Source organism: Pseudoalteromonas sp. RWi3, from assembly GCF_054960735.1.
Genome location: NZ_JBHNYL010000012.1, coordinates 57,672 through 105,771 on the forward strand (window position 1 = coordinate 57,672; position 48,100 = coordinate 105,771).

Sequence of the window (48,100 nt, forward strand, 5' to 3'; positions counted from 1 at the left end):
CGACGCGTAACTCAAACGCAATCAAGTAAAATTACAGTGGCTAACATTGTGATGGATACTTCAGCATTCACTGTGTCAGTCGATCAGCAAGCTATTAATTTACCACGTAAAGAGTTCATGCTTCTTAAAGCATTGTTCGAAAACCAAGGACGCGTGTTATCTAAACAGCAATTAGAAAGCAAATTGTATGAATGGGGAGAAGAGGTAGGGTCAAATACTATTGAGGTGCATATTCATCATTTACGTAAAAAGCTCCCGAAAGATCTCATTAAAACCTTACGTGGTATCGGTTATGTTGTAGGCAAACGCTAGTGTCTATCAAACGCAGACTCACGCTGATTATTTTATCGACAGTGATTTTGACTTGTTTTTTAGCCTTTAGTAAAGGTTACCGTGAAAGCATGATGCAAGCTGAGCAGTTACTTGATAATGAATTAAAGACTATTGCTCATGTACTAATCGAACAACCTATTCACACAAATGCGCCGATGCTACGCAGTGATCTCACCCAATTATTGTTTCAAATCTGGCATGATAACAATTTACTCAGTGCGTCTAAATCAATAGCCGAGCTTGCGCAAAAACCAAGCCTGAATGGATTAAGTGTTGAAAACTTAGCTGGGCAGCGTATGCGAGTATTCAGATTAACCGTAAACTCAAAGCAGGTATTAGTCGCAGAGCCATTAAGCAAACGCTATGCATTAAGTGAGCGAATGATTTTGTCGGCGATGACGCCATTGCTTTGGAGTGTGCCATTACTTGCGATATTAATTAGTTTATTTGTTAAACAAGGTCTAAGCCCATTAACTCGTCTTTCAAAGCTGTTAAAGACTAGACAAGCTGATGATTTCACTGCGATTGATTGGCAAGTAAACGCGCATGAAATCAAACCGGTGATCTCACGTTTAAATGACCTGTTTAAACGTGTAGAAAGTGCTTACTTAAGAGAGCGCTTTTTTGCCTCAGATGCAGCCCATGAGTTACGCACGCCATTGAGTAGTTTAAAAATTAATGTACATAACTTACGCACCCAAGGTAATAATAGTTTAGAGCTTGATGCAATGGCACAAGGTATCGATAAACTAAGTAATATTGTTGAACAAATGCTGATTTTAGGGCGCACCTATCCAGAGCAATGGCAGGCACAATTTAGTCCAGTATCGGTGCTTGAGATCAGCCAGCAAGTAGTTGCACAACTATATGAACGACTTGATTCAAAACAACACATGATCAGTATTGAGGGTGATGATTATGTTATTAATGGTGACCAATTTACCTTGGCAACCTTATTTAGTAATTTATTAAGTAACGCCATAAAGTATACGCCAAGTGGTGGCAACATAGTGATCCGCTTAAACAATAACCACGGTGTGGTAGGTTGGCAGATTGATGATTCAGGCCCAGGCATTGATGATGCCCATAAAGCACGAATTTTTAACCGTTTTTACCGTGTTGGAGGTGATAAACACCCCTCTGGTGAGCAAGGTGCCGGATTAGGTATGGCAATAGTTGAACATATAGTAACAATTTATGGTGCAAGTATTTCTTTAGCCGACAGTGAATTAGGCGGCTTACAAGTACAAGTTGAATTTATGCAAGGAGCAGGGAGTGAATAACTGCTTAGGGTTTATCAGCCTACTGCTATGTAGCATATTACCGTTTTCGTGTGTTGCTAAAGAATATAAATTAATTTTAAAAGACCACCTTTTTTATCCTGCGGAGATCATCGTACCGGCCAATACTAAACTAAAACTTTTAATTGAAAATCAAGATAGTACGCCAGAAGAGTTTGACAGTTTTGATTTAAATCGTGAGAAAGTGCTGTATCCAAATCGTCGTAGTGTGATTTACATTGGGCCACTAAGCCCTGGGCGTTATGAGTTTTTTGGTGAGTTTTCACCTAACACGGCCCGTGGCGCAGTATTAGTAGAAGGAAAGACTGATGCTGATAACTAGTTTATTGATGAGTATTAATCAGCTTTTACCAGTCGTAATTTTACTCGTGCTGTTACAGTCATTACTAAAAATAAACCCACGCGTGTTAATAGCAACCGCTTTTGTTGGGCTGCTGTGTAGTATTATTTATGTTCAAAGTGCAGCCTGGTTAAGCCAGTTATTTAATTATCGCGGCCTAGAGTTTAGCCAAATGCTATTGTGCGTTATTGTGTATTTTGCGTCACTTGTAAGTTGTAAGCAGCAGCGTTTATTCGCATTACTTGCAATAGTTGCGGTTATGGCGTTGTATTTGAGTCACTATTTTATTTATCTGGTTGGTTTTTGGCATAACACTGACACGGCAAAACCTTTGCTCATAGGAACATTTTTGGGAGTAGGGATCTGCGGTAGTTTTGGTGTGTTGCTATTATTTTTACTGCACAGTGTTAGAGCACGATTTGGTGTATATCCACTGATGTTATTTTTGGCTTTTAACGCCTCGGCAAAACTACTTATCGCATTAGATTTAGCCAGCCAAATTGATTTGATCAATATTACCTCCAATTACTTTGATTGGCGTGCAGTGCTAGTCGAAAACTCAGAGTTAGGCCGTGCACTAAAGGCCTTAGTTGGCTATGAAGCAACGCCAAGCAAAATTGCATTATGGTTGTATTTAGCAGCGGTTTTAGCCTTTATTGGCACCAGTATGGTATTTAATCGGCAATTTTCTCAAAAGGAGCAATCATGAGATTTACTCTCGCGTGGTGCTTAACTTTACTTTTGTTTATAACATCGTTTAATGTGCGAGCCGATGGAATAGTTGTAGACAAAGTTTACCATCCTTACGTTTTACCATTTGAACGCGAATTTGAATGGCGTCTGATCTCTCATCAAACCGATAAAGGCAATATTTTAGCCCAACGAGTTGGCTTAGGTGGCTCATTTAATGACACTATGAGTTTGGAAGGCTATGCGGTAGGAGAGCGCGATGATAACGGTAACTTTGGCTTTTCAGCCTACGAGCTAGAACTGCGTTGGCAGTTGGTTGAGCAAGGGCGCTTTTGGGCTGACTGGGGCGCTTTATTTGAACTTGAAATGCAAGAAGGCAAAGACAGTTATGAAGCCACAACGGGCTTTTTATGGGAAAAAGAGTTTGGTCGTACTAGCCTTACCATGAATGCATTTTTAGTGTATGAATGGGGCGGTGATATTAAAAACGAATGGGAAACTGAGTTTCGCGCACAGTATCGCTATCGTTTTCGCTCTGAGTTCCAGCCTGCTTTAGAGCTATACGCCGGAGAAGACTTCTTGGGGATTGGCCCTGGATTTATTGGCCTGCATCGATTTTCTCCAAAGCGACAACTCAAGTGGGAAGCAGGGTTTGTCACCGAGCTTAGCCAACAAGGAAAAGATCACAGTTTTCGTCTTGCCCTAGAGTTTGAATTTTAAATTAAAAAGCCGCGATTAGTCGCGGCCTTAAATCTCGTCGCTAGTTTTGCAAACTAGCGCTGTTTGTTTATAAGCAATAGGCAAACTACATACTTTGTGCGTAGTTATACAGCGCTTTTAAAATCGTTAAATTCTTTTCGTTATCATCGTGTTCATGAGCCAGGTTCTCAAGCGTGATCATAAAATCTTGCGCGATGATCGAGGGTTGATCTTCCCCATGCATTAGCTTGTTTTGGCAGTACTGTCGCCATTGATCCAGTTCATCTTGGCTTAGTGATTGCGGCCAGTTACGAGCGCGGTACTTAAATAATAAGTTATCAAACTTCTTATCTTCAAAATCAAGCTGCATACCTGCTAATTGCTCAGGGCTTGCATCACGGATAATAGCAAACTTGGCTTTATCTGCGTTGCTGGTAAACCCATCATAGAGCATGTAATCTGTGTTAGTGGTTTTGCCGTAATCAGGGCTGTCGTTAAATACCTCAGTGACTTTGTCGCGAAGTGCAGGGTTCGCTTTTAAAACAGCAAGGTTTTTTAAACATTGCTCGCGGTCAATACCTAAACGCGCGGCATTTTCGGGTAATAATGTTTTAGCAGGCGCTAAAATAGGGCATTTATTTAAATGTACCAGTTTTAAACCAACTGGAAGTTCATCTTCGCCAAGTTCGCTGCGTTTTGTATAAAGACGAGTGCGAAGTTCTTCTACCGATAAATCCAGTAATACTTGTGGATCTTCAGTTAAATTAAAACACACAACTGCATTTTTATTAACCGGATGAAAGCTCATTGGCGCAATCCAACTGGTGCAACCTTGGGTTGCAGGAATGCGTGATGAGGTATGCACCAGAGGCGTCATGTTAAATACATCGACAAGTTCTGCTAATGCTTTTTTACCGCGTAAACTAAAAAAGAATTGGTAAAGCTTAGGTTGCTTTTCTTTTATAAGCTTTGCTAGGGCAATAGTGGCCGTTACATCGCTTAGTGCATCATGCGCAGCGGCGTGTTCAATGCCGTTAGCTACCGTTAAATGCTCTAGCTTAAAGCTTGGGCTACCATCTTCTTTGAGCGGCCACTCAATGCCTTCAGGGCGAAGGGCATAACACGCTCGTACTAAATCAATAATATCCCAGCGGCTGTTATTATTTTTGTATTCACGTTCGTACGGGTCATAAAAGTTACGGTAAAAGCTATAACGGCTTACTTCGTCATCAAAGCGGATACTGTTATAACCGGCCACACAGGTATTTGGCACACTAAATTCAGCATGAATTTTGGCAATAAAGTCTGCCTCAACTACCCCTTTTTGCATCGCCACTTGCGGAGTAATTCCGGTGATCAAACAGGCCTCAGGGTGGGGCAAGTAATCAGCCACCGGCTTGCAATATTCAATCAGCGGCTCACCAATAATGTTTAAATCAAGATCGGTACGAATACCCGCAAACTGGCTTGGCTTATCCTTTTGCGGGCTCGCCCCCCACGTCTCGTAATCGTGCCAATAAATAGTTGCTTGATTTTGCTCTTGATAAGCCATTTAAAAACCCTTTAAGTTAGCTTGCAACGGTTGCAATACCGCCAAGTTACTAAATTTATTAATTACTTAGATTATGGCATATGGGTAGGGCAGTTTATAGTGGCTTTGCCACAACTTTGCTTTTTCTTAATTTCACAATAGATTTTTCAAAAACAGCGATGTGGCCAACTAAGTGAAAAGCTATTTTTCTGGATTGTTTTTCAAAGTAAGTAGTGTTTGATAGTTAAATTCTAGCATTTATATAAAAATATCTGCCTTAAAATAAATCCTTCATAAACAGAAATTTTATAGCTTGAAGACTTCAACCTCTATGATTAGTTAACCATTTAAACGCGTATTCTTAGCATAGACTGCTCTGGGGTCACCTCTTTGGGTTAGACTAAAGTCTATAAGTTAATTTTCTTCATCTATTAGGTTTGTTTTTATCGTTTGTCGCAATTGCACGAACAGCTTAAAGTTCAGTTGTCGGCAACAAAGACGACGTAACTTAATAGGAATGTAATCATGAAATTTTCACTTATCAAATCTATCGCACTTGGCTCACTTTTAACTTGTTCAGCAGCTGCTATGGCTGGTGGTAGTGACTATAAATTAATGGTTATTGAGCAAGCAACCGCTTCACAGCCACTAGAAGCGTCATTTAATAGCTGCGTATCAAATGTTAAGTTAAAAAATTACGCGCAAGCAGAGGCAATTTGTACACAAGCAATTGCATTATTAAAAGACAGTGACGGTCCAAAATTTAAAGTACGTCAGTTAACTTCTTTTGCATTAAGTAACCGTGGCGTGTCACGCATTATGGCTAAAAATGACACTGCTGGTTTATCTGATTTATATGAAGCTGCACAAATCTCTAATAGTAAATTGGTATCGCATAACCTAAATCGCGCTAAAGAGAATTTATCTTTGTAATAGTTTTAAAGTAACTAGTTGAAAACCACGTCTTGTACGTGGTTTTTTGCTTTATGAGAGATAAATGAGCAACGTTTAAATTAGGTTACTCGATCTAAATGTGTGTTCACTTAATGGTACACTTGCATTGGTTAATTATACTGAGCTTGTGAAACTTGGGTAGGTGAGTTTTAGTTTACTTGGTTGTTGAATGCTAGATTTTGTTTTTTTTGTCTTGCATGTTCATCCGTTGCAACAACTTGATTCCTACCCTGAGATTTTGCAATGTACAATCGTTTATCAGCCACATCGAGTAACCCTTTGATTGATTGGGTGTTAGCATCTTTACAGGCTACACCAATACTCACTGATAAATTAATTGTGTTGCCTTTATATTTTAAGGTGTGTTCGCGTATTACGTCGCACAGCTTTTGTGCCGTATAAGATGCTTGAGATAATGACTGCTCTGGTAGTACTAATGCAAACTCTTCTCCGCCGATCCTTGCGGCAATATCATAGTCATTTAGTTGACTGAGGATATGTTGCGCTATCCATTTGATTGCCATATCACCTGTGCTGTGACCAAACTGGTCATTAACATTTTTGAAGTGGTCAATATCTATCATTACAACAGCTAAATTTTGGTTATGCGTTTTAACATACCGGCTTACTTTCTCTCCATCTAATAAAAAACCTCTGCGATTGAGTAATCCTGTTAGCGTATCTCGATTGACTAAACGCTGTAACTTAGCTTCTATTTCAGCAAACAGCACAAACGGCATGACTAACGCAGTTGCAGTTGCTAAAAATAAGTGGTTAATTAAAATTACTTGTAATGGTTGGGTAAAGTTTAGGGCTGTTGTGGTCATTAGTTGCATGGCGAGCAATACAACCTGAATGAACATGATTACACTGTGCAGCACAAAAAATACAAGGAGCATATTTTTTTGCGCTGTTGCATTAGTGTGCATTTTATATACTGTATTAGCAGCAACTAAGAATAAGCATGCAATGATAAAACTTGTTAGTAATTGTCCTCCACTGACATCATAAATTGGCATCAGTACGAGTGCACTGCCACCTAGTACAATTTTGAAGGAGGCAAGCGAATTACTTTGCATTGAGGTGACTTGTTTTAAACCTATAATAGCAAATAAAGGGCTAGCTATAATAAATAAATCAGCGAGGTAGTGTGTAATAAATGGGTTTTCAATGACCACTCTTAAACAGGCAAGTACTTCAGCTGTAGCAAAAGCACCACACGCGAGTGAAAAGTACATATAACAGGTTTGTTTTTTGCATAGGTACACAGACAAGAAAAAGCAGCTTATAAGAATATTTAAAAATAAAGATATGCCAATTACTGTAGGTAAGTGAAGCATTTTAAGCTGCTCTATGGTTATGTTTAGTACGTAATGTAAGTATTATGGATTAGTCTTGTTATGGCAAGTTAATACCAAATGATTAATGTAAAATACTAATATAGTCTTGCTTTTATTAGGATAAGAGTAAGTTATTGTTTTTTTAAACACAGAGACTATTGATGGTTATATGGTGAAAGCGCGGCACATTCACCATAAAGACTCATAACACATTAAATTTATTAGGCTTAGTTATCCAGTAATGATTCAAATGCATAGTGTAAATTAGGGTATTGAAACTCAAAACCAGCATCCAATAGCTTACTAGGTATAACGTATTGACCAAAAATAAGTAAGTCAGCCATTTCACCCATTGCTAAATTAAGGACCCATGCTGGCATTGGAAAAATTGCAGGCCGGTGTAATACTTTCGCCAGTGTTTTACTAAAAGCACGATTACTGTGAGGTGTAGGGGCAGTTGCATTTATAGCACCGGTTATGTGCTGATTATCCATAACAAATTCAATAAGCGATACCATATCATCAATGTGTATCCACGACATTCCTTGGTTACCACTTGCTACTGGACCACCTAAACCAAGTTTAAATGGAGGCAGCATCTTTTGCAGCGCGCCACCATTAGTAGACAAAACAATCCCCGTTCGTATTAAACAAACCCGAGTTGAGTCTGTCTTGGCATTACGTGCAGCGTTTTCCCAATCGTTGCATAGCGTGTGACTAAATTCTTGATGTACTTGAGTAAACTCTTCGTCAATTTGTTGCGTTCCCTGACGACCGTAAAAACCAATAGCACTTCCAGAGATAAAAGTGTGGGGTGGATTGGAACTTGATTTTATCGCTGCTGTTATCTCCTGAGTCAATTCGATACGACTGTTTCTGATAATTTCTTTTTGTTTATCGCTCCAGCGCTTGTTAACAATTGGCTCGCCCGCAAGGTTAATTACACAGTCAAGGGTATTAAAATCGATATCGCAAAGTGCATTTATAAAATCTATTTGTCCGCCAAGTTTTTGTTTTGCTTTATCACTGTCTCGCGTTAAGACAGTGAGAGAATGGGTTTTGACTAATTGTGCGCATAGTTGTGTGCCAATTAATCCGGTAGCCCCTGTTATCAATATTTTCATCAATACGTCTCAACATTTGGTTATTTGTACTTAATACGAAGTAAAGCGCCTATTGATCACTTTGCAAATATTTCATTTACTTAACTTTTCAAATACACTAGTGATAATTCCCATTTTAAAGGATTGTCACTTGACTGGACTGACAGGCGCTAATAAAAGCTTAGTGGTATTTGCTGCTTTGGTAATTGGACTTGCAGGTATTAAAGCTGCAAGTGTTATTGTGATCCCATTTGTTTTAGCTGTTTTTATTGCAATTATTTGTAATCCATTATTGTGTTTCTTTGCTCGTTATAAGATCCCTAAAGGGATTGCTATCATGCTTATAATGCTGATGGTAGTCGGTATTGGAATGAGCCTAGCTGGTTTAGTAGGACAGTCCTTAACTGATTTTTCAAAGGATTTACCGGAATATAAATCGAAGTTACAAACGGAGTTTATTTGGTTGGTAGACTTGGCTGGCCGATACAATATATTGATAAATAAAGAACAATTAATCTCAATGTTTGATCCAGGTAAAATGATTGATGTTGCTACAAACATGCTAGCTGGCCTTGGTGGCGTTATGGCTAATTTGTTTTTAATTATTCTTACAGTTGTATTTATGTTATTTGAAGCGCCACTGCTTGGTCAAAAAATACATATGGCGTTAGATGATCCTGATATGAAAATTAAGCAGATTGACCGTTTCCTTAATTCAATTAACTCTTATTTAGCAATCAAAACACTCGTCAGTTTGGGCACCGGTGTTCTCGCATCAGTATTACTTTGGGTATTAAATGTTGATTACTTTGTGCTTTGGGGTGTGATGGCATTTATGTTTAATTATATTCCAAATATTGGGTCGATCATCGCTGCTTTGCCAGCCGTGTTACTCGCATTAATTACCCAAGGCCCACTTGTTGCGGGTATAGTTGGTGCAGGGTATCTTACGATAAATACTGTGATGGGTAATATTGTTGAGCCCAGATACATGGGGAAGGGCTTAGGCTTATCGACACTAGTTGTATTCTTGTCGTTAATATTTTGGGGATGGCTACTAGGCACTGTTGGTATGTTGTTGTCAGTTCCTTTGACAATGATCGTTAAAATTGCTCTTGAGACGAGTGATGAAGGTCGTTGGTTAGCCACGCTATTAGGTAATGGCGAAAAGCTAGAAGAGCAAGGCTAACTGCTTATTTCAGTAAAAAATTTGACAGCCATGTTATTAACAACATGGCTTTTTTATTTTAAGGGCTGCTTTAGAACGTCTATATATTGTTCGAGTATCCGTATTTCACACAGTTTATAGACAATGGCAGCATTGGTTGCATTGGGCATTTTATGAAGGTAGCGCCAGCGGCAACTGTCTTCTAAAAAGCGGTTTTGGCTTTTTACACTGCGATTAAAAATGGGTAATAACTGAGTGTTTCCCGTGTCTTCTTGAATTTTACTTAAGTCTAGCCTTAATTTGTTTAACCAAATTTGTTGGTTGCGTTGTAATAACTCAATTTCTTTATCTAAGCATTGTATATACTTTTTTGAATCACTCGGTGTAGGTCTTTCAACGAGTGTGCATTCATTTGCTACTGTTGATGTACTTAAAAATATACTTAGCGCAGTTATATGAATATTTAAGCGTTTATTTTTTGCCATTGTAGTTAAACTCTAATGTGAATTTTGCGCCACCAAGTAGCTCTGAGTCAGAAATAGTAAGTAAACCATGATACGACTTTACAAGGTCTGAGACGATAGCCATACCCACACCATGACCACTTTCATATGTATCTAAACGCGTACCTCTAGTGAGTAATGATTCTCTTTTATTCTCTGGCACACCAGGGCCGTCATCGCTAATAGTGATGCATAATGATTTGCTTTGTATTACCTGAATATCAACTTGGGAGCGACAGGCTTTACAGGCATTATCAATCAAATTACCCAATAATTCGAGTAAGTCAGTTTTATCACCTAAAAAGTAATCCTTGTCTGATACCGCGCTATTAAAAATAATATCTTTTTCACGGTATACTTTGCTCATAGCACTTAAGATTGAATCAAGAACAGGTTTAATGGCTGTTTGTTTTTTCCAAGTGTCTGATGCACCAGTTGCGGCACGTTTTAATTGGTGCTCGATCATCACATTTATACGATCCAGCTGCTCTTGGGCATCTGCATCATTGGCCAAAGGGCTAGATTTTAAAACAGCTAACGGTGTTTTAAGGGCGTGCGCTAAATCGCTTAAAGAGGCGCGATAACGCTCTTTTTGCCGTTGTTGTGATTCAAGTAGTAAGTTCAAATCTGATTTTATAGTTTGTAATTCAATAGGGTAGAGGCCTTTTATTTGTTGAATATCACCAGATTCTACCGCCTTAATTTCTTTGTCCAAACGTTGTAATGGTCGTGCGCTCCAAACAAAACCAATAGCCATTAATCCAGCAATTGCCACTCCCATTACATACATCCAATTAACCAAGGTTTGCTTAAAACCATCCATTAAGCGCAGCAATGCGTCATTTCGCTTCAACAAAATAAAGCGGGCATGTTCAGATTGATCTATGTTATTTAGGATAACAGTTAAACTTAATTGCCAATAAACGGTGCTTTTATATTCAACACGCCTAAAATCAGCGGCGCCCGCTTTGGTTTCAATATAGTGAGGGACAATGTTTACATTAACAGCTGATTCAGAGTGCCAAACGGGTTGGTCATCACGGTAAATCATTGCGTAAGTGTCGGAATTTAGCCTGTTGAGCTCAGGTGCCAGAATAGTGCTTGGCATAATAATGCCGCGCTCAGTAAAATCGACTTCAGAGATCAGGGAGTATAGGTGTGCCTCAAGCGTTTTTTCTGTTGCCTCAACCAGTGAAGCGTAATAGGCCTTGCCTATTGAGAAAAACAAAATTGGTAACGCAACTAATAAAACAAAGACAAGGATAAATCCTTGCCTTACCTTTAATGGGATTTGTGACGCTACCACTGACTTTTAAGCCTATAGCCACGCCCTCGTAGCGTTTCTACAGGATTAAGGGTGCCATCTGGGTCAAGTTTCTTACGAAGTCTTAATACAAATACTTCGATAACATTTGAATCTAAATCAAAATCTTGATCATAAATATGCTCAGTTAACTCAGATTTAGAAATTACCTTTTGTGGGTTAACCATTAAATATTCAAGAACTTTATATTCGTAGGCTGTAAGGCTTAGCTCTTTATCATCAACCCACACTTGTTGTGAACGTGTGTGAATCTTAATCGGGCCAGCAGTCATTTCTGGATTTGCTTTACCTGCACTTCTACGGATCAGCGCGTTACAGCGAGCTATTAATTCTTCAACATGAAAAGGTTTGGTAAGATAATCATCAGCACCAGCGTCCAAACCTTCTACTTTATCTTGCCAACGATCACGCGCGGTTAAGATTAAAATAGGGATGGTAACACCTTGGGCTCGTGCTTTGTTTATGAGCTCAATACCATCGATTTTAGGTAACCCTAAATCAACAACAGCCATATCAAGAGGGTACTCTGTAATATGAAACAAACCAGCTTCACCATCATGGCAAAGATCAACACTATAACGTTCTTTTTCTAAGGCATTACGTAAGTTGTCTGCTAAGTGTAAATCATCTTCTATTACTAAAATTCTCATCAATTTAATCCTTTTTCACTTCGCCGGTTTTTTTATTAACGTGTATATCGACAACATGGCCATTACTTTTAAGTATTCTTACGGTATAAATGTCATTCTGGTCAGTGATTTTTAGGGTCTTACCATCTTCGAGGCTTTTTGCAATATCGACAGCTTGTTTCTTAGTAATCGCGACTTTTTTTATAGTATCTTGTGCATAGCTATTGTTTGAATAAACAAAACACAGCAATGAAAGAGAAACTATACTGAAAGCCAAAAATACAGTGCGCATGACGGGAACTCCTAAACCAGACCCTAGTAGTTTAATGAACCAAGCAACTAAAACTCAAGTAAAACTATAAAATAGTGTGATTCTTTGAGCTCATAGTAGTTAATTATCAGTGAACCAACACTGAACTTATCTAGTATGCTTTATTTGGGAAACACTTTTTTAAAAGGTTTCACTACAGAGTTATCATATACGCCGCCAGTCACATATGGATCAGTTGCAGCCCATTCACGAGCAGCTTCAAGAGAGCTAAATTCAGCTACTACAAGAGAGCCTGTAAAGCCAGCATCTGCTGGATCATTACTATCGATAGCAGGTAATGGACCTGCACTGAACAATCGACCTTGTTCATCAAGCTCTTCTAATCGTGCTAGATGAGCTGGCCTTGCCGCTTTTCTTAATTCCAGACTATTTTCAACGTCTGTTGAGTAAATCATGTACAACATGTTGTGTACTCTATATTTTTTGTAGATAGATATTTTTTATATTAGCACAGAGAATTTAATGGGCGAAGGATTTAGGTTTACAGTAATAGATCACTTTTGATCTTAATCTGCTTGAAAAGCCCAGTACAACACTGGTAGAGTCGATGGGATAGCACACAATAATAATAAGGTTTTTTAATGAGCGATAATCGCGAGCATTTTAGCTCTCGCCTCGGTTTTATATTAGCGGCTGCAGGCTCTGCAGTGGGTATTGGCAATTTAGTTGGTTTTCCTGTCTCAGCAACAAAAAATGGGGGAGGTGCGTTTTTACTTATTTATGCACTGTTTGTCATTTTTATTTGTTTGCCAGTGATGATGGCTGAAATGGCAATGGGCCGAAAAGCGCAAAAAGATCCCCTTCATGCGTATAAATTTCTTTCAGATAATGATAAAAAATGGACCTTTGCGGGTTTCTTAGCCGTTTTAACGCCTTTCATGATAGCTGTTTTTTATATGGTGATTACAGTATGGATATTTGGCTACTTGAGTCAGGTCGCCATAGGTAATTTAGATAAATTAGCAGACCCGACAAGTTTTGGTGTTTTTATAAACAGCAGCAGTGTATTTGGCTATATGGCAGTTGTTGCAATCATCGTTAACTTAATACTGGTTGGTGGTGTAAAGCAAGGTATTGAAAAAGCAGCGAAATTTCTGATGCCGGCACTTTTTGTACTGTTAACAGCACTGGTCGTGTATGTATTGACACTAGATAATGCAATGGCGGGTGTTAAATATTATATTATTCCAGACTTTTCTAAGATGGATGCCAGTGTTTTAAACGGTGCCTTAGCGCAGGCGTTTTTCTCATTATCACTTGGTATGGGTATATTGATGACATACGCATCTTATATCTCTAAAAAAGATGACATCGTTGGCAGTGCGAAAATGGTCGCAATTACGGACTCTCTCGTGGCCTTTATTGCGGGTCTGATGGTGTTGCCTGCAATATTTAGTTTTAATCCTAATACAGATCCGACAAAACTTTCAGATTCGTCAGTTTCGATGATTTTTGAGTTCTTACCTAAAATATTGTTAGCGCTTCAGTCTGATATTGGCTATGTAGGTGCGTCAATTGTTGCGTTCATCTTCTTTTTACTGGTATTTTTTGCTGCAATCACCTCTTTAGTGTCAATCGTTGAAGTACCGACTGCGACATTATGTGAGAAAAAGGGCATCAGCCGAAAGGTAGCGCTGTTAATTTTATCTGGCACCGTGGGTGTTTTAACGGTGTTATGTACCATGTCTTTTGGCATGGTTGATTGGCTGACTTCATTTGTCACCTATGGAGAAAGCTCAAAGAGTATGTTTGATGTTGTATATGATGTGTTTTATGACACTATTTTACCGCTAAACGGTTTGATGGTTTGTTTGTTTGTTATGTATCGCTGGAAAAAAGCAGGGTTGAGTGAGGAGTTAAGCCAAGGTTGCCCGGCCTATGAAGGTAGCTTTACACAGAAATATGTTAACTTTTCGCTTTCAACATTTATCCCAGTGATTTTAGTACTTATATTTGTAAACACGGTTGCTACAAAGTTTTTCGCAATCAGTATTTTTGGCTTTTAATAGTTCAAAGTTACAATGTATAAATGCGCTTTGATGACGTTACTCCACTTCATTAAAGCGCGTTTTACAATGCCCCTGAATCTAAGTATTGACCTACCCCAAGAGTAAACATCCATAATCCCCATAAACTATGTTCTATTACGCACACAAATGTGGAGCGGCTCTGTGCGTAGGTATAAGAAAATAAAAGCCCCCCCAAAAAAGCGAGCAGCACTGCAACCCAATTAGCATAAACAACATGCGCAAGTGCAAATACAAAGGCACTGGTGAAAATACGAACTGTTTTATGGGGCATGATTCGTTTGTAGCGGTGAAAAAAGTAAGTTCGAAAAATCAATTCTTGCGGTAACACTGATAACAAAGGATAAAGGACGAGTAATAACAACCAATCATTTAATGATGTTCTGGGCATAACAAACCAATTACCTTGATTCATTATCGAATAGAATACCCCAGAAAATAATGCGCCGATAAAAAAAAAGCTAAATAAGCGCCGTTTAACTGCACTGAACTGACCTAAGCTCGTGAGCCTAAAGCGTTTAAATTGAGGGTCGCCGAGTAACAACATACAGCACACACTCATTAAAATGATAAGTGCAGGAATAAGCCAGTTTGCTAAATAAGCTCTAAGTGTAAACCCTATTAAAGGTAATACGATAAAGATTAGGGTAAATTCAAACCATCGGTATTGAGTGGCGTTCAAGGTCGTCTCTGCTCTGGGTTTGCAGATAAGGCTAACAAGCTAAAACGACATTTTTATTACATCATTGGTGCTTTTTATCATTTAGTGTTGGCTTGTCATCTTCGTCAGGTAAGTATTTATAAACCATGATGATGCTGGCCAAAATACTCGAAAATGTAATTCCCATAAGGCCAAATACTTTAAAATTGACCCAAAAATTTAACGAGCAATAATAGGCAATATAGAGGTTTAGTACTGCAATGCATGCTGTGACAAAAGCCCAAAAGAGATTAAGTACATCCCATCGAGTATTAGGAATGCTCAATGATTGTTTACTAGCATAGGCTGTTTGTAATACGGGTCCTAGCGACTTCTTAACGATGTTTTTGCCTAAAATATATCGGCTAAATACCAAAGCGACCGATATAGCCGCATAGATCACGGTGGCTTTTAGCTTAACAAATTGTTCATCGTGAAAGAGTAAGGTGAGTGTGCCAAGTACGAAGGCAAGGGTGAACACAAGCCATTGGCGTGTTGGTATTTTACGGTATACATAATAACTATGAATAATTTGAATAAATGTTGCGGCCATTAAAACGCCGGTAGCCCAGTAAATATCGACTAATTTGAAAACAATAAAAAATAATATAAGGGGAATGTACTCGCTTAATACGCGCATAATATACTTTGATTTCTGGAAAAAGGGATGTTTTACCAATATATGTGAGGATATACAAGGTTGACTTACTCCCCAACAAGCCTTAGCCTGCCTGCTTTTGATTTTTATACCATTTGAACCGCGCTTTTGAATCGCGGGGATTTAGGAGCATTTATGAATAAAGCAGAGTTAATTGCGGCGATGTCTACGCACAGTGAACTGAGTAAAAAAGACTCAAAAGCAGCGCTTGCAAGTTTACTAACCGCAATCACAAAATCACTATCAGAAGGTGATCAAGTACAAGTGAATGGGTTTGGTACATTTGCGTTGAGTTATTATCCTGCACGCTCAGGGCGAAACCCGCAAACAGGGGCTGCAATTGAAATTGAAGGTGCTAACAAACCCATATTTAAGGCTGCTAAAGCACTAAAAGACGTGTTGTAATGTAGATTCTTCTCACCCTGTTACGCAATTACAGGGTGTTACTCCTTTCTTTTAAATATATTCAATATTTTCAATGTATTAAATTTGGCATGGTGTCTGCTTTTTATTTTAAAAGATTTTTAAAATAAGGAGATAATATGTCTACATTACAAACGGGTACTCAATTAAATGGTAAAAAAATTGCTATTCTAGCTGCAGATGGCTTTGAGCAAAGTGAGCTATTTTCACCACGCGATGCGTTGTTAGATGCTGGTGCAACAGTTGAAGTTGTATCAATTAAAGAAGGTGAAATAACTGGCTGGGATGAAGATGTCTGGGGCGACAAAATTGCCGTTGATAAGCTTGCTAGCAATGCAAGCAGTGATGATTATGATGCGTTGCTACTACCCGGTGGGTTATTTAACCCAGATAGCCTTCGCCAAGATAAAGATGCAAAAGCATTTATTGATGGCTTTTTTGGCGCAAAAACAAATAAACCAGTTGCTGCGATATGTCATGCACCTTGGTTGCTAGCAGAGATAAACAAATTGCGCGATCGCACTGTAACCTCGTTTGCTAGTATTAAAACCGATTTAATGAATGCAGGTGCAAATTGGGTTGATCAAGAAGTGAGCGTGGATAAAGGTTTAGTGACAAGTCGAAGCCCAGCAGATTTAGCGGCGTTTAATCGAAAATTTATTGAAGAAATAATAGAGGGTAAGCACGCAGCCCATTAAGGCTTGGTTAGGGGCGCGCTTATGCGCCCCAATATCGGCGTTAAAGCTGGGTTGCAGCTTTCATACTGGCTACAAATTCTTTTAAGCCATTAAGCATGGCTTTTGGGTCATCAAGATTTGTTTCAATAATTTTCACAACCGCAGAGCCTGATATAGCACCAGCAGCCCCAGCGGCTAGGGCTGACTTAACATCATCAGGTGTTGAAATGCCAAACCCAAGCAGTGCAGGCGCACTGTGATATTCTTTAAGTTTGGTTACAATTGGCGATGCAGGCATTTGCGCTTTAGTCTCAGTGCCTGTCACACCAGCACGAGACAGCAGGTACGTGTAGCCTCTACCGTAAGATGCGCACTGGCGTAAAGTGTCATCAGATGCATTGGGTGTGGCAATAAAAATTGGGTCAATACCATTATTTATAGCGGCTTGGCGGAACATTTTAGATTCATGCAGAGGCACATCGGCAACTAAAATAGAATCAACCCCTGCGGCTTTGGCATCTTCATAGAATGCTTCTAATCCACGTTTAAACACTAAGTTAGAATATAAAAGTAAACCAATCGGAATATCTTGGTTGTACTCACGTACTTGTTTAATAATATCAAAACAGTCTTGGGTATTAATATTTACATCTAAAGCGCGGATGTTTGCCGCCTGTATTACAGGGCCATCTGCAATTGGGTCTGAAAATGGAATACCGAGCTCTAGGGCATCTGCGCCACCATCAATTAAACTTTTGATAATATCAACGCTTAATGACTTGTTAGGATCGCCAATAGTTACAAAAGGGACAAATGCACCTTGGTTTTGTTCTTTTAAAGCCGCAAATGTTTGCCCATAACGGTCTGTTTTTTGATTAGTCTGGCTCATGAATTATCTCCTTTAGACAGTACATCCATAACGTGTGATAAATCTTTATCACCGCGGCCACTTAAATTAACCACTAAAATGGTGTCTTCTGTTTGTTGCTCTGCATATTTTAACGCATAGGCAATGGCATGGCTTGATTCAAGGGCAGGAATAATTCCTTCGTTTTTAGCCAGTAGCTGAAAAGCTTCAAGCGCTTCTTCATCAGTAATACCCACATATTGAGCACGGCCTGTTTCATGTAAAAAGGCATGTTGAGGGCCAACCGCAGGGTAATCTAAGCCTGCTGAAACAGAATATGACTCTTCAATTTGGCCATCATTATTTTGCATAATGTAGGTGTAAGTACCATGCAGGATGCCTTTGGTTCCTTTACATATTGTTGCACCATGCTCATGGGTATCTAACCCTTTACCGGCAGGTTCTACACCAATTAGTTTTACATCAGGCTCACCAATAAAGTCTGTGAACATGCCAATCGCATTTGATCCACCACCAACACAGGCAAGTACAGCATCAGGTAAGCGGCCTTCAGCTTTTAAAATTTGCTGTTTAGCTTCTTCACCAATCATTTTTTGAAATTCACGCACAATAGTAGGGAAGGGGTGAGGACCCGCAGCTGTACCTAGTAAGTAATGTGCCTCTTTATAATTTGCAGACCAATCACGTAGTGCTTCATTTACTGCATCTTTTAACGTGCCAGAACCCGCAGTAACGGGGATCACTTCTGCACCCATCAATTTCATTCTAAAAACGTTTGGTTGCTGGCGCTCAACATCTTTTGCACCCATATAGATACGACATTTTAAGCCAAGCAATGCACAGGCTAATGCAGTTGCAACACCATGTTGGCCTGCGCCTGTTTCTGCAATAACCTCTTTTTTGCCCATTCGCTTGGTTAATAACGCTTGGCCCAATACTTGGTTGGTTTTATGTGCGCCACCATGTAATAAATCTTCGCGTTTTAAATATAATTTTACTTTTGGGTTTTTAATTAAATTACGGGTCAATGTTAATGGTGTAGGGCGACCTGCATATTCATTGAGTAATTTTTCAAACTCAGCTTTAAAAGCTGCATCAGTTTGTGATTTATTAAATTCATTTTCTAACTGCTTGAGTGCAGGAACAAGGAGCTCAGGCACAAACATGCCGCCAAACTCGCCGAAATAAGCTGGATTATTCATATTTACCTCAATATTTGCGGATGCTGTTGAATGCATCATTTAATTTTTGTTGGCACTTTTTGCCTGCGCTTAACTCAACCCCAGAATTTAAATCTAAGCCTTGAGCACCCTGATAAAGCGCGTCTTGAATGTTGTCTGCGTTGAGCCCACCGGCTAACATAAAGGGTTGCTCTGCATCTTTTAAAACAGACCAATCAAATGTTTTACCCGTTCCACCCACTTGTTTGTCACTGTGTGTATCATATAAGTGACGGTCAACACCGATAACGCGAGCGGGTAGGCTATCTTTGATAGCTTGCGCTTTCCATATTTGGCAATTAGATGGTAATTTTGTACGAAGCTCATCTATATAGGCTTCATCTTCATCTCCATGTAATTGCACTGCGGCTAATTTCAATGTGTTAGCATGTTCAACAACTTCCTTGATTGTTGAATTTACAAATACCCCAACGTAAGCGAGCGGGGCGCTTTGCGTAATTTGCAATGCACAATCTAAATCTACGAAGCGCGGCGATTTAGTTGCAAAAATAAGTCCGCCATAAACAGCACCGCTGTTATAAGCATTTATGGCGTCTTGACTACGCGTTAAACCACATACTTTATTTTCGCCTAAAATAACGCGACGACACGCACGCTCTAAATCATGCTCAGCCATTAAAGAGCTACCAATTAAAAAGCCATTACACAATGGCGCTAGGCGTTTCACATCGTGATGGGTGTAGATACCTGACTCTGAAATAACGACTTTGTCATCAGGAATAAGTTTACGAAGTCGCTCAGTTGTAGCTAGGTCTGTACTCAAATCACGTAAATCACGGTTATTTATGCCAATGATTTGTGCATCAAGCGCTAATGCGCGAGTGACTTCTTCTTCATTACTGACCTCAGTTAACACCGCCATTTTCAGGCTTTGGGCAACCTCAGCAAGGGCTTTATACTGATTATCGTCAAGCACTGAAAGCATCAATAAAATAGCATCACCACCATAAATGCGTGCCATGTAGATTTGATATTCATCAATGAAGAAGTCTTTGCATATTAGCGGCTGCTCGACTTGGCTTCGCACAAACTCTAAATAATCAAAGCTGCCTTGAAAATATTTTTCGTCAGTAAGCACGCTTATACACGTTGCGTGTTTTTTGTAAACGCTCGTTATTTCTGCTAAGTCAAAAGGCTCGCGGATTAACCCTTTTGAAGGAGATGCTTTTTTGCACTCCAAAATAAATTGGGTTCCTGGGGCTGCCAAGGCTTTATAAAAGTCACGGTGCGTTGGAACGGCCTGTGATTTGAAAGTTTCAAGCGGACGCTTAGCTTTTCGCTCAGCAAGTTCTATTTTTTTATCCGCTACAATTGTATCTAATACATTAGCCATTGGTTACCTCTGCATTTACGGCTTTATTACTGTGTTCAATGATGGCATTTAGCGTACTTAAGGCTCGGCCTGACTTTAAAACATCGCTGACATACTGTGCGCCAGCTTTAAGACTTTCCACTTTTTCTGTCATGTAGAGCAATGCAGCAACGTTGACTATTATTGCTGCATTGTGTGCGTTTGAGCCTTTTCCTGCGAGTATAGCAAGGCTGGCATTAGCATTATATTGTGGGCCTTCCCCTGCAAGTTGTTCAAGTGAATAGTTTGCAAGACCAAAATCTTCAGCTGTTAACGTATATTGTTTAAGCTCACCATTATTAAGCTCAACAACCGTTGTCGTACCATGTAATGCTATTTCATCTGTACCCGCACCATGAACAACCATGGCTCGTTGTGTGCCTAATGTTTTGAGCGTTTGTGCCATTGGCAGGCATAAACTTTCATCATAAACACCAAGTAATTGAACTTGCGGAGCCGCAGGGTTTGCTAATGGCCCTAAGATATTAAAAATAGTCCGTGTTTTTAATGTCGTACGAACGCCCATCGCATGGCGAACACCACTGTGATAATGCGGGGCAAATAAAAATGTAAACCCTGTTTGTTCTAAACATGCAACAGCTTGCGCTGGACTCATATCAATATTAATACCCAGTGCTTTGAGTAAATCCGCAGAGCCTGAGTTACTCGATACACTGCGGTTGCCATGTTTAACCATGTTTATGCCACAAGCTGCGGCTACAATTGCGGCAGTGGTACTGATATTAATGGTGTTTGAGCCATCGCCACCGGTTCCACAGCTATCTGTAAGCTGAGTTAATTGTGTTTCAAATTGCACTGCATTGGCACGCATAGACGCAGCGGCACCAGCTATCTCGTCGCTGACTTCGCCTTTAATTTTTAATGCGACTAGTAGAGCAGATAGCTCAATCTCACTGACTTCGCCTTGCATGATTGCATTAAACAACTGTTGGCTTTGGCTAAAACTTAATGATGTTTGTGCGAGTAATTTATCAATTAGAGCGCGGGTGTTATGCGTTGTTGACTGTTGTTTTACTGACATAAAATCCTCTACTGCTTTGTGTTAGCTAAAAACTGCATACTTTGTTGCAGTAGTGCTGCGCCATTGGGCGTTAAAATAGACTCAGGATGAAACTGATACCCAAGCGCACTGTCTTCTTTATGATAAATCGCCATCGGGATCGAACCGAAGTTAGCTATCACGTCTAATGTTTTAGGAACGACGGTAGCCATGAGTGAGTGATAACGAGCAACGGGCATGCGTTCACCCATCCCATCAAACACTGGGTGCTGAGCTAATTCAATAACTGAAGATTTACCATGAACAGTTTCACCAGCATGACCAATGACACCACCATAACTCTGGGTAAGTGCTTGTTGGCCTAAGCAAATACCTAACATCGGAAATTTGCCTTTACATAGCTCAATCAACGCCATTAAACAGCCTGCATCAGACGGCGTTCCCGGGCCCGGCGACAATACCAAAATAACGGGCTTGGTTTCATTGCACATTTTTTCAAAAATGAGTGTCGCCTCTATATTGTTACGATATACCACTAAATCACTGCCCAACATAGAAAGTTCATCGACTAAGTTATAACTAAATGAATCAAAGTTATCTAAAAAATATATTTTTACGCTCGAGAGGCTTAAATTACGTTCGCTCATTGTTATTATCCTTGGTACGTCGATTGAATGGCTGTAATAACCGCTTGGGCCTTAGCGCGTGTTTCATTTGCCTCAGACTGCGGATCTGAATCGTGAACTACACCTGCGCCAGCTTGTACGTAAGCGATGCTATTTTTTACAAAGGCTGAGCGAATGACAATGCAGCTATCCATTGCACCGTCACCTGTTAAATAACCGACAGCACCGCCATAGCTACCTCTGCGTTTGCCCTCTGTTTTTCGAACAAGTTCAGCGGCACTTACTTTAGGTGCGCCTACTAAAGTGCCCATATTCATGCATGCCTGATAGGCGTGAAGTGCATCAAGCTCTGGCTTTAATGTGCCTACAACACGAGAGACCAAATGCATAACTTGTGAGTAGCGATCAACTTTTAAAAGCTCTTTTGCATGGCGGGTACCTGGTACGCTTATACGTGCTACGTCATTACGAGCTAAATCGACCAGCATTAAATGCTCAGCGCGTTCTTTTTGGTCGTTACGTAGTTCGAGTTCGATTCGGCTGTCGAGATCGGGGTTAATTTGTCCATTGGCAAACTTACCGCGAGGGCGAGTGCCTGCAATTGGGTAAACTTCTACTTGTTGGCTGATAGGGCAAAACTTTAAGGCTGATTCAGGGGATGCCCCAAACAACGCAAACTCACTGTCTTGCATATAAAACATATAGGGGCTTGGATTTTGCTGCTTTAGCTTGCTATAAGCATGAAGCGGGTTAGCACAAGGTAATGAAAAAGTACGCGATGGTACGACTTGAAAGATGTCGCCATCAACGATATGTTTTTTTAAGCTTTTCACTTGCTCACAATATTGCTCGTCACTTATGTCTACACTAACCTCGCTGTTACCTGCTGTTTGTTTGGCACTGAAATTACTTGCTTGGTCGCATACCTTATTTAAACGCTCAAGCTTTTTACCTACTTCAAAGCAGTTCGCATGCACATCGGGGCCATTAAAAACATTACCAATAAGCTCGGTTGTTTTAGCTTGATGATCAATGACCACGAGGGTTTCTGCTAAATAAAAAACATAATCTGGGCAACTATTCTCGCCGTCGGGTACATCAGTAAGCTGTTCAAAATTTGCGACCATGTCATAAGCAAACACACCACCTAGAAATAACGAAAATGGGTTCTTTGTGGTGCTACTGATATTATTAATACAGTTTCTTAAAGCACTGAATGCGTTATCAGCAATTAATTTACTGCCTTCATCAATATCTTTAGCCGTGCTTTTATACTCAATGGTTAATGTGTCTTCATTTAGAGTTGTTGAGCAGTTTTGTAGTGTATCTTTCAAATAGGGTAATAGCTGCATACCGTTGTTTGATTGCGCAACAACAGTGACGACTTTGCCTGTACACGTTATTTTTAGCGCACAATCAACTAATATTAAGCTTTTAACACTGTCTTTAGAATCAATCTCTGCTGATTCTAATAATAATGAATTATCTTTGTCTAAGAGTGCATACAAAGCCAATGGACTGTGAATGTATTCTCTGACTTCGGTGATACTTGTGACCTCACCCGGTGCTGTTGTTATGTGACTAAAAATCAAACCTCATTCCCTCAAAAAAATAAACCCCGCAAGCTATGCTGTGCGGGGTTAAATAACGACATCTATATTTTAGATAAACCATTACTGTCCCGCTAAGCCAGGCGCCACCACCAATGATGTGTAAGAGTTAAATCGTTATTCATATTTGTTACCCTAAAATTTATGTATAAAAAAACCCGCTATAAGCGGGTTTAGAATGTGTTAGACACGACAATTCGTCACCCGATAATTTACGAGTGCCACCACCAGATTGTGTTTTGGATTGAATTAGTCATTATATTTCTTATTAGTTTGTGTCTTAAGTGGCTACAGTAAAGCGTACCTGTGGCATTTATGTCAAGTGTTTATTTAAAACAATTTATTTAAAAAATTTGTTATACTTTATAACAATTAAGCAATTATAACTTTAGCAGTTCTCACTTTTGATAAAATACGACTTACATAGCCATACCACACATTCGGACGGACAATTGAGTGTTGAGCAATTATTACTTCGTGCAGTAGATAAAAACATTGATGTTTTTGCAATTACTGATCACGACACTGTGGCTGCGATTGAACCTGCACAAGCGTTCATTAAAAGCGAACAATTACCTTTGAGTTTAATTACGGGTGTTGAAATTTCAACAAAGTGGGAAAGTTTTGAAATACATATTGTTGCGTTGAATGTCGATGTGCACAACGAGGCTTTAAATACGTTACTTTTGCAGCAGCAAGAAAAACGTGCAGAGCGTGCAAAAGAGATTGGTCGGCGTCTTGAAAAAAATGGCTTTGATGGCATTTATGAACAAGCAAAAAAGCTTGCTAAAGATGCACAAATTACCCGTGCTCACTATGCCAGAGCATTGATTGAGCGTGGTGTTGCTAAAACGATTCCGGGTGTGTTTAAAAAGTATTTGGGCCGCGCTAAAACGGGTTATGTACCAAGTACGTGGTGCGATATGCACACTGCAATAACTGCAATTCATGCTGCTGGTGGTGTAGCGGTTATCGCGCATCCTGGGCGTTATCAAATGTCTAATAAATGGCTACGTAAATTATTACTACAATTTAAAGAAGAAGGTGGTGATGCAATGGAAGTTGCGCAACCACAACAGGCGCCAAGTGAAAGACAATTTTTGGGTGAGTTAAGCCGTGAATACGGTTTATTATGCTCACAAGGTTCAGATTTTCATTTTCCAACCAGTTGGTTAGAATTAGGGAAAAACTTATATTTGCCGAAAGATTGTCAAGGTGTTTGGCAGTTTTGGGAAGGTAAAGAAGGAGACGCACATGAGTGATTTTTTTCATATTCATCCAGATAATCCGCAGCCACGATTGATAAAGCAAGCGGTTGATATTATTAAAAAAGGTGGCGTTGTTGTCTATCCAACAGATTCCGGTTATGCAATCGGTTGTAATTTAGGTAATAAGCAAGCAAAAGAACGTATTGAACGTATTCGTGGTATTGAAAAACACCATAATTTTACCTTGGTTTGCCGTGACTTATCTGAATTGTCGACTTATGCCAGAGTAGATAACCAATTATTTAGGTTGATAAAAAATAACACGCCAGGGCCTTATACCTTTATTTTTAAAGGTACAAAAGAGGTGCCTAAACGCTTACTTAATGATAAGAAAAAAACGATAGGTATCAGGGTTATAGAGCATCCGATAACGTGCGCGTTATTGGCAGAGCTGGGTGAACCATTAATGTCGTGCTCACTTATTTTACCGGATGAACAGTTTACAGAATCAGACCCTGATGAAATTCGTGATCGCATTGGCCCATTGGTTGATTTAATTATTCACGGCGGCTATTTAGCAGAGCAGGCGACCACAGTGATTGATTTATCGGAAGATGATGTTGAAGTGCTACGAGTTGGGTGTGGTGACACAGCACCGTTTGAATAGCACACTGTGACAGATGTAAATAACTCAAGTTCTGTTGAGCCTCAGGAGCCAGTACAGCAAAAGCTGCCACTGGCTTTTTTGCATGGCAAAGCGGTTATTGATACCCCAGACGATTTATACATTCCCCCTGATGCGCTTGAAGTAATTTTAGAGACGTTTGAAGGTCCACTGGATTTACTGCTTTATCTCATAAAAAAACACAAACTAGATATTCTCGAACTATCAATCTTCAGCATTACAGAGCAGTATGTGAAGTATGTAGAGATGATGAGTGAGTTTCAACTAGAGCTTGCTGGTGAGTATTTAGTTATGGCTGCTTTGCTCGCGCAAATAAAGTCGCGATTATTGTTACCAAAACACGAAGAACTTGAAGAAGAAGAAGATCCTCGAGCTGAGCTGATTCGCCGACTTCAGGAATATGAACAATTTAAAAAAGCGGCTGAAAATTTAGATGACATTCCCCGTGTTGGCCGTGATATATATACTGCACACGCATTAATGCCAACCCAAGATGACAATCATCAACAACTTCCAGATGTAGAAATCAAAGACTTATCGTTAGCCCTAAGCGAAGTCATGGCAAGAGCTAAAACCTTTGAAAGTCACCATATTACTGCGGAGACTCTTTCTACACGTGAACGGATGAGTTTAATTTTATCTAAACTATCCAAAGCGGGTACGCAATTACCTTTCTCTATCTTGTTTACAGTAGAAGAGGGTCGAAGTGGTGTTGTGGTCAGTTTTATTGCAATGCTCGAACTAATAAAGGAAGGGCTGATCACGTGCCTTCAGGTTGAGCCCCACAGTCAAATCTATGTTGGTTTGAAGGAAAGTGATTAATCAATAAACAAGCTAATAAATTTTAGTTAACCTCTATTCTTACCTGTGCATTTACGCACATAACTTGTTTGTTATCCGCTATTTTCTTTTGTTTCGGGACGGGCTATTCTTGTTTTATTAACTCAAGGAGCCGTTAAATATGTTTAAAAATACTCAATCAAGTTATGGCTTAGTGGCAATTTTTCTTCACTGGCTTATGGCATTAATGGTCTTAGGGTTATTTGGTTTAGGGCTATATATGGTTGAATTAACCTACTACGATAGCTGGTATAAAGGGTCAATGGATTTACACAAAAGTGTGGGTATTACATTGGCATCTTTACTTATATTTAGGTTTGCATGGCGGGCATTGGGTACACAGCCAGCTCCTGTTGCAAGCTCAAGCACTCTAGTTAATAAAATAGCGCACAGCGCACACTTAGTGATCTATATGTTACTGGTTTGCATCGTGATTTCAGGGTTTTTGATTTCAACTGCAGATGGTCGTTCAATTGAGGTATTTACTTTATATAGTATTCCCGCTATTGAGTTCTCAGTCGAAAATCAGGCAGATATTGCAGGAAAAATTCACTATTGGGCAGCATGTAGCTTAATAGGCCTTATAATTTTGCATGCACTTGGGGCATTAAAACATCACTTTATCGATAAAGATAAAACTTTAATTAGAATGATCAAACCACAAAAGGATGATTAGAATGAAAAAATTACTTGTTAGCGCAGCTGTTGCTGCAACACTTTTTGGTGCCACAGCCGCACAAGCAGCAGATTACGTTATTGATACAAAAGGTGCTCATGCGTTCGTTAATTTTAAAATTAAGCATTTAGGATACAGCTGGCTACATGGTCGTTTTAATACATTTGACGGTGAATTTAGTTATGACGCTAAAAACCCAAATACATCAACGATCATGGTAAATATTGATACTAAGAGTATTGATTCGAATCATGCAGAGCGCGACAAACATTTGCGTGGCAAAGATTTTTTAAATGTTGATAAATTCCCCAATGCGAGCTTTAAAAGCACATCAATAAAGTTTGATGAGGATGGCGATGAAGCGAATGTAACCGGTGAATTTACTCTACACGGCGTTACGAAAACTATTACATTTGAAATTGATAAAATTGGTGAAGGTAAAGACCCTTGGGGTGGCTATCGCGTTGGGTTTGAAGGCGAAACAAGCCTGAAGTTAGCAGACTATGGAATAGACTATAATTTAGGCCCTGCATCAACACACGTTGATATCGGTTTATATATTGAAGGTATTAGAAAGTAACTTTATCTTTAATTAAAAATTCAAAGAAGCGCCTCATTTTCGTGAGGCGCTTCTGCTTAGGTGATGAGCTAAAATAGGCCTTAAATGATCAGGTAGCCATCGAAGTAAAATATCATTATATGCGTTAGTTTGTTTTATCTTCCTAAGGGCTTCATTAAGTACTGCTATATGTTCCTTACCTTGGTCAGTATTGGTGCATCCAATATATCCCAAGCTAAAATCTGATGCCTCTTGCAGTTGTAATTGAGTTAATTCTTTATCGAAGCCCATCTTTTTAGCCATATAAAAGTGCTCACTCGGATAGCCTAACAATATATCTATTCTCTGCTTGTTTAACATATAAGTAAGACTTGAAAGTGTATCTCTACCTGGGCGAATAATAATAGATGCATCGGCACTATTATTAATTACTTTATCAATTTCAAGACCATATGAACGACTCATTGAAATACCCAAAGTGAGCTTTTTACTGTTTAGCAATGAATTAAAAGACTGGGGTATTTGTTGATCTAACTTAAGTTTATCGATTAAGTTTTCATGTATTGCAACAGATGGTGATAAACCGATCGTAGAGCTTTCTTCACTAAATGTAATGTGTTGACGACGGTGATCACTTTGGTAAAGGGAAAGCATACAATAGGTTTTATTAGGATTGGAGACTTCGAGCAGTGCTCGGCTGGAGGGGAAGATAACACGATTGAAAGTATAGCTGGGTAATTCTTGCTCTAATAATGAAATGATACTTTCATCTCTGCCCGTGCCGATGAATTGATCAGATAAAATGTAATATGGGGCAAAGTCAACGACAACCCAATTGATAGTATTACTTGTGGCCGACACTGGCAGCGCGTAAAGAAACATGGAAAGTAAAATGCTACGAAACATATAAGTACTACTAAATTACAGGCTCATTTAATTAGTGTAGCAGGATAATTTTAGCTTGATAAAGTAAAACGCCAGCAGATGCTGGCGAATATCGTATTTGAATACATATCAATATTGATTAGTTAGCTTTTAACCACTTAACAAATTGACGTGCATCGCTTGCTTTGGTGAATAAGGCATTTTTAAGACCTTGTGTGTCTGAAAAAATAACACGTTGTTTATTCACTGAAATTGATTGCACCGGATGGGCAATTTGGATCATAGATCCGTTATAACTATAAGACATAATAAAACTCACTTTTTTCTTGTTATCTTTGTGCTGCTAATCATTTATTAGCTCAAAAGCACAATTAGACGACCATGTTGTGTTTAGCTTCATTACAGTGTTGACGATCTTTATGACATTTATGCGAACATATCTAAAAATATGACGTATTCTGAATTAGGGTTCTCGCCGTACGATAACTTAGCTTTATAATATACGTATTTGCGGGCTTACTGGATCAGGGTAAAGGGGTTAACCGCGAGGGCTCTTTTACAGCCAAGGAATAATCATACATTTTAATTTTTAGCTTTACAAGCTAAATTTAAATTTATCTGGAGTTTATATGGTTTTCATTGTATCTTTATTGGGTAAGTATAGTTATTTAGCGGTAGTTGTTAGAAATGAAATATATTTTTATCAGTGATATTTTTGGGAAAACAGCCCACCTTTCTCATTTTGCTAAGCAGTTTAACACTGACCACGTCATTGTTGACCCTTATAATGGTGAACTACAAAAAGTCACTGATGATATACAGCAGTACGAGCATTTTATAATCAAATGTAATCACGAGGGGTATGTTAATAAGCTTAATTCAATTTTCGCGAATATTGCAGATACAACGACCGTGATTGCCTTTAGTGCAGGCGGAGCAGCGGCTTGGCGAAGTATAGCGCACGTAAATAATCCATATATTAAAAAGCTTATTGCATTCTACCCAAGTCAAGTTCGTCATCATCTTGATATTATTTCTCCTATTCCATGTGAATTTATATTTGCGAATGAGCAACATTTTGATATTCAGCACGTGATAAATAACTTGAGTGCGCAAAAACAGATAATATGCACGGTGACTGATTATAAACATGGGTTTATGAATCCACTGTCTAAAGGGTTTAATAGTGCTGGTTATCAACAACTTTGCCGATATTTATTATCTTAAAACATCACAAATTATTTATTACAGCTATACTTAAATTTTACATGGAATTTAAGTATCATGATTGAATCAACAGTGCCTTATCAACACTTTTTATCGAATCCCATAGCCAAACCACCATGTAGAATGACCAACGCAAATATGTATGGTTTTTTTGCCGAAATTGAAATAGAAAAAGTACAACAATACATTGATGCCACACTCAACAAGGCTGCCCCAGATGCGACGAGTTTTAATGCTTTAGGAGAGTTTGTACTCATTACCTTCACCGATATTGAAAAAATAGCGTCGGTTACCCCTCCTTTTGATAATCAAGGGTGGATGCAAGAGACCGACATCATTATCTGGTTGCCTGTTGTCAAAGTTGAACACGGTGATATAAGTCACCTATATTGGTATCCTGCTTTTATATGCGTTAACAATATTTACGCACTGATTAATGGCCGAGAAACATGGGGTTACAATAAGTATTTGTGCGAATATGAAATGCCAAACTCAGTATCAGCACTTTCGCCATTTTCGATTTCTTTAGCGTGTTTCAAACAATTCTCACCAAATTCAAAATTACAAATGCATGAATTGTTCTCTATTAAGCAAACGGTTAATAAAGAAGATAACTCATTCTTATCTGCACTTGATGACTTTGGAGATCAGGTAGCGAACCTTTTCGAAGGTGGTCATTTTGGTATTGATCTATCTTTAATTAAACAGTTGTTTAAAGGCTTTATTAACCCACAAATGGATCAAATTCTATTCAAGCAATTTCCAGATGGGGAAGGCGAGAATGCAGTTTACCAGTCAGTAATGCATTCACCATCTGAGATAAAAAAGGTACATCACTTAAAACTTTTAAAGTCAGACTTCACCTTAAATCTCAATCAGTTGGACAGTTTTCCTCTTGCCGATATGTTTGGTTTAAAACTAGGGAGTCAGCCTCTACACTTACCATTTTATATTCAAATGGACTTTGATCAGCTACCGGCAAGCCAACTTTAAAGCGACCTATTAAAGGAAATAATATGACCCAAGAAAGAATAGTTATCATAGGTGGCGGTGTGTCGGCTATGACTGCTGCGCTCTATCTGACAGAGCAAGACGATTGGCAGCAACACAGGAGTATTACGGTATATCAACAAGGTTGGCGTTTAGGCGGTAAAGGAGCCAGCGGACGAAATGCAAAGTATGGGCAACGGATAGAGGAACATGGTTTGCACGTTTGGTTTGGGGCTTATGTTAATAGCTTTAAAACCATCGAAACTGTATATGATAAATTGCAAAGACCAGAAAGTTGCTCATTATCAACCTGGCAACAGGCTTTGAAGCCACACAGTTTTGTTGCGCTTGAAGAATACATTGACTCAACATGGCAAACTTGGCCTCTAGACTTTCCTTTACTTCCAGGCAACCCAGCACAAGGTAGCCTTAATGTTACAGCGTGGGACTTTGTAAAAATGACGCTGGCGTGGCTAAAAAAATGGATAGCTGACATACAAACTACCGCAGTAAATGCTAATAAAACTACGCTACTAAAAACGAAAAAAACTCGTGATAAATCTTTATTACGTCACTTGCAACAGCAGTTAGGAGATTTAGTCGATGATACGGAGCAGTTGTGGCAGGAATTTGCAAATGACATAGAGCAGCAAGCTAATGAGATAAGCTCAACTCCGAGCTTGTTAATTACTAAACTCAATCACTTTGTTCATGGCCAGCAAACGTTAAACCCACAAGGGGATGAAAAAAAAGACGGCCTTGTTATCTGGTACGTGGTTAGAAAGCTAAAGCGATGGTTAAACAGCGAAATTAGTGATTTATTAGATAACAACTCTGATCTGAGACGATTATATATTTGTGCAGATTTGGCGATAGCTATGTTGGTTGGTCTTGTAAAAGATAAAGTATACCGTGATGGCTTTGGTGTAATTAATAAATACGATTTTAGGCAGTGGCTAACAAAAAACGGCGCAAATGTGCAATACAGTGTAAATTCTGCACCGGTGCGTGGTTTTTACGATCTCGTATTTGCTTATCCAAAGGGCGACTTTAGTAAGCCTAATGTGGAGGCGGGTGTTGCTGCACTTGCTATGTTGCGTATAGCCTTGTGTTACCGAGGTGGCGTAATGTGGAAGATGCAAGCAGGAATGGGGGATGTGATTTTTGCGCCTATTTATGAATTGCTACAAAAAAGAGGCGTTAAGTTTGAATTTTTTCATCAACTACAAAACCTCACTCCAAGTCTTGATGCTCAAGGCGAGTACATTGTAAATACAATTGAATTACAACAACAAGTATCATTAAATTCAACAGCGCAATACCAACCCCTGGTGAATATAAAAAATTTGCCATGTTGGCCAAGTGAACCACTTTACGGTCAATTAGATTCAGAGCAAGCTGCTTTATTACAGCAAAATAATATTAATTTAGAATCATTTTGGAGTGACTGGCCGGCAAAGTACCAGGCCTATTATGGTAGGCCTCTACCATGTAAAACCTTAAGAGTTACTGATGACTTTGACAAAGTTATTTTGGGTGTTTCTGTAGCATCACTTGAACATATTTGCCCTAAACTATTAGAAATAGATAGTTCATTTCTTGCTCAAGCTAATAATGTTAAAACCGTGGCAACGCAAGCAGCACAGTTATGGCTGACAAAAACAGATCAACAGTTAGGTTGGCAATATATGCCAGCCAGTGAAGAGGGGCCTATATTAAGTGGTTTTAGCGAGCCTTTTGATACATGGGCTGCAATGTCAAACTTAATTGACAAAGAGCAATGGCCGCTGAACTCTTCACCTGTAAATATTGCTTATTTTTGCAGTGCTTTTCCGTGTGATGACTACCCACCTCAGAGCGATCATGAATTCGTAGTAAGTGCAAAAGCACAGGTTAAAGAAAACCTTGAAAGCATGCTACAAAATAATATGCAGCCCTTATGGCCATTGGCTTATCAGCACAAAAAATTCGATTGGTCAGTACTATTTGGATCAGGGCAAGTTGATAAATCATCTATTGATGAGCAATATTGGCGTGTCAACGTCGATCCGAGTGAACGCTATGTTTTGTCTGTGACAGGTTCAAGTAAATATAGGCTGGCAACCAATGAAACTAAATTTACTAACCTATTTATTACCGGGGACTGGATCAAAACGGGCGTAAATGCGGGCTGTGTTGAAGCTGCGGTTATGGCAGGAATGCAAACTTCTCGGGCAATATGTAACTATCCTGAAAACATAAGTGGGGAAAATGCCTTTGAACCCAGTAATAATTAATTAATCTTTCTTATCACAGCGGTTTTAGTCGATGGATTAGTCTATAATTGGCCATATAACAGTATGTTTACATACATATTTGAATATGGTCTTTGCACATTTATACCCAAGGTTACTTTATGACAAAAAACATATGGTTGATATGCTCATCAGGTTTGATTCTTCCGCTTTATACTCAAGCTATTGAAAATGATGATATTCTGCATAAAAGTGATATGGAAGTTATCGAGGTTTATGCGCAAAAGAGAGCGCAAAAAATTGAAGACGTTGGTATCGCAATAAGTACTGTGAAAGGCGATGCGCTTAAAACACAGCATTTTAAAGATTCTACAGAGCTGTCTGTGTTTGCGCCAAATTTAAAAATTAGCCAAAATGCAGCAGAAGGTACGCCACCGGCTGTTAATATTCGTGGTGTAGGCTTGGTTGATTATAATACGGCAAATACATCGCCAGTGGCTATGTATGTCGATGACATTGCTTTAGGTTCTGCAAGTAATCAAATAGTTAACCTATTCGATATTGAGCAAGTTGATATTTTACGTGGTCCACAAGGAACATTATTTGGGCGTAACTCTACCGGGGGAGCTATCCTTATCCGTTCTAAACGTCCTGAGTTCGAACAAAGTGGTTACATCACAGCCGGTACCGCTAATAATAATGCATCAAGCCTCGATGCTATGCTTAATTTACCTATCAGTGAGAACACAGCTGTTCGAGTCGCACTTAATCACCAAGACTATGATTATTCGACCGATAACATCTATTTTGATGCCCCGACAGCTGGGATGGAGCAAATAAATGGTCGTGTTTCTTTTTTAGCTGATTTTGATAATGTGCAAGTATTAGTCAAAGGCCACATTTCAAATTGGGATGGCATTGTTCAGCCTGTTGGAAGCATTGGTATAATTGCAAATCCACTTACAGGAGAGCGATGTACTCCTGCGCAAGCGGGCTCAACGACTTGTTTCGATAACTTTGGTTTTAATGATGGGAGTGATGACTTTTATACTGTGAATGTTAATAACAATTCACCTCATAAAACCGATGGTAAAGGAGTGAGTGCGCATTTAAATTGGCAGCTAGACTCTCACAATGAATTTATCTCTTTGACCAGCTACAACACCCTTGAACGCTTTCATGCATTTAATTGCGACGGATCACCCGCTCGATTATGTGAAGGAAGCTTAGGTTTAGACACTGATCTTGTAACTCAAGAACTGCGTTTACAGTCAAAACTCGGTGAACACTTTTTAACAACAGGGCTTTATTTTTCTGATGAGTCTATAGGGCAGAATAATGTTAATGATATTTTGCGTGATTACCGTGGTATTTTGCCAACAAATGTAACTGCTACATTTTTCTATGATAATGAAATACAAACTCAGAGCATCGCCGCATTTAGCCAGATTGACTATCAGTTAAACGAAAAATGGTTAATGACGGCTGGTCTTCGTTATTCTTATGAATCACTCGATTATGACTCAGTTTCAACTTTAAATGTGGTGGTTGACCCTACTGATTTAAAAGGGGTTGAAATTCCTTTTTACCATGTTAAAGGCAGTCAATCAGATAATGGCTTTTCTGGACAATTGGGTGTTAATTATAAGATAGATGATTTTACATCCGGTTATTATCGTTTTGCCAATGGCGCAAAAAGTGGTGGTTATAATGGTGGGTTTTTATCATCCGTTGAACAAGCTCAACTTGCAGATTACCAGAAGGAGCGATTAAACGCTCACGAAGTTGGGAGCAAATCATGGTGGCCACAACAAGGTGTTCGTTTTAATTGGGCAGCTTTTTACTATGATTATAATGATCAGCAAGTGTTTATGAATCAACCTTCAGCCTTTGAACAAAGTCCACCCGTTCAATTATTAGAAAATGTTGCAGACTCTGTTATTTACGGCGTTGAGGCTGAATTAGATTATTGGATAACCGACGCGCTTAATATTAAATTTGCACTGGGTTACATTCCTCACGCTGAATTTGAGGAATATGTTGACCCCTTAGGCAATGTACTTACAGATAACCGCTTGCCGTTTACCTCTGAATGGAATCTCAGTGCAGGTGTTGAATATAGTACAGATGTAGCAAGTAATCCTTTAAAAGCTCAATTAATCGTGGACTATCAATCAGATTATTATTTTGACCAAAATCAAAACCCTTATGCGATGCAAGATGGCTATAGCATTGTGAATGCAAATTTGCAGTATCAAATAGATAACTGGGGATTTGCTTTATGGGGTAAAAACTTGTTTGATACACAATATAGTCATTTAAAATTTGATTTAAGCTCTTTCCTTGGCATGCTTGAAGATTTTAAGGGTGAAGGCCGACGTTACGGGCTGGATATTAGTTATCAGTTTTAACTGCGCGTTTATAATTTAAGGTGTAAGTATGCCAAGACAGGCAATGCTAAAAATATTACTGTGTATTTTTTTATTTTTTAGTAACTTAGTTGTTGCCATTGCGCCTGAGCGATTCAATTACACTGAACAAGGAAGTGAAACTAATTTATTGCAAAAAGGGCAAGTGCTTGAAGTAGTTAATGGCTCATTTCCTCGTAATAGCTTTGAAGTTGATGCGTGGTTGCAAGGTAAACAGCCGCAAATAAGAACCACTTTTTTTGGTGGTAGTTTTTGGTTTGTTATTCACTTAGAGAATAAAACTGATTTAAATGAGCTTGTGCTATACCCATACAACACGTTGCTTTCAAAAATTGAAACACGTATTTATGATATGTCGGATGCCGAGCAGCCAGTAAAGCGCTATGAAACAGGTGGTTTATCACCTAACGAATTTGCATTTCACTATGGCAATAAAGTGCAATTAACGCCAGGTACACCTTACATATTAATTGCGAAATTCCAAAGTGATTACTTTTATACGCCACCTAAACTAGTACTTGAGCCTTACGACGCATTCTTTAAAAAAATTACTTCTGACAATATGATCATGCTGCTTTGTTTTGGCGTTGGTATTGCATTAGGATTATATAATTTACTTATCTATTTTGGTGCACGCGATGTTACGCACCTTTACTATGCGCTATTTACAGCGTGCTGGGTTTTCGCATGGAGTCAGTTTTTTCATATCCCGGATCAAATATTTGGCTTTTATAGTGCCCATCTTCACTGGGTTGGTTTTACTTTAATCCCACTAACAAATATTTTATTTTTTAATAGCCTACTTAAGTTAAGAGAAACTTCTCCAAAGCTTTCAAGTTTATCAATTGGCTTAGGTATCTTTGCAACAGCAGGGGTTCCTTTTGCAGTGGTGTGGCCTGGTTTTGGTTTTATTTGGGCGACTTTAGTCACTGGTGCAACACTGTGCTTGGGGATGGTTGTTGGTATAAGAAGTTGGATGAGTGGGTTTAAACCAGCGCGATACTTTGTGCTCGCGTATTTGGCTATGGCCATTCCCAATATGATTGGTAATTTAACGAATTTAGGTTTAATTGAACCTGTTTCGATTGATCTGTATTTACTGGGTTTGATTGGCACTTCACTGGACGCTATGTTGCTTGCTTTTGCAGTAGCAAACAAATTCAGCTTGCTACATGAGAGTAACGTTGAATTGACCAAAAACCTAGAGCAAAAAGTACAACTTCGCACCCAAGAATTACAACAATTAGCTGAAGAACTACGTGACGCCAGTGAGGCTAAAAGTCGCTTCTTAGCTAATATGAGCCACGAAATACGCACTCCTATGACGTCGATCATTGGTTATGCTGATGGCATAATTTTGGGTGATATAAAGCCGCACGAACGTAATCATGGAATACGCGTTATTTTACAAAATAGTCGCCATGTACTTGGTTTAATCAATGACATACTTGATATGTCGAAGATAGAAGCAAACCGATTAGAAATCGAACTTGTTGAATCTGATTTGTTTGCAACTATCGCTGAAATAGAGTCGTTGTTAGGTAAGCAAATTCGCGATAAGGGCTTAAAATTTAAAGTTGATTATGAATTTCCTTTACCTGATTGGATTGTGTGTGATCCAACTAGATTAAGGCAGATACTGCTCAACCTAGCAACTAATGCGCTTAAATTCACAACAGTTGGCCATATTCAATTACTTGTTAGCTGCTCGAAAAATAAACTCAAAATAAAAGTGAAAGATACAGGTATTGGTATGACAGATAAAGAGCAAAAGGAGTTGTTCACGCCTTTTTATCAAGCTGATTCATCCATTTCTCGCAAGTACGGTGGCACCGGCTTAGGGTTAAATATTTCTAAAAATTTAGCGACAAAGCTAGATGGAGAAATAACAGTTCATTCAGAAGTCGGCAGCGGCAGTGAGTTTTGTTTGACGTTGGGATTATACGTAACTGAGCGGACCCACTGGGTTAATTCATTTGATGATATACGCAAAGAGGAAGTAAAAAATACTGCGCCTGATAATTTACAGCGAAATTTGGTGGGTGAAGTTCTAGTGGCAGAAGACCACCCAGAAAACCGACAACTGATAAAACGAATCTTAGAACGAATGGGTTTAACTGTCACTGCTGTAGAGAATGGCCAAGATGCCGTACAAGCGACTCTGGATGAGCATTTTGACTTGATATTGCTCGATATTCAAATGCCAATTATGGACGGTGAGCAAGCTATTCATATTATGCAAGCGACAGGATTGACTACCCCTATAGTTGCATTAACTGCAAACACCATGAAAAACGAAGTGGACCGTTACTTAAAGCAAGGCTTTGTTGATCACATTGCTAAACCAATAGATAGAACAAAATTCAGTCATAAAATTGCCAGTTACCTTGATATTGATATTGCTGATGACGTAAAACTGCCAGAGCACGAATTTGAGTTACTTAAAAAAGATTATATCTGTGGTCTAAAAGCGCAGCGAGATACCTTACTTGATCAGTTTCAAAATGCAGATATGAAAGGGTTTGCACAAAGTGTCCATATGATCAAAGGGACAGCAGGCATGTTTGATTGTAAGCTGCTTTACCAACAAGCTGTTGAACTTGATAGATTACTTAAATCTGATTCGGTTACTTTTGATAGTCAACGTGTTCAGGCTTTACTCACCGCTATTGATGAAATCCTAGTTGAAGAAACACCTAACTGACTATTTAGCCGTTGAATAATCAGTATTCTTCTTTTGTTAAAGACAATGAACAACGCCCATGCTTAAATATATTTTCTTGCAGGGGGGCGTATGCAATATCAACATATATCAGTGCCTAAAAATGGCGAGCAAATTACTATTAATGAGCAGGGGCAGTGGCTCATTCCTGATAATCCTATTATAACGTTTATCGATGGTGATGGCGTCGGTCAAGACATTTCCCCAGTCATGCGCGATTTGGTAAATCATGCAGTTGCCCATTGTTATAAAAACAGACGAAAAATTCATTGGCTCGAAGTTTATAATGGTGAAAAAGCAGCAAAGCTATACGACGGTGATTGGTTTCCTCAAGAAACAATTCATGCTGTAAGGCAGTTTAAGTTGGCAATAAAAGGGCCGCTCACAACACCGCTTGGTGGTGGTTTTAGGTCTCTCAATGTTGCACTTCGACAAGAAATGGATTTATTCGTTAATATTCGTCCAGTTAAAGGTTATAGCGCATTACCTTCACCTTTAAAGCATCCAGAAAAAACAAACATCGTGGTGATCCGTGACAGTTCTGAAGATGTTTATTCGGGGATTGAGTGGCAAGCGGGCAGTGTGGAGGCTGAGAAAGTCTTGGATTTTTTATGCCAAGAAATGGGCGTCACTCGGTTACGGTTTGACCAACAATGCGGCATCGGAATTAAAAATATATCTAAAGATGGTTCTCAGAGAGTCATGCGCTATGCACTTGAGTATGCATTAGAGCAAAAAAGTAAGTCGCTTACAGTGGTTCACAAGGGAAATGTTTTAAAATTTACAGACGGTGCATTTAAGCGTTGGGGCTATGAGTTAGCAAAGCGTGAATTTGGTGCTACCCCACATGAAAATGGCCGTTGGTTAATTATTAAAAGGGAGAATGAGCCATCGCTAATTATTAAAGAGGTTATTGCTGATAACATGTTACAGCAAGCGCTAATGCAGCCAGAGCAATTTGATGTGGTTGTAACAACCAATCAAAATGGTGACTATTTAGCTGATATGTTAACCGCTCAAGTAGGGGGAATTGGAGTTATGCCCGCTGCAAATTTGAATGGTCAAGTGGCTTTTTTTGAACCAACTCATGGCCCATTCGAACGCATTGCAGGAACAGATAAAGCAAATCCTACAAGCAGTATTTTAAGTGCGGTTATGATGTTGCGGTTTATGAATTGGCATGAAGCTGCACAAGCGATTGAAAATGCATTATCAGCAACATTTGAAGCAAATGAGATAACGTTTGACTTAGAAAAACAAGGTCATAGCGCGATAATCCTCAGTTGTAGCGAGTTTGCAAAGAGGATTATCGAGCGTATTGAGCAATCATAATTTAAGCTGCATTTTCGTTTTTAAATGCAGCGCGGTACATGCACGGACGATTTGTTAATTGAGCGGCACGTTGATAAATCTCTTGTGCATCATCTTCATTACTTGGTGTACCACTGAGTGTATCCATTAATGCAACAACAATAATTGCAGGCACTTGACAACAATACTCATCGAGCACAGCTGTTGTTGTTTGTGCGTCTACGTGGCAATGAGGGTGTGCGTGTTCAACTTGGTACGCGTGTAATAAAGTTTGGGCATCAAGAGTATCATCATCCTGATGTTTGTTTTTACGGCATTGACAACCAAATTCATCTACTAATGTTGCTAACGCTTGGTATACATATTCACTTGTTAATGTTGCTTTTTCGCAAAGTTGTTGTTCGATAAAAGTATGTAAATTACCATCAATGAATAAACCATCTTGTTGGGTGAAGCTTGCTGTAGTTTGCATCATAATCATGTCTCTTTGTTAGGTGAGTGAATCATTTTGTATGAATTTACTCTAGCCCCTAAAACACTATTAATGAAATTGTTGTTTTCAATAACTGATATTGATTTAATCAATAAAAATGATGTTGAGTGTAGCTTATCTATCTGCAATGGTGCTCGCAAACTCTATTAATTCGCGGCGTAACCATTGGTGAGGGCTTGCATGATGCAGTAAAGGGCTCCATAACATCTTTACTTCAATTGGCACCACTTGGAACGGCACACGACTAATGACTAGATCGGTGTGTTTGGCCAGCAGCATTGCTTGTCTTCGTGGGAGTGTTGCAATGAGCTTTTCTGATTGGCAGAGTAAGCTTGCGACCATGTAATGGCGAGTAAATACACGAATATGACGGGTTTGCTCTAATTGCCAAAGTGCTTCATCGACCCAGCCAAGCTTCTGACTGCCTGATTTATTTGTTACAGCGGCTTCAGCGCCCCAACCAGCACGATTGACCCAAATATGTTCAGCAGCTAAATATTGTTCTAAATCAGGTGAGTTTAAATATTTATTGGCAGGGTGTGTGAGGCAGCAGTAGTTATCACGCCATACAGTTGCCTGATGAAAAGAGCGGGGCATACCATTAAAACGATTAATGGCTAAATCTATTGTCCCTTTTTCCATATCTTGTAAGTTGACATCACTGGGGCTAAGTACATCAAAATTGAGTCCGGGGTGTTTTTCAAGTTGAGATGTAATAAAAGGCGCGATTAGTGTAGATTCTAAATAATCATTCGCCATTATTCTAAATGTAAGTTCAGCACTAGTAGGATTAAATAATTCGCTGGGTTGAGTGATTGCCTCCGCCATTTTTAATAAGGCTTCTATTTCAGGTTTAAGGCTCAGCGCTTTTGCTGTTGGGGTCATATTACCTGCTGCTCTAACTAAGAGCGGGTCCTCAAATAAATCACGCAGCCGTTTAAGTGCGTTACTCATCGCAGGCTGTGTTAGCGCAAGTTTATTTGCTGCTTTTGAAACATTCTGCTCATCAATAAGCACATTCAGGTAGACAAGTAAGTTTAGATCGACATTCCTAATATTCATTTGATCAATCTTATTCATTCGCTTTATTAATTATCTAAATTTAAGCCTGCTTGCTATGGTATGTAAACCGCTAAAGTAAAATAATCGTTATAAGCTATAAAAATATGCCTAACTTCAAACCAGAAAGTTTTAATAATCAGTCCAATGATTGTAATCTCGAAGACGTTATTGCAACTAAGCTTGCGCGAGCTGTATTTGCTGGATTTGAGGCGATGTTTGCTGAGTTTTTGAATATAACTTTAGGCGCTCAAAGCCGCTTTGAGCAAAGGCAGTGGCTTGATGTCCAAGCTGCTATGCGTGCCCGACTACAAGTGTATGAGCGTCAAGTTGCTAATGTTAGTAGCGCGGTTAAGTTAATAGCATATAAAGAATACGATGATGCACGTATCTGGCAACAGGCAAAAAACATCTATGCGAGTATGGTAAATAATCATGAAAATCAACCAATAGCACATACCTTTTTTAACTCTACATTTGGTGCGTTATGGCATGATAGAAAAATCCGTACTGTGCACTTATTTGTTTTAAAGGCTAAATATCGCACAGCCCCTCGACCATTTGATAACTTAGTAAAGCGTATTTCTCTTAAAAGTGGTTTTGCTAATGCCGTTACTGAACTGATATTAGCGCAAGCGTTTCGAACCCCATTTGATAATTTCTCACAAGATGTATCTGTTTTGCAAAAGACGTTGATGGTAGGCGCGAAACAACAATGTCCTCAAGTGTATGAATTAATAAATTTGAACGACGGGTATATAGAATATGCAAACTCATTGTTTTTTCGAAATAAAGCATGCTATTTGATCGGTCGCTGCATTGCTAAAAATGGTGATAACATGCCCTTTGCTGTAGCCATTTTAAATACCGACGAAGGCCTAAAGTTAGACGCAGTGATGATGGGGGCAGATCAGTTAAGTTTACTATTTGGTTTTGCTCGTACCTATTTTATGGTTGATACTGATCAGCCTGCTCGCTATGTCGATTACCTAAGTGTACTCATGCCTCACAAACAACGATTTGAGTTATTTAATGCTATTGGCTTCATAAAGCATGCTAAAACAGAATTTTACCGCTACAAAGTTGACACAACAAAGAACAGCCCACCGACAGATAAATACATTGCAGCGCCAGGTACACCGGGTATGGTTATGCTGGTTTTCACTACGCCTAGTTCTGAATATGTGTATAAAGTTATTAAAGATAAGTTTAACGCACCAAAAACAGCCACAAAAGCACAGGTAATGGCGAAGTATGACTTTGTAAAACAAGCCGACAGAGTTGGTAGGCTGGTAGATACCCATGAGTTTAGGTATTTAGCGTTCGACAAAAACCGTTTTAGTGATGAGTTGCTGGCTGAGATGCAAAAGGTGGTTGGCAGTAGTTTGATTATTTCAAATAAAGCGGTGATTTTAAGACATGTGTATGTTGAGAGAAAAATGACGCCGCTCAATCTGTATCTAAATCAATGTGATAATCAACAACTTGAAAACGTGATGATTGACTACGGTAAAGCAATAAAAGAGCTGGCTGGTGCAAATATATTTCCAGGTGACATGTTAATGAAAAACTTTGGTGTAACCCGTTGGGGGCGCGTCGTTTTTTATGATTATGATGAAATCTGCCCATTAATTGAATGTAATTTCAGAGACATGCCAAACAGTGATAACCCATTGGATGAACTTAGCGCACAAAGCTATTTTGATATAGCACAAAACGATGTTTTCCCTAGTCAGTTTACTGTTTTTTTTAGCGCAAATACGGCTGCTTACGCGGTATTTATCCGACACCACAGTGATTTGTTTGCAGCCAGTTTTTGGCAGAGTTGCCAAACAAAAATTCAAGCAGGTGAAGTGTACGATGTATACCCATATAAACAAAGCTGGCGATTTAAATAAGAGTAAGTTAGCCACAAGTCTGATAGTCAATCATTTATAAAAAGGTACACTTATATTTTTAGTTGCAGATAAAGGGTAAATTATGAAATTTATAGGTGTATGTTTGTTAGCGTTTTCTTCTTTTTCGATGGCTAATCCACTACTAGGTAGCTGGGAGTTTGTTGAAGGGAAATATGCCGTAGACGGTGGCTTTGTTAATGCCAAGGCTCCACAATTAACTTCAGTGAAACTAATAACCCCCACGCACTTTAACTACATTACACAAAAAAATGGTAAATTCCATTATGCTGGTGGGGGTAAATATGTGTTAAAAAATCAACAATTCGTTGAAACTTTTTCTTATGGCAATATTCCTTCGTTACTTGGTAAAACCATGGCTTTCGACTACAAAGTAGAGGGCGATCTGTGGCATCATTCACTAACTGAAAATGGTAAATTAGTTGAAGCCGAGGTATGGCGTAAAATTAATTAAAGAGAGGGCTTTGTGCAGTATATTTCTCACGATGATGAAAACTTAACAATATGTAGAATAGAAAAACCACAAATTAAACCGCATGAGGTATTAGTTAAGGTCGCTGCAATTGGTGTAAATCGCGCCGATAGCATGCAACGTCAAGGGAAGTATCCTGCCCCAAAAGGCGACAGCCTTATTTTAGGCTTAGAATGTGCTGGACATGTAGTTGAAATAGGCAGTGACGTAGATAAAAAGTGGCTTGAAAAGCCTGTATTCTCATTGTGCGCAGGTGGGGCTTACAGTGAATACGTTGCATTAGATGCTAAACAACTTATGCGTCTACCTCAGGGTATATCTATGGCTGAAGGGGCGGCTATTAGTGAAGTCTATTTAACTGCATTCGGTGCGCTTTTTCAATTAGGTAACTTACAACAAGGACAAACTGCCCTGATTCATGCTGGCGCAAGTGGTGTGGGAGGTGCAGCTATTCAAATGGCGAAGCGTGTTGGAGCAACGGTTGTAATAACCGCGGGCAGTGAGGAGAAATGCCAGCATGCCAAAAAACTGGGTGCAGATCATGTAATAAATTACAAACAAGTCGATTTTGTAGAATATATGAAAGATCATAAATTATCGGCAAATGTCATCGTTGATCCTGTCTCAGGACGCTATTTAAATAAAAATGCTGCCATTGCCGCATTGGATTGCCAAATCATAATGCTGGCATTTTTAGACGGGCGTTTTGCTGAAGTAGATTTCGCGCGATTACTACAAAAGCGTATCTCACTCCATGCTTCAACGCTTCGCAACAGAAGTTTAGAGTTTAAACGCCAATTACGTAACGGGTTTGTTGATAAGTTTTACGCTGATATTGTTAGTAAAAAATTCGATTTCAACATTTATAAAACGTTACCTTGGCAACAAGCTAATGAGGCACATCGTATATTAGAAAATAATGAGAATGCAGGTAAAGTGGTATTACTCGTAGAGTAATTACATTGTGCAGCTTTAAAACGAATGATCTGCCCATATAACAGTGGGTATCTAGAAAGCGAACTAAGGCAAAAACATGAACCCAATTATAGCAACACTAAAAGAGCATGATGTAAGTGACGATAAAGTACGTGAGCTTTTCCAAGCATTTACACAAAACCCAATGATGGCCATGGCGCTTATACAGCAGTTGGGCATTCCACCAGAGAAACTTCAAGCCTTGATGGGCTTGGTAATGACGCAACCAGGACTGATTAAAGAAGCTGCAGAATCTCTGGGTATTAGCGATGGTGAATTAGAAAAAGCGAAAGAACAGTATAAAAACCAGTAATCATTTACTGTTATTCGATTAGCTTTAATTATGCATTTATTAAAGCTAATTAACTTGTGTTTACATAACCTGTCTGTGCGTTCGTTTATAAAAATTGTTTAATAACTTTCTATTAAATGAAAACTTAAATTTCTGTTAAGCCCCAAATAATTGCCGCGATCGTGGTGAGTGCCATTAACACAAAATATATTGTACCAACAAACCCATAAGTCAGTAATGCGATTATAAACCCTTGGCTATAAATACGTTTTTGCATGATGAATAAATACACTGGTATCCAGAGTAGTAACCCAAAACTAATGAACGCCAATAAACCTGCGATGGTTGAAGCCAGATCACTGCCGATAGCAAGAAGGTGATCGTGGGATACATCAAAGAGATCAATTAACAACAAGCTCATGAAAATAAAACTATGGCTGTGCAGTGCTATCGTTAAATGCTCCATATAAAGGCGTTTTGAAAATATGAAAACAATTTTAAGCAACAAAGCAAAAAGTGGTAAAAGCACAAACATTAACTGTGGTAGCTTCCCCAGCACTTCATCAATTAAACGATTGGTATCAGATGTAAACGTTCTTTTTGCTTTTTCTGTTAATTTAGTTGCGAACTCGCCGAGTTTTTTATTATTTTGTTCTGATATAAAGTCAAAAGATACGTTAATGTTATCTTGGTTATTGCTTACGTTACTCGTTGGCTGATTTAATTTAACTCGTTCAAGTTCTAACGTAATCAGTTTTCGTGTTGTTGTAATTATGTTTGAGTTTTCTTCAACCGTGCCATCGAGGTTTAACTCTTCTAAGTAGCGATTGAATCGCGTTAATTCAGCGTCAATTTGCGCTATTTCGTCACTGTTTTGTAATGCATCCAAGGTTAGCTTTTTCTCTTTGAGACCTTCTATGTGCTTGGTAACTTGGCTTATCGCAGCTTTATTACTATTGAGGTCAAGCTCTGGTTTGTCTTCTGCGGCAACTGTTAGCTTTAACACGAGGAAAAAAACAATACTAATAAATAAGTATAACCTCAGAGGGGGGACATAATGGACCCGCCTACCAGCAAAGTACTCACAAGTTAAAAAGCCAGGGCGAAACATTAAAGGCCAAACGGTACGGCTTGCCCGAGAATCAAAACTAAAAATATCATCGAGTAAGTGTAAAATGACAGCCCAAAAATACTTTAATGTCGAATCGAGAGATTGTCCGCAGTGAGAGCAAAATTCACCAGTCACTGTTTGGTGACAGTTATCACATTTTTTAGAAGGTGTTAGTTGGGGCACTTCGTCTTTTTCAATAATTTTGGGCTGATCGTGTGAAGATGAAGGGGTATTATGCTTTATAAGCTGACTCTCTAGCGACATAAGAACACTAATAAGTTTAAATCCATTTAACGAATGCACAAAATAATAACACTTTGTTACACTAAAACCACAGGTGTTTTATAAAAATTTAATTTTAAAGGTGATGACTTCAGCAGTATCTGCTAAATTCAACAATGACAACAAGGTATTTCATAGTTGTTAGTCATGGTGATAAATTACTGTGACCAAATAGCCAAAACAGGAGAATTATAATGGCGTTTGAAGTTAAGTTTGAATTATCTGATACTGATTTAGAGCACTTTCGTGATGTGATGCGCAAAGCGCAACAAGGCGCTAAACTACTGAGCGAAGATGTAATAATAAACAATGCTAAAAAAATCAGCTCAAATATTAAGGAAAATGTTCCAGAGTTTGTGCGTCTTCGTATTAAAAAATTAGAAACATTTGTTGCCATGATTGAAGATAGTGAATGGCAAATCCCTGAAGAAGAGCGTGTGGAAATTTTAAGTGCGTTAGCTTATTTTAGCGATCCTGAAGATTTAGTGCCTGATCATATCCCTGTTCTAGGATTTTTAGATGATGCAATTATGATAGAACTAGTTGCAGGTGAATTTAATGATGATGTTGACGCGTTCGAAGAATTTTGTGCTTATCGTAGCCGTGAAGAAGCACGTAACTCTGATGCATCAGTTACGCGTGATGAGTGGTTAGATTCAAAACGCCGTGAACTTCATAGTCGTATGCGCAGCCGTCGTAATGAACGTCGTAATGCTGGGCGTTCTTCATTTCGCTCAGTATTTTAAGCTAATTTAGACTGTATTTAAAAACTAACTAAACTCCATTTTTATAACCGCATGGTATTAAAGATGGAGTATTTAGTTGCGCTTATTTGAATCAAAAATCACGTTATAATTCGTATTCTTACCCAATATCTATTGCGTACATATCTAGTAGCGTTTGCATTTGAGTGTGTTCTTTTTCTGCAAACTCAATGCCCACATTTAGCCTATTACCTTGCATTTGGTTATTTCGAATATGCGCATTAATGATAACGGGTGAGTTATCGATAGGAGACAGTAAATGCACAAACACTTGTCGTTTTTTAAGCGCTAAGAACCCAGAGCTTACATGGACAGTAAAACGACAACCTGTAACAGATATATCAATGATGATTCCTTGAAGTAAGTTATCGTTATCAAAGGTCTGATCTTTACTCACACTTATTTTGGCTGGGATATGTGTTTTTAGCCTATCAACTTTTCTTAATTGACGACTTTCAATTTGTTTCGGATAAGCAAAGTAGATCAATTTTTCTGGTCTGAATGCGATAGCTAATATAGTGGTTGCAAAGCCCACACATTCTCCTCGCTCTCCTTCAATAATATAGCGTATAACAGCGCCGTTCCCTTCTTTTAGAATATCACTGTACTCGTTAACTTTGGCTTGTTTTGGGTACTTTAAAATTAAATACTTCCCGGCTTCATAACCAATAAGATTAAGCTTAAATCGCATTGCTAGCGGGTTAGTAAATTGTACATCGATTAATTTACCCGGTAATAAGTCTAAAAAAAATTTAGCTTTATCTTGTTTACAAGGGAGAGTCTGAACTGTTGCCATAGTTTTATTTTTATTATTTTGTTTCCAATAAGTATTATTTAAATCTGGTTAAAAATCACTACTACAAATGGCTGGTATTAAGTGTTAGTTATTATTCATGAATTGTTACAAAAACAGATGAACTTACTATGGTGGCGTTAGTCCATATCATGAATTAAAACGAGGTTTAAACAATGAAATCATTTTACAAATTATGGAAAAACAACCGCTCTCTCATAGTGTTTATTTGTCTTATGAGTGTGTTTAGAAGTGCGGTTGCTGATTGGTATGAAGTACCAACAGGGTCGATGCAACCTACTATTGTTGAGGGCGATCGTATCCTTACAGATAAAATGGCTTATGACTTTAAACTACCTTTTACTAAGGTATCGCTACTTAAAATTTCGCGGCCTAAAAGAGGGGGTATTATTGTTTTTGATTCAATAGCGGCAAATAATCGACTGATCAAGCGGGTTGTAGGCATTCCAGGAGACACTGTTGAGTTTAATAATAATGAATTGATAATCAATGGGCAGCAATTAACTTACATTCAACTCGATGAGTCACTTAAAAGTGCTAATAAAATTGAAGACTTACTCGGTGTAAAGCATCAAATTAGAGTCTCAAAGCGCTTGTCACCAGTTCAATCTTTTGATGTTATTACGATTCCTAATGGTTACTACCTTGCGATGGGTGATAATAGAGACAATAGTGCTGATTCCCGTGTCATAGGGCTTGTTCCACATA

The 48,100-nt window shown here is 38.9% G+C and carries 49 protein-coding genes (1 of these 49 running past the window's edge); 27 read left to right on the forward strand and 22 right to left on the reverse strand.

What is annotated here, in order from left to right:
* The 5 genes in view from ACFI4Z_RS14555 to ACFI4Z_RS14575 are tightly spaced (at most 13 nt apart) and all read left to right on the forward strand, a layout consistent with a single transcriptional unit that may run on beyond the window.
* Positions 1-312: the 3' portion of a response regulator transcription factor gene (locus ACFI4Z_RS14555; protein WP_462671212.1), read on the forward strand. 348 nt of this gene lie to the left of the window's left edge; only the last 312 of its 660 coding nucleotides appear in the window; its start codon lies off the left edge, out of view; its stop codon occupies positions 310-312.
* Entirely contained in the window at positions 312-1,616 is a 1,305-nt protein-coding gene (locus tag ACFI4Z_RS14560; RefSeq protein ID WP_462671213.1) for an ATP-binding protein, read from the forward strand. The genes ACFI4Z_RS14555 and ACFI4Z_RS14560 overlap by 1 nt, the downstream gene beginning before the upstream one ends.
* A 13-nt stretch (positions 1,617-1,629) precedes the next feature.
* Positions 1,630-1,956, forward strand: a complete 327-nt coding sequence (locus ACFI4Z_RS14565; RefSeq protein WP_462671257.1) for a cupredoxin domain-containing protein — start codon at positions 1,630-1,632, stop codon at positions 1,954-1,956.
* Positions 1,943-2,683 (forward strand): iron transporter, encoded by a 741-nt coding sequence (locus ACFI4Z_RS14570; protein WP_462671214.1) that lies wholly within the window; start codon positions 1,943-1,945, stop codon positions 2,681-2,683. Before ACFI4Z_RS14565 ends, ACFI4Z_RS14570 begins: the two co-directional genes overlap by 14 nt.
* On the forward strand, positions 2,680-3,384 hold the full coding sequence (locus tag ACFI4Z_RS14575) for a hypothetical protein (protein ID WP_462671215.1): 705 nt from the start codon (positions 2,680-2,682) through the stop codon (positions 3,382-3,384). The genes ACFI4Z_RS14570 and ACFI4Z_RS14575 overlap by 4 nt, the downstream gene beginning before the upstream one ends.
* 85 nt (positions 3,385-3,469) lie before the next feature.
* Here ACFI4Z_RS14575 and sbcB read toward each other — a convergent pair whose 3' ends face one another.
* Positions 3,470-4,915 carry an exodeoxyribonuclease I gene (sbcB, locus tag ACFI4Z_RS14580; protein ID WP_462671216.1) on the reverse strand — a complete coding sequence of 482 codons (1,446 nt, stop codon included), beginning with the start codon at positions 4,913-4,915 and terminating at the stop codon, positions 3,470-3,472.
* Between the two features lie 504 nt (positions 4,916-5,419).
* Between sbcB and ACFI4Z_RS14585 the strand changes: the two genes are divergently transcribed.
* A complete protein-coding gene (locus ACFI4Z_RS14585) occupies positions 5,420-5,827 on the forward strand; it encodes a hypothetical protein (protein ID WP_462671217.1) in 408 nt (135 codons plus the stop codon).
* 170 nt (positions 5,828-5,997) lie between these two features.
* Here the strand turns inward: ACFI4Z_RS14585 and ACFI4Z_RS14590 are convergent, their stop codons facing one another.
* On the reverse strand, positions 5,998-7,086 hold the full coding sequence (locus tag ACFI4Z_RS14590; protein WP_462671218.1) for a GGDEF domain-containing protein: 1,089 nt from the start codon (positions 7,084-7,086) through the stop codon (positions 5,998-6,000).
* A 329-nt stretch (positions 7,087-7,415) separates the two neighbouring features.
* Complete coding sequence (locus ACFI4Z_RS14595) at positions 7,416-8,312, reverse strand: TIGR01777 family oxidoreductase (protein WP_462671219.1); 897 nt, start codon at positions 8,310-8,312, stop codon at positions 7,416-7,418.
* A gap of 130 nt (positions 8,313-8,442) precedes the next feature.
* Between ACFI4Z_RS14595 and ACFI4Z_RS14600 the strand changes: the two genes are divergently transcribed.
* Positions 8,443-9,480: an AI-2E family transporter gene (locus tag ACFI4Z_RS14600; protein ID WP_462671220.1), complete on the forward strand. Its 1,038-nt coding sequence runs from the start codon at positions 8,443-8,445 to the stop codon at positions 9,478-9,480.
* Between the two features lie 53 nt (positions 9,481-9,533).
* Here ACFI4Z_RS14600 and ACFI4Z_RS14605 read toward each other — a convergent pair whose 3' ends face one another.
* From ACFI4Z_RS14605 to ACFI4Z_RS14625, 5 genes are all read right to left on the reverse strand, one after another.
* Positions 9,534-9,944 carry a hypothetical protein gene (locus ACFI4Z_RS14605; RefSeq protein WP_462671221.1) on the reverse strand — a complete coding sequence of 137 codons (411 nt, stop codon included), beginning with the start codon at positions 9,942-9,944 and terminating at the stop codon, positions 9,534-9,536.
* The gene (locus ACFI4Z_RS14610) at positions 9,931-11,268 is read right to left on the reverse strand and encodes an ATP-binding protein (protein WP_462671222.1); all 1,338 of its coding nucleotides are present in this window, start codon (positions 11,266-11,268) and stop codon (positions 9,931-9,933) included. Before ACFI4Z_RS14610 ends, ACFI4Z_RS14605 begins: the two co-directional genes overlap by 14 nt.
* Positions 11,262-11,936: a response regulator transcription factor gene (locus ACFI4Z_RS14615; protein WP_087531813.1), complete on the reverse strand. Its 675-nt coding sequence runs from the start codon at positions 11,934-11,936 to the stop codon at positions 11,262-11,264. Before ACFI4Z_RS14615 ends, ACFI4Z_RS14610 begins: the two co-directional genes overlap by 7 nt.
* A gap of 4 nt (positions 11,937-11,940) precedes the next feature.
* Positions 11,941-12,207 (reverse strand): PepSY domain-containing protein, encoded by a 267-nt coding sequence (locus ACFI4Z_RS14620; protein WP_462671223.1) that lies wholly within the window; start codon positions 12,205-12,207, stop codon positions 11,941-11,943.
* Between the two features lie 140 nt (positions 12,208-12,347).
* Entirely contained in the window at positions 12,348-12,650 is a 303-nt protein-coding gene (locus tag ACFI4Z_RS14625; protein WP_462671224.1) for a YciI family protein, read from the reverse strand.
* Positions 12,651-12,827: 177 nt separating this feature from the next.
* Between ACFI4Z_RS14625 and ACFI4Z_RS14630 the strand changes: the two genes are divergently transcribed.
* Positions 12,828-14,252, forward strand: coding sequence for a sodium-dependent transporter (locus ACFI4Z_RS14630; RefSeq protein ID WP_462671225.1), 1,425 nt, complete (start codon positions 12,828-12,830; stop codon positions 14,250-14,252).
* Positions 14,253-14,316: 64 nt separating this feature from the next.
* On the opposite strand, the gene ACFI4Z_RS14635 is transcribed toward ACFI4Z_RS14630, so the two are convergent.
* Positions 14,317-14,955: a CPBP family intramembrane glutamic endopeptidase gene (locus ACFI4Z_RS14635; protein WP_462671226.1), complete on the reverse strand. Its 639-nt coding sequence runs from the start codon at positions 14,953-14,955 to the stop codon at positions 14,317-14,319.
* A 61-nt stretch (positions 14,956-15,016) separates the two neighbouring features.
* The gene (locus ACFI4Z_RS14640; protein ID WP_462671227.1) at positions 15,017-15,613 is read right to left on the reverse strand and encodes an inner membrane-spanning protein YciB; all 597 of its coding nucleotides are present in this window, start codon (positions 15,611-15,613) and stop codon (positions 15,017-15,019) included.
* A gap of 153 nt (positions 15,614-15,766) precedes the next feature.
* On the opposite strand from ACFI4Z_RS14640, the gene ACFI4Z_RS14645 reads away from it, so the two are divergent.
* Together ACFI4Z_RS14645 and ACFI4Z_RS14650 are read left to right on the forward strand one after the other, a co-directional pair.
* Positions 15,767-16,036: an HU family DNA-binding protein gene (locus ACFI4Z_RS14645; RefSeq protein WP_462671228.1), complete on the forward strand. Its 270-nt coding sequence runs from the start codon at positions 15,767-15,769 to the stop codon at positions 16,034-16,036.
* Between the two features lie 137 nt (positions 16,037-16,173).
* The gene (locus tag ACFI4Z_RS14650) at positions 16,174-16,752 is read left to right on the forward strand and encodes a type 1 glutamine amidotransferase domain-containing protein (protein ID WP_462671229.1); all 579 of its coding nucleotides are present in this window, start codon (positions 16,174-16,176) and stop codon (positions 16,750-16,752) included.
* Positions 16,753-16,792: 40 nt separating this feature from the next.
* Here the strand turns inward: ACFI4Z_RS14650 and trpA are convergent, their stop codons facing one another.
* From trpA to ACFI4Z_RS14680, 6 genes are read right to left on the reverse strand one after another with little or no spacing between them, the layout of a single operon-like run.
* On the reverse strand, positions 16,793-17,620 hold the full coding sequence (gene trpA / locus ACFI4Z_RS14655) for a tryptophan synthase subunit alpha (protein ID WP_462671230.1): 828 nt from the start codon (positions 17,618-17,620) through the stop codon (positions 16,793-16,795).
* Positions 17,617-18,801, reverse strand: a complete 1,185-nt coding sequence (trpB, locus tag ACFI4Z_RS14660; protein ID WP_462671231.1) for a tryptophan synthase subunit beta — start codon at positions 18,799-18,801, stop codon at positions 17,617-17,619. The genes trpA and trpB overlap by 4 nt, the downstream gene beginning before the upstream one ends.
* Before the next feature lie 7 nt (positions 18,802-18,808).
* Complete coding sequence (gene trpCF, locus ACFI4Z_RS14665) at positions 18,809-20,173, reverse strand: bifunctional indole-3-glycerol-phosphate synthase TrpC/phosphoribosylanthranilate isomerase TrpF (RefSeq protein WP_462671232.1); 1,365 nt, start codon at positions 20,171-20,173, stop codon at positions 18,809-18,811.
* On the reverse strand, positions 20,166-21,233 hold the full coding sequence (trpD, locus tag ACFI4Z_RS14670; RefSeq protein WP_462671233.1) for an anthranilate phosphoribosyltransferase: 1,068 nt from the start codon (positions 21,231-21,233) through the stop codon (positions 20,166-20,168). The genes trpCF and trpD overlap by 8 nt, the downstream gene beginning before the upstream one ends.
* Positions 21,234-21,241: 8 nt before the next feature.
* The gene (locus ACFI4Z_RS14675; protein WP_462671234.1) at positions 21,242-21,859 is read right to left on the reverse strand and encodes an aminodeoxychorismate/anthranilate synthase component II; all 618 of its coding nucleotides are present in this window, start codon (positions 21,857-21,859) and stop codon (positions 21,242-21,244) included.
* Positions 21,860-21,864: 5 nt separating this feature from the next.
* Positions 21,865-23,430 (reverse strand): anthranilate synthase component 1, encoded by a 1,566-nt coding sequence (locus ACFI4Z_RS14680; RefSeq protein WP_462671235.1) that lies wholly within the window; start codon positions 23,428-23,430, stop codon positions 21,865-21,867.
* Between the two features lie 422 nt (positions 23,431-23,852).
* On the opposite strand from ACFI4Z_RS14680, the gene rnm reads away from it, so the two are divergent.
* From rnm to ACFI4Z_RS14705, 5 genes are all read left to right on the forward strand, one after another.
* The gene (gene rnm, locus ACFI4Z_RS14685; protein ID WP_462671236.1) at positions 23,853-24,710 is read left to right on the forward strand and encodes an RNase RNM; all 858 of its coding nucleotides are present in this window, start codon (positions 23,853-23,855) and stop codon (positions 24,708-24,710) included.
* A complete protein-coding gene (locus ACFI4Z_RS14690; RefSeq protein WP_087531825.1) occupies positions 24,703-25,323 on the forward strand; it encodes an L-threonylcarbamoyladenylate synthase in 621 nt (206 codons plus the stop codon). Before rnm ends, ACFI4Z_RS14690 begins: the two co-directional genes overlap by 8 nt.
* 6 nt (positions 25,324-25,329) lie before the next feature.
* A complete protein-coding gene (locus ACFI4Z_RS14695) occupies positions 25,330-26,163 on the forward strand; it encodes a segregation and condensation protein A (protein WP_462671237.1) in 834 nt (277 codons plus the stop codon).
* A gap of 139 nt (positions 26,164-26,302) precedes the next feature.
* Positions 26,303-26,857 (forward strand): cytochrome b, encoded by a 555-nt coding sequence (locus ACFI4Z_RS14700; protein ID WP_462671238.1) that lies wholly within the window; start codon positions 26,303-26,305, stop codon positions 26,855-26,857.
* A 1-nt stretch (position 26,858) separates the two neighbouring features.
* Entirely contained in the window at positions 26,859-27,437 is a 579-nt protein-coding gene (locus ACFI4Z_RS14705) for a YceI family protein (RefSeq protein WP_462671239.1), read from the forward strand.
* Positions 27,438-27,470: 33 nt separating this feature from the next.
* Here ACFI4Z_RS14705 and ACFI4Z_RS14710 read toward each other — a convergent pair whose 3' ends face one another.
* Both ACFI4Z_RS14710 and ACFI4Z_RS14715 read right to left on the reverse strand, forming a co-directional pair.
* Positions 27,471-28,322 (reverse strand): TIGR02285 family protein, encoded by an 852-nt coding sequence (locus ACFI4Z_RS14710; protein WP_462671240.1) that lies wholly within the window; start codon positions 28,320-28,322, stop codon positions 27,471-27,473.
* 118 nt (positions 28,323-28,440) lie between these two features.
* Entirely contained in the window at positions 28,441-28,608 is a 168-nt protein-coding gene (locus tag ACFI4Z_RS14715; protein WP_167850818.1) for a hypothetical protein, read from the reverse strand.
* A gap of 380 nt (positions 28,609-28,988) precedes the next feature.
* On the opposite strand from ACFI4Z_RS14715, the gene ACFI4Z_RS14720 reads away from it, so the two are divergent.
* The 6 genes from ACFI4Z_RS14720 (at position 28,989) to icd (ending at position 39,235) form a co-directional block, all read left to right on the forward strand.
* Positions 28,989-29,528, forward strand: coding sequence for an alpha/beta hydrolase family protein (locus ACFI4Z_RS14720; protein WP_462671241.1), 540 nt, complete (start codon positions 28,989-28,991; stop codon positions 29,526-29,528).
* A 57-nt stretch (positions 29,529-29,585) separates the two neighbouring features.
* On the forward strand, positions 29,586-30,521 hold the full coding sequence (locus ACFI4Z_RS14725) for an acetoacetate decarboxylase family protein (RefSeq protein ID WP_462671242.1): 936 nt from the start codon (positions 29,586-29,588) through the stop codon (positions 30,519-30,521).
* A 23-nt stretch (positions 30,522-30,544) separates the two neighbouring features.
* Positions 30,545-32,794, forward strand: coding sequence for an NAD(P)-binding protein (locus ACFI4Z_RS14730; protein ID WP_462671243.1), 2,250 nt, complete (start codon positions 30,545-30,547; stop codon positions 32,792-32,794).
* Between the two features lie 119 nt (positions 32,795-32,913).
* Complete coding sequence (locus ACFI4Z_RS14735; RefSeq protein WP_462671244.1) at positions 32,914-35,163, forward strand: TonB-dependent receptor; 2,250 nt, start codon at positions 32,914-32,916, stop codon at positions 35,161-35,163.
* A gap of 28 nt (positions 35,164-35,191) precedes the next feature.
* Complete coding sequence (locus ACFI4Z_RS14740; protein WP_462671245.1) at positions 35,192-37,885, forward strand: 7TM diverse intracellular signaling domain-containing protein; 2,694 nt, start codon at positions 35,192-35,194, stop codon at positions 37,883-37,885.
* 90 nt (positions 37,886-37,975) lie between these two features.
* Positions 37,976-39,235 carry an NADP-dependent isocitrate dehydrogenase gene (gene icd, locus ACFI4Z_RS14745; protein WP_462671246.1) on the forward strand — a complete coding sequence of 420 codons (1,260 nt, stop codon included), beginning with the start codon at positions 37,976-37,978 and terminating at the stop codon, positions 39,233-39,235.
* A 1-nt stretch (position 39,236) separates the two neighbouring features.
* Here the strand turns inward: icd and ACFI4Z_RS14750 are convergent, their stop codons facing one another.
* Both ACFI4Z_RS14750 and ACFI4Z_RS14755 read right to left on the reverse strand, forming a co-directional pair.
* Positions 39,237-39,686 (reverse strand): hypothetical protein, encoded by a 450-nt coding sequence (locus ACFI4Z_RS14750; protein WP_394191637.1) that lies wholly within the window; start codon positions 39,684-39,686, stop codon positions 39,237-39,239.
* A gap of 135 nt (positions 39,687-39,821) precedes the next feature.
* Positions 39,822-40,769 carry a LysR family transcriptional regulator gene (locus ACFI4Z_RS14755; RefSeq protein ID WP_462671247.1) on the reverse strand — a complete coding sequence of 316 codons (948 nt, stop codon included), beginning with the start codon at positions 40,767-40,769 and terminating at the stop codon, positions 39,822-39,824.
* 104 nt (positions 40,770-40,873) lie between these two features.
* On the opposite strand from ACFI4Z_RS14755, the gene aceK reads away from it, so the two are divergent.
* The 4 genes from aceK to ACFI4Z_RS14775 all read left to right on the forward strand — a co-directional run bounded on the left by aceK (position 40,874) and on the right by ACFI4Z_RS14775 (position 44,442).
* Positions 40,874-42,664 (forward strand): bifunctional isocitrate dehydrogenase kinase/phosphatase, encoded by a 1,791-nt coding sequence (aceK, locus tag ACFI4Z_RS14760; protein ID WP_462671248.1) that lies wholly within the window; start codon positions 40,874-40,876, stop codon positions 42,662-42,664.
* Positions 42,665-42,746: 82 nt separating this feature from the next.
* Positions 42,747-43,136, forward strand: a complete 390-nt coding sequence (locus ACFI4Z_RS14765; protein ID WP_462671249.1) for a hypothetical protein — start codon at positions 42,747-42,749, stop codon at positions 43,134-43,136.
* A gap of 12 nt (positions 43,137-43,148) precedes the next feature.
* Positions 43,149-44,111: an NAD(P)H-quinone oxidoreductase gene (locus ACFI4Z_RS14770; RefSeq protein ID WP_462671250.1), complete on the forward strand. Its 963-nt coding sequence runs from the start codon at positions 43,149-43,151 to the stop codon at positions 44,109-44,111.
* Between the two features lie 76 nt (positions 44,112-44,187).
* Complete coding sequence (locus ACFI4Z_RS14775) at positions 44,188-44,442, forward strand: DUF2999 family protein (RefSeq protein ID WP_462671251.1); 255 nt, start codon at positions 44,188-44,190, stop codon at positions 44,440-44,442.
* Positions 44,443-44,566: 124 nt separating this feature from the next.
* Here the strand turns inward: ACFI4Z_RS14775 and ACFI4Z_RS14780 are convergent, their stop codons facing one another.
* The gene (locus ACFI4Z_RS14780; protein WP_462671252.1) at positions 44,567-45,796 is read right to left on the reverse strand and encodes a DUF3667 domain-containing protein; all 1,230 of its coding nucleotides are present in this window, start codon (positions 45,794-45,796) and stop codon (positions 44,567-44,569) included.
* Between the two features lie 212 nt (positions 45,797-46,008).
* Between ACFI4Z_RS14780 and ACFI4Z_RS14785 the strand changes: the two genes are divergently transcribed.
* Positions 46,009-46,560, forward strand: a complete 552-nt coding sequence (locus tag ACFI4Z_RS14785; protein ID WP_462671253.1) for a YkvA family protein — start codon at positions 46,009-46,011, stop codon at positions 46,558-46,560.
* Positions 46,561-46,678: 118 nt separating this feature from the next.
* Here the strand turns inward: ACFI4Z_RS14785 and ACFI4Z_RS14790 are convergent, their stop codons facing one another.
* Positions 46,679-47,374, reverse strand: coding sequence for a PilZ domain-containing protein (locus ACFI4Z_RS14790; protein WP_462671254.1), 696 nt, complete (start codon positions 47,372-47,374; stop codon positions 46,679-46,681).
* 173 nt (positions 47,375-47,547) lie between these two features.
* On the opposite strand from ACFI4Z_RS14790, the gene lepB reads away from it, so the two are divergent.
* The coding region (lepB, locus tag ACFI4Z_RS14795) for a signal peptidase I (RefSeq protein ID WP_462671255.1) at positions 47,548-48,100 on the forward strand (553 nt) is incomplete at its 3' end.

Coding starts and splice junctions, on each gene's coding strand:
- ACFI4Z_RS14570 (WP_462671214.1), top strand. CDS start 1,943: ATGCTGATAACTAGTTTATTGATGAGTATTAATCAGCTTTTACCAGTC.
- ACFI4Z_RS14575 (WP_462671215.1), top strand. CDS start 2,680: ATGAGATTTACTCTCGCGTGGTGCTTAACTTTACTTTTGTTTATAACA.
- sbcB (WP_462671216.1), bottom strand. CDS start 4,915: ATGGCTTATCAAGAGCAAAATCAAGCAACTATTTATTGGCACGATTAC.
- ACFI4Z_RS14585 (WP_462671217.1), top strand. CDS start 5,420: ATGAAATTTTCACTTATCAAATCTATCGCACTTGGCTCACTTTTAACT.
- ACFI4Z_RS14590 (WP_462671218.1), bottom strand. CDS start 7,086: ATGTACTTTTCACTCGCGTGTGGTGCTTTTGCTACAGCTGAAGTACTT.
- ACFI4Z_RS14595 (WP_462671219.1), bottom strand. CDS start 8,312: ATGAAAATATTGATAACAGGGGCTACCGGATTAATTGGCACACAACTA.
- ACFI4Z_RS14605 (WP_462671221.1), bottom strand. CDS start 9,944: ATGGCAAAAAATAAACGCTTAAATATTCATATAACTGCGCTAAGTATA.
- ACFI4Z_RS14615 (WP_087531813.1), bottom strand. CDS start 11,936: ATGAGAATTTTAGTAATAGAAGATGATTTACACTTAGCAGACAACTTA.
- ACFI4Z_RS14620 (WP_462671223.1), bottom strand. CDS start 12,207: ATGCGCACTGTATTTTTGGCTTTCAGTATAGTTTCTCTTTCATTGCTG.
- ACFI4Z_RS14625 (WP_462671224.1), bottom strand. CDS start 12,650: ATGTTGTACATGATTTACTCAACAGACGTTGAAAATAGTCTGGAATTA.
- ACFI4Z_RS14630 (WP_462671225.1), top strand. CDS start 12,828: ATGAGCGATAATCGCGAGCATTTTAGCTCTCGCCTCGGTTTTATATTA.
- ACFI4Z_RS14640 (WP_462671227.1), bottom strand. CDS start 15,613: ATGCGCGTATTAAGCGAGTACATTCCCCTTATATTATTTTTTATTGTT.
- ACFI4Z_RS14645 (WP_462671228.1), top strand. CDS start 15,767: ATGAATAAAGCAGAGTTAATTGCGGCGATGTCTACGCACAGTGAACTG.
- ACFI4Z_RS14650 (WP_462671229.1), top strand. CDS start 16,174: ATGTCTACATTACAAACGGGTACTCAATTAAATGGTAAAAAAATTGCT.
- trpA (WP_462671230.1), bottom strand. CDS start 17,620: ATGAGCCAGACTAATCAAAAAACAGACCGTTATGGGCAAACATTTGCG.
- trpB (WP_462671231.1), bottom strand. CDS start 18,801: ATGAATAATCCAGCTTATTTCGGCGAGTTTGGCGGCATGTTTGTGCCT.
- trpCF (WP_462671232.1), bottom strand. CDS start 20,173: ATGGCTAATGTATTAGATACAATTGTAGCGGATAAAAAAATAGAACTT.
- trpD (WP_462671233.1), bottom strand. CDS start 21,233: ATGTCAGTAAAACAACAGTCAACAACGCATAACACCCGCGCTCTAATT.
- ACFI4Z_RS14675 (WP_462671234.1), bottom strand. CDS start 21,859: ATGAGCGAACGTAATTTAAGCCTCTCGAGCGTAAAAATATATTTTTTA.
- ACFI4Z_RS14690 (WP_087531825.1), top strand. CDS start 24,703: ATGAGTGATTTTTTTCATATTCATCCAGATAATCCGCAGCCACGATTG.
- ACFI4Z_RS14700 (WP_462671238.1), top strand. CDS start 26,303: ATGTTTAAAAATACTCAATCAAGTTATGGCTTAGTGGCAATTTTTCTT.
- ACFI4Z_RS14705 (WP_462671239.1), top strand. CDS start 26,859: ATGAAAAAATTACTTGTTAGCGCAGCTGTTGCTGCAACACTTTTTGGT.
- ACFI4Z_RS14710 (WP_462671240.1), bottom strand. CDS start 28,322: ATGTTTCGTAGCATTTTACTTTCCATGTTTCTTTACGCGCTGCCAGTG.
- ACFI4Z_RS14715 (WP_167850818.1), bottom strand. CDS start 28,608: ATGTCTTATAGTTATAACGGATCTATGATCCAAATTGCCCATCCGGTG.
- ACFI4Z_RS14720 (WP_462671241.1), top strand. CDS start 28,989: ATGAAATATATTTTTATCAGTGATATTTTTGGGAAAACAGCCCACCTT.
- ACFI4Z_RS14725 (WP_462671242.1), top strand. CDS start 29,586: ATGATTGAATCAACAGTGCCTTATCAACACTTTTTATCGAATCCCATA.
- ACFI4Z_RS14730 (WP_462671243.1), top strand. CDS start 30,545: ATGACCCAAGAAAGAATAGTTATCATAGGTGGCGGTGTGTCGGCTATG.
- ACFI4Z_RS14735 (WP_462671244.1), top strand. CDS start 32,914: ATGACAAAAAACATATGGTTGATATGCTCATCAGGTTTGATTCTTCCG.
- ACFI4Z_RS14740 (WP_462671245.1), top strand. CDS start 35,192: ATGCCAAGACAGGCAATGCTAAAAATATTACTGTGTATTTTTTTATTT.
- icd (WP_462671246.1), top strand. CDS start 37,976: ATGCAATATCAACATATATCAGTGCCTAAAAATGGCGAGCAAATTACT.
- ACFI4Z_RS14750 (WP_394191637.1), bottom strand. CDS start 39,686: ATGCAAACTACAGCAAGCTTCACCCAACAAGATGGTTTATTCATTGAT.
- ACFI4Z_RS14755 (WP_462671247.1), bottom strand. CDS start 40,769: ATGAATATTAGGAATGTCGATCTAAACTTACTTGTCTACCTGAATGTG.
- aceK (WP_462671248.1), top strand. CDS start 40,874: ATGCCTAACTTCAAACCAGAAAGTTTTAATAATCAGTCCAATGATTGT.
- ACFI4Z_RS14765 (WP_462671249.1), top strand. CDS start 42,747: ATGAAATTTATAGGTGTATGTTTGTTAGCGTTTTCTTCTTTTTCGATG.
- ACFI4Z_RS14775 (WP_462671251.1), top strand. CDS start 44,188: ATGAACCCAATTATAGCAACACTAAAAGAGCATGATGTAAGTGACGAT.
- ACFI4Z_RS14780 (WP_462671252.1), bottom strand. CDS start 45,796: ATGTCGCTAGAGAGTCAGCTTATAAAGCATAATACCCCTTCATCTTCA.
- ACFI4Z_RS14785 (WP_462671253.1), top strand. CDS start 46,009: ATGGCGTTTGAAGTTAAGTTTGAATTATCTGATACTGATTTAGAGCAC.
- ACFI4Z_RS14790 (WP_462671254.1), bottom strand. CDS start 47,374: ATGGCAACAGTTCAGACTCTCCCTTGTAAACAAGATAAAGCTAAATTT.